A 54,924-nucleotide genomic window follows, 5' to 3' on the forward strand; every position below is an offset into this window, starting at 1 on the left:
CGACCATGCCGGTGGGGTTGTACTGGGTGTTCTGCACAAAGTTGCCGGCGCCGAAGACGAACACGTTGTGCTTGTCCCAGGCCTGGCAGTAGCGATTCACCACGCCTTCCGTGGGCTTGTCGGACATGATGTGACCGCCAGTGGTGTGCGTGGTCTGGTAGGGACGCACGTCGAACTGCGCACCGATGTCCTTGAAACCCAGCTGGATCTGATCAGGCTTCATGTTGTTGCCAACTTCTGCCGCCTTGAGCTTCTGGTACTGGTTCATCTTCAGGTCGTTGTCCTGCCAGTTGAAGGTCATGCGCATCAGCGGACGGCCGTGTGGATCCTTGTAAGTGGGGTCCAGATCCAGGTGATTGGCGCGGTAGGACATATGCGAGCCGTGCGTGCCGATGGACATGGAGTGGCCATACCACTCGCCGATACCCTTCTTCCAACCGGCACCCCAGCCCGGCGTACCCTTGGGCAGCGGCATGGAGCGGATGGGCTGGCCATTGAAGGTCCCCGAACGCCAGTAAGCACCGCCGATAAAGCCCAGCTTGCCGAAATCGTTCTGGTTGACGCTGAAGTCATCGATACAGATACCGTTGGAGCCATGACCGATGAAGGGGTTGAAGTTTGCCTCCTTGTAGAACATCGTCACGCCACCGTTCATCTGATAAGCGTAGTTCTTGCCGGTCACCCCTTCGTTGGTCTTGGGGTCGTAGGGCTTGCCGATGCCGGAAACCAGCAGCAAGTGCACGTTGTTGAGCTGGAAGGAAGACAGGATCACCAGATCCGCTGGCTGGAACACTTCTTCGTTGGTGTTGGAGTCGAAGTAGGTCACGCCGGTGGCGGTCTTGCCGTCTTCCGAGCTTTCCACGCGCAGCACTTCGCAGTGCGTGCGGTAGCTGAAATTCTTTTTGCGCTTGAGCGCGTCCAGAACGGCCGTCTGGGGCGACGACTTGGAATATTGATAGCAGCCGTAGCGCTCGCAGAAACCGCAGAAATTGCAAGGCCCCATCTGCATGCCATAGGGGTTCACATAGGCGGTGGAGGCAATACCTGCGGGCGCCGGGAAGGTGTGATAGCCCATTTGCTTGGCCGTCGCCTCGAACAGGGTTGCGTCGTAGGTCGCAGGCAGCGGGGGCATGGGGTAGTCCTTGGAGCGCCAGCCTTCGAAAGGATTGCCGCCGGGCTGAATCTTGCCGTTGAGATTGCCAGCCTTGCCGGAGATACCTGCCACTTCGTCAAACTGCGTGAAGAACGGCTCCAGCTCGTCGTAAGTGACGGGGTAGTCCATCAGATTCATGCCTTCAGGAATGATGGACTCACCCCAGTGCTGCTTCACATAGCTGCGCAGCTGAATTTCTTCAGCTTGCGGGCGCCACAGCAGCCCGTTCCAGTGGGTGCCCGCGCCACCAACGCCGTTGGCAGGCAGGAACGAACCCATCGCACGGTATGGCAGCGCGATTTCGCCGTCATTGCGACGGATGGTCACTGTCTGCTGGCGCGGATGCTGCATGTTTTTCAGGCGCACGCCCCAGGTCAGCTCGTCGATCTGGTTGGGGTACTTGAACTCGGGCACCGTGTTCTGGTCGCCACCACGCTCCAGCGCCACGATTTCCAGGCCTTCGGCCGCCAGCTCCATGCCGGCGATGGAGCCGGTCCAGCCCAGGCCCACGATGACCACGTCTTTCTTTTTTTCAATGCGTGCCATGGTTTATGCCCTTTCGCCCTTGATGGAAACCGGACCCAGCGGGTACTTCTTGTTGTGTTGGTCGACCCATTCGGCATAGCTGGCACGAGCGCCAGGGAAGCCGATGTACTTCCAGGACTGCATGCCGTGGTTGCCGCCATGCATGGGGTCGGCGAAATAGCCTTCCTTGGTGTTGGCCAGCAAGGTGGTGAAGAAGATGCTCAGTTCGGGATCCAGCTTTATCTCGCCTTTTTGCAAAGCCGTCAGCGCTTCATCCTGCTGCTCATGTGACAGGTCCTTGAATTCCTTGCCGTAACGTGTCTTGCACTCGGCGTTGAATGCAGGAATCGCCTTGCGATAAAGCTGTGCAGGCGTCAAAGGCGTTTGCCAGCCGCGATCGGGCTTGGCCGTGGGATCGTGCGGCCCCTCCATGTACCAGATATCCGCAGTTCCGTAGTAGCTCTTGAGCTGACGGTCGATGAACACCGGCACATGGGCTTCTATCGCTCCGGGACCGTCGCCTTCGGACGGGATCAGGCGCGCTGTCGCTGCCAGAACGAAAGCCCACTCATCCGCATTGAAATACTCGGGCTTGTATGCATCCAGTTTGAGCGCTGGCTCCTTGGAGTTGGCGTGCATGGTCACGGCCGTTCCGGCCAGTGCGACGCCAGCACCGGAGGCGAACAGAAAGGATCTGCGGCTGGGTGGGGAAAAGTTGGACATTTTGCGATTCCTACATCGTGTGAACCCGCTCATACACAGCCAGTTGTGCGTTGGGCAAGTGTTCAAGTTTTTTGAATCAGCGGTGGTTCCGACCGAAAGCTGCGCACCCCAAAGAAAATGCCCGCAAAGCGGGCACTCGTACACAGAGCCAAAGCATTTTTCAAGCCGGCCCAAACCGCCTTAACAATTTAATAATAGTTGCGCTGGCAACTATTTGTGTCGGACGACTGCCTTGACTGCTAGTAGGCAATGGTCTTTTATTGGAGCGAACAACTGGGGTTTTCACTTAGATATAAGACATAAGACTGCTATCAATCTGCAGGCGAATACCACTTAGAAAACGCTACCTGCCGCAGGGCCGGACTCATGGCGATAACGACGACCGGTAGTGGCCCCGAACCCTCCTGTGAGCCGGGCTCCATGGCCCGTGAGCTGCCTGCTTGCAGCCCTGCTGTACATCAGGCCTCCGGAGCCCGTGGCAGGGAAAACCGGAACGCAGCGCCCCCGCCGTCACCCTCGACCAGATGGATGCCGACCCCGTGCAGCTCCAGCATCTGATGCACGATTCTCAAGCCAAGTCCCCCGTCGCGGCGGGCGCCACCGACCGTGAATGGACGCCTGAACAGGCCTTCGCGCAGCTCTGGCGGAATGCCAGGGCCGGTGTCGCTGACCGTCAGCTCCAGCTCCGGGCCCACGCTTCTGATGCCTATGCTGATCGAGCCGCCTTCGGGGGTATAGCGCAAAGCGTTGTCGAGCAGGTTGCTCAGAACCCGCTCCATCATTCCCAGATCTGCACGAACCGCCGGCAACTGCGGGGCCAGATCCGCCCGCAGGGCGATATGGCGTGACTCTGCAGCAAGCTCGAACTTCTGAAACACGTCCTGCACCAGGTCTCGCAGCGAGAACGACTCGGGCTCGGGCTGCACAAAGCCATACTCCAGCCTCGCCAGCTCGAACAGACTTTGGGACAGCGCACCCACCCTCTGGCTTTGGTCGAGTGCAATGCCCAGATAGCGCCTGCGCTCTGCGGGCTCCAGGCTTGCATCCTTGAGCAGCAGGGTCTCCAGATACCCATGCAAGGACGACAGCGGCGTGCGCAGATCGTGGGAGACATTCGCGATCAACTCCCGGCGCTCCTGATCCTGTCGCCTCAGCGCCTGCCATTGCTCGCTGATGCGCAGCACCATCTGCCTGTAGGCCGAGTCCAGCACGGCGATCTCGTCACGGCTGTGATCTGCCGCCTCCGAAGCACGCGCCGGCATCTCAGGCGGAACGCCATGCATATCGAACTGCCGCACCGACTCGGTCAGGCGCCGCAAGGGGCGTGTGATCAAGGTGAAGGCGACAAGCCCGGCGGCCAGGCACAGCAGCCCCACCATGCCGATCGACAGCAATGCAGTCTTCAGCACCGCATCTGCGGAACCTCTGGCGGCAAGCAGATCATGGGCCTCGCCCAGCAGCACCACATAGATGAAGCCGACCTCCCTCCCGTTCACGCTCAGGGGAGCCGCACTGAAGACCTTGCGGCCATCGCGGCTGCGCGGATCGTCACCCAGGATGGGCAGCATATGACCATCGATAAATCGATGGACCGGCTCCAGATCGACCCGGTCGCGGCGCAAACGCCCTTCGGGAGCCGCATGACCGGCAATGCGCCCATCTGGCTCCAGCAGATAGACCTCGACACTCGGGTTCACCATCATCAGCTGGTTGAACAGATTGCGCACCGCGTTCGGCATCAAGCCGTTCGCATCCGTCAGTTGGGCGTCGCGGGCAATGCTCTCGGCAACGTCGCGGGACAAAGCCTGCACCACCTCAAGTTCATGCATGCGGTTGGAGCGAAGCTGCAGCCAGGCGGAAGTGCCGCTGCAGACCAGCAGCAGCAGGGCGAACACGATCGCCAACCGCTGAGTCAGGGTCAGATTCATTCGCGCTCCCCGGCTTCGGCAAACTTGTAGCCGCGTCCCCAGACCGTGAGGATTCGCGTGGGCTGTGCAGGGTTGAGCTCCACCTTGGCGCGCAGCCGGTTGATATGGGTGTTGACGGTGTGCTCGTAGCCCTCGTGCTGATAGCCCCAGACCGCGTTGAGCAGGTCCATGCGCGAAAACACCTTGCCTGACTGGCGGGCAAAAAAATACAGAAGATCGAATTCCCGGGGTGTGAGGTCGAGATGGCGTCCGTTCAGGCTGGCATCCCTGGCGACCGGGTCCATGAGCAGCCCGTTGACCGACAGGCTGCCCGACTCCAGGCGCGCGCTCTGAGCCAGCGCGTCGACCCGGCGCAGCAGGGCCTTCACCCTGGCCACCAGTTCCAGCACCGAAAACGGCTTGGCCAGATAGTCGTCAGCGCCGATCTCCAGGCCCAGAATGCGATGCACCTCGCTGGAGCGGGCACTGATGATGATGATCGGCGTGTAGCGCGTCATGGCGCGCGCACGTCTGCAGATCTCCAGGCCGTCCACCCCAGGCAGCATCAGATCCAGTACCAGCGCATCCCAGCCGCCACGCTCCAGATGCGCCAGCCCGTCGTCACCACGGGCGCAATGCACGACCTCCAACCCCTCGTCTCGAAGGTGAAGCGAAAGCAGATCGGCGATATGGGCGTCGTCCTCGACCAGCAGAATGCGGCGGGCAATGGTCATGGGTATTCAGGTCTCCGGGGCAGTTGGTGCAGCACGGCGGCGCAGTGCCGCCTGATTTCACATTGTGCTCAAACTGCTCGCGGGGAGTTATCACGTTTTTTTTAACTTTGCGTGAGGACTTCGGGACCCGCACTTCCTAAGCTCGATGCCATCGAACCCTGAAAGCCGATGCCATGACCACCCGACGCCACATGCTGCTGGGCACCGCAGCCTCCGCCGCTGCGCTCTGCGCCGCAACGTTCCACCGCCGAGCCACTGCGGCGACCGAGTCCTTCGAAATCAGCTACACCGACGCCCAATGGCGCGCCCGGCTCAGCCCCCAGCAATATGCCGTGCTTCGTCAGGAGGCCACAGAGTCTCCAGGCAGCAGTCCGCTCAACAAGGAGCATCGTCCAGGCACCTTTTCCTGCGCTGGCTGCTCATTGCCCTTGTTTGCCTCCACTACCAAGTTCGAAAGCGGCACCGGCTGGCCGAGCTTCTGGAAGCCACTGGACAATGCCGTCGCCACCCGCAAGGACCGAAGCTACGGCATGGTGCGCATCGAGGCCCACTGCCGGCGCTGCGGCGGTCACCTTGGCCACGTCTTCGAGGACGGGCCGCCTCCGACAGGTCTGCGCTACTGCATGAACGGTCTTGCACTGACTTTCGCGCCCAAGCCCGCTTGAGGAGAAACAGGCCATGTTGCTGATCGTCCTTGCCTATCTGGGCGGCGTGCTGACCATCGTCAGCCCCTGCATCCTGCCCGTGCTGCCCTTCGTGTTCTCTCGCGCGAATCAGCCCTTTGTGCGCAACGGCCTGCCATTGCTGGCTGGCATGGCGCTGACCTTTGCGGTCGTTGCCTCTCTCGCAGCCGCAGGCGGCGGCTGGGTGGTGGCTGCCAATCAATATGGCCGCTGGCTGGCTCTGGCGCTGGTGGCCGTTTTCGGGTTGACCCTGTTGCTGCCGCATCTGTCGGAGCGACTGACCCGTCCATTGGTGACTGCCGGCTCGCGCCTGTCCGAGTCGGTACAGCAAGACGGTACGCCGAAGATGGCCTCCTCCGTGTTGCTGGGAGTCGCGACGGGGCTGCTGTGGGCCCCATGCGCTGGACCCATTCTGGGACTGATACTGACCGGCGCCGCCCTGCAGGGTGCCAACACGACCTCAAGCTTGCTGCTGCTGGCCTATGCCGCCGGGGCAGCGACCTCCATGGCTGCGGCTTTGCTGCTGGGTGGCCGGGTATTTGCCACGCTCAAGCGTTCGCTGGGTGCCGGTGAATGGGTGCGACGCGGCCTCGGGGCAGCTATGCTCGCCGGCGTTGCAGCCATTGCACTGGGAATCGACACCGGCGTGCTGGCCCGACTGTCAACGGCGTCCACCGGCAACCTGGAGCAGAAACTGGTCGAGCACCTGAACCAGCCGCAGAGCGACGACCAGCTGGCCATGCATGGCAACCCGGGCATGATGATGCAGGCACCATCCCTTGCACCTGCTGACGGGGCTGCCATGATGGCCGCGGGAGCTGCAATGCGCATGAGCGGGCCGTCCAGCACAGCCCAGGCTCTGCCCGATGAGGGCATCGCGCCGCCCCTGGACGGTGCAACCCAATGGCTCAACTCCAAGCCACTGGGTGAGCAGGACCTGAGAGGCAAGGTGGTGTTGGTGGATTTCTGGACCTACTCCTGCATCAACTGCCTGCGCACTCTCCCCTATGTGAAGGCCTGGGCCGAAAAATACCGCGACCAGGGTCTGGTCGTGATCGGCGTGCACGCACCTGAGTTCGCCTTTGAACGCGACATCGGCAACGTGAGCAAGGCCATGAAAGATCTGGGCATCAGCTATCCGGTGGCCGTGGACAACCAGTATGCGATCTGGCGCGCCTTCCGCAACCAGTACTGGCCTGCTCATTACTTCATCGATGCCACGGGACGCATACGCCATCATCACTTCGGCGAGGGCGGCTATGCAGAGTCTGAACGGGTGATACAGCAGCTTCTCAAAGAAGCGGGCAGCACCCGTTCGGCCATGGGCCTGACGCAGGTGGATGCAGGAGGCGTGCAATTGGCCGCCAGCATGAATGAGGTCGCCTCGCCCGAAACCTATCTGGGCTATGAGCGCGCCGAGAACTTCGCCTCCAACCCCAAAGCCGTGCACGACAAGACGACCACGTATCTGGAGCCGCATGAGACCCGGCTGAACGCCTGGGGCCTGGGCGGTCAATGGATGGTGGGGCCGGAAAGCGCATCGCTGGCCGGTCCTTCGGGGCGCATCGTCTACCGGTTCAAGGCCCGTGATCTGCACCTGGTGCTGAGCCCCGGACCCGATGGCAAACCGGTGCGCTTCAAGGTCAGCGTCGACGGCAAGCCACCCGGCGATGCCCACGGCGTGGACGTGGCAGCCGACGGCAGCGGCACCGTCACCGGGCAACGTCTCTATCAGCTGGTGCGCCAGTCCGGTGCCGTTGCCGAGCGGACCTTCAGCATCGAGTTTCTCGACAGCGGCGTTTCTGCCTACGCCTTCACTTTCGGATGAGCCCCATGAAAACCAACCTCACCCCCTCGGTCACCTTGAATCGGCGCGGCATGCATAGGCGCGGCCTGCTCCAGACCTTGACTGGCGGCATCGTTTTGCTGGGCAGCGGGCTGCTGTGGCAATCAACGGCCTTCTCGGCCGAGGAGGCAGTCCGCATCCCGCCCCCTGCCATGGACATGCCGGCCACCGGGCCCGCGCCGCAGCGCGCCATCTTTGCCGGCGGCTGCTTCTGGGGAGTACAAGGCGTATTCCAGCATGTCAAAGGCGTGCAGCGGGCCGTCTCGGGCTATAGCGGAGGCACTGCAGCCTCCGCCTCCTATGAGCTGGTCAGCCGCGGCAATACCGGACATGCCGAATCGGTAGAAGTTACCTTCGATCCGTCCCTGGTGAGCTATGGACAGCTGCTGCAGATATTTTTCTCTGTGGTTCATGATCCCACCCAGCTCAACCGGCAGGGACCGGACACCGGCACGCAATACCGCTCAGCCATTTTCGCGACCAGCCCCGCCCAGCTCAAGACAGCACAGGCCTATGTCGCGCAGCTTGACGCGGCACACCTGTATCCGAAGCCCATCGTCACCCGCCTCGAGGAAAGGGCAAGCTTCTATCCGGCCGAGCTCTACCACCAGGATTTCATGACCGAAAACCCGCGTCACCCCTATATCGTCTTCAATGATCTGCCCAAGGTGAACAACCTCAAGCGCCTCTTCCCAGACCGCTACCGCAGCGATCCGGTGCTGACCAAGAAAACGCACCCGTAACCGTCCGACACGGGATGCCTGACAAGCCTGGTCTGAAGGACAGCCGTGGCGCAGCCGCCACGGGAATGCGGAGCAGTTTGCCTACAATTTGATGCATGCAGCAAAGCCCCTCTACCTCAACCGATACGGGTGCCGCAGTGGAGCGGCTTGTCCAGCTGTACGAACAACTGACCCCTGGCCATCTGCAGCGACTCGACAGCTATTACGCGAGCGATGCGCACTTCAAGGATCCGTTCAATGAAGTGCGCGGCGTGAATGCAATCGCCGGCATCTTCGCCCATATGTTCGACACGCTGCAAGAGCCGCGCTTTGTCGTCACCGAGCGGCTGGTACAGGACAGTCAGGCCTTTCTGGCCTGGGAATTTCGCTTTCGCTTGCGACGCTGGCGGCCCGGTTCCGAGCAATGCATTCGGGGTGCCAGCCTGCTGCGCTTTGATGCACAAGGTCTTGTCTGCCAGCATCGCGATTACTGGGATGCAGCTGAAGAACTTTACGAGAAACTGCCATTGCTTGGAATCCTGATGCGCTGGCTGCGCAACGCAGGTTCCGCTTCCAGGAAAATGCCCTATGCTCACCGTTCATCACCTTGAAACTTCGCGCTCGCAGCGCATACTCTGGCTGCTTGAGGAGCTCGGTGTTCCTTACGAACTGCGTCGCTACCAGCGCGATCCCGGCACCCGCCTGGCGCCGCCGGAGCTCAAGCGCGTGCATCCTCTGGGCAAATCGCCGGTGATCAACGATTCGGACGTTGTTGTCGCCGAATCAGGCGCGATCATCGAGTATCTGGTTGAGCGCTACGCTCATCAGGCGCCTGAGGAGCTTTCGCACCTTGAGCCCCTGCGCGGCACCCAAGAACACCGTGAGTGCCGCTTCTGGATGCACTATGCCGAGGGTTCGCTGATGAACTGGCTCGTGATGAAACTGGTTTTCGACACCATCCCGCGCCAGCCCATGCCATTTTTCGTGCGTCCCATCGCGCGCGCCCTGTGCAAGCGGGTGCAGCAAAGACTCGTTGCGCCCAATGTGCAGACTGCATTGGCCTTTATGGAAGCGCATTTGGCAAAACATCACTGGTTTGCGGGCGAGCATCTGAGCATGGCCGACTTCCAGATGAGCTTTGCCGTTGAAGCGGCTCTGGTGCGAAGCGAAAACGAGAGCGCCTGGCCTCATCTGATCGCCTATCGCCAGCGCATGCACGAGCGTGCTGCATACCAGCGAGCCTTGAGCAAGGGCGGGCCGGTCATCATGCAATCCTGAGACTGCGGCAGACTTCCACAAACCGGATCGAACCCTTGTCAGGGCAGCGCCAGGTGCTGGCGCCTCTGCGGGTGCCGACTTCTCAGCGCGCCACCGCCAGCCCGTCAAACGTGGTGCTCGTCACCCAGTCGATGATCTGCCCATGCGTGTACTGTTCCGATTCCTTGAGCAGGGCCACGACGGGATCGCAGGCGCGTGCAAACAGGGTGTACAGCACCAGCTCGGGGGGCAGCGCGGCATGCAACTGGCCGCTGGTCTGGGCTTCGGTGATCCAGATGCTGAGCCGGTTGCTCAGGGCGATCAGCCGGTCCATATAAGCATCGTTGGATTGCAAAGAGGCGCTGAGATTCGAGTTCTGCGCCGGCAGCGAAGGCATTTCCCCCTCCAGCTGCGTCTGCATGGCCCAGCGCGTCACGGCCTTGAGCTGATCCAGCGGGCGCATGGGAGCACCTGCCTCGGCCGCTTGGCTTGCTTCGTCGCGCAGGCCGTCCACGAACGCCAGTGCACGGTCCAGCACGCCGACCATGGCGGCTCCCGCCAGTTCCTCCTTGGAGGTGAACAGCTTGTAGAGGCTGGCCTTGGCCATGCCGGCTTCGGCAGCGACCTCGTCCACCGTCATGGCGTCATAGCCCTTGGTCGCCAGCAGCCGGTTGACGGCCACCACGATGGCCTGCTCACGCACGCGCTGTATCTGCTGTTTGATGGAAGAGCGGCTTGTCATGGGCATATTTTAGACCTGATAGGCCATACCTCATACTAGATAGTGCAAAGTGGAAATGTTTGGTTTATAGTTTGAACTCATCAGTTCACGATTTAACCTTTCTGGTGCAAACGGACTGATAAACCAGGAAAGGCATTCCCATGCATCGCATTGCAGTCATAGGGTCTGGGGTTGCGGGTCTGGCCGCTGCCCGGCTTCTGGCAGGTGCGCCTGGCCAGCATCGCGTGACATTGCTGGAAGCGGGCCACCATTTCGGCGGGCATGCCAACACTGTCGATATGACGCTGAATGGCGTGAGCCAGGGTGTGGATACGGGCTTTCTGGTCTTCAACCACCGCACCTATCCGCTTTTAACGCAGCTGTTCGAAGAGCTGCAAGTGCCTACGGCGGCCGCCGAGATGTCGTTTTCGGTACAGGTTCCCCTGGCCGACGGACGTGCCGGCCTCGAGTGGAGCGGCAGCTCACTGGGAGCAGTCTTCGCGCAGCGCAGCAATCTGCTGCGCCCCCGTTTTCTGAAGATGCTGACCGAGATCCTGCGCTTCAATCGTCTGGCCACACGCATCGCCCGGGAAGGCGACGAGGCCGGCCTGCGCAGCTCCATCGAAGCTTTTCTCGATGAACACGGCTTCGGCACCTCCTTCCGGCAGGACTACCTGCTGCCCATGATGGGTTGCATCTGGTCCTGCCCGACGGATCAGATGCTGCGCTTTCCTGTGGCCACGCTGATCCGCTTTTGTCACAACCATGGCCTGATCCAGGTCTCCGACCGGCCCCAGTGGTACACCGTGCGGGGCGGCTCACGCCAGTATGTGCGGCGCATGCTGGCCGCGCTGCAGCACGATGGCCGCCACGAGGCCCGTCTGAACGCGCCCGTGCTGGGCCTTCGCCGCGTGGAACATGGCGTGTTGCTGCAGATGGCGCATGGCACGGAGCACTTCGATGCCGTGGTACTGGCTTGCCACAGCGATCAGGCCCTGCGCCTGCTGGGTCTCGACGCCACGCCGCAGGAGCGCAGCGTGCTGGGTGCCATACGCTACCAGCCCAATCAGGCCGTGCTGCACACCGATGCCAGCGTGCTGCCCGGCCGCGAGGCAGCCTGGGCGGCCTGGAACTACGAACGCGCGGCCGATGCAGGGCGCAACCGGACAGGCGTCTGCCTGCACTATCTGATCAACCGTCTGCAGCCTCTGCCGTGGCAGCAGCCCGTGATGGTCTCCTTGAATCCGGTGCGCCCCATCGACGAGAGCAAGGTTCACGCGCGCATTGCATACAGCCATCCGGTCTTCGACCTGGCGGCCATAGAGGCCCAGGGCCAGGTCGCGGCTCTGCAAGGCCAGCGCCGGACCTGGTTCTGCGGAGCATGGTGTGGCTACGGCTTTCACGAGGATGGCCTGCGCTCAGGGCTCGATGCGGCCGATGGCCTGCTGGCCATCTTGCCCAGGCTGCCCGTCAGTTCTGCCATCAGGGGGGCAGCATGAACGCCCGGCCCCTCATCGGCTTCGGCCATGTCTGGCATCGCCGTCTGCGGCCCGTCGAGCATGCCTTCCGATATTCGGGCTATTTCCTCATGCTGCCAATGCGCAGCTTGCGCATGCAGCCCGATGCCTCGCTGCGGCGCAACCGCCGCGGCTGGATCAGCTTTCACGACAGCGACCACGGCGAGGGCGGAGCCGATGCCCTGGACTGGTTCGAGCAACTGCTGCACAGCGAAGGCATTGACGATGCCGACGGCGAAGTCTGGCTGCACACCTTCCCGCGCGTACTGGGTTATGTCTTCAAGCCCGTGAGCTTCTGGTATGCCCACCGCAGCGATGGCTCGCTAGCCGCCGTGCTGGCGGAAGTCAACAATACCTTTGGCGAGCGCCATGCCTATCTGCTGGCCGGTCCTGAGCTGGCCTGGGGCCGCGAGCAGATGGCACGCAAGCAGTTCCATGTCTCGCCGTTCTGCGAAGTGCGGGGCGAGTACCGCTTCCGCTTCGAGCGCAGCGAGCGACGAACCCTGGCGCGCGTGGACCTGTATGACGAAGACGGCCCTCTGCTGCAGACCAGCGTGGGCGGCACGCTGCATCCGCTGGATGTGACCGCCGTGCGCCGCGCCTTCTTCGGCACTCCTTTGATGACGCTAGGCGTCATAGCCCGCATCCACTGGCAAGCGCTGCGCCTCTGGGCCAAGCGCCTGCCTTTCCATGGCAAACCCACCGAGCCCGAGCGCTTCGTCACACGATGAACACCACCGCCGCCCCCTTGCTGAGCCCCGCCGCCGCCACACCGCGCCGCACGCCTGCGCGGGCACGCCGCGTGCTGAACTTGCTCGAATGTCTGCCCTGCGGGCAGTTGGATCTGGAGCAGCCTGACGGTCGCCTGCTGCACCTGCCTCAGATGCGCTCTGCATCCAGCATCGCCGACGCACATTGCGTGCTACGCGACTGGCAGGCGCTGGAACGCACCCTGAAATCGGGCGACATCGGTCTGGCCGAAGGCTATATCGCCGGTGAATGGGACAGTCCCGACCTGGCTGCACTGCTGCGGCTGTGCATGGCCAACCGCGACCATGTACAAAGCCTGATCTACGGCAGCTGGTGGGGCCGGTTGGGCTACCGCCTGCGTCACCTGCTGCAACGTAATACGCGGGCCGGCAGCGCCAGAAACATCCATGCCCATTACGACCTGGGCAATGACTTCTACCAGCTGTGGTTGGACCCCGGCATGAGCTATAGCGCAGCCTGGTTCGAGGGGCGCACGGGCGAATCGCTGCAACAAGCCGACCTGCAGGCGGCCCAGCAGGCCAAGCTCAGACGCACGCTGGACGAGGTGCGGCTGCAGCCCGGCCAACGCCTGCTGGAGATCGGCTGCGGCTGGGGTGGCCTGGCAGAGACTGCGGCCCGCGAATTCGGTACCCGGGTCACGGGCGTGACGCTGTCGCGCGAGCAGTTGACCTGGGGACAGCGCCGCATGCAGCAGTCCGGCCTGGGCGACGCCGTGGAGCTGCGCTACCAGGACTACCGCGACCTGCCTGCCCTGCATGCCCGCCAGCCCTTCGATGCCATCGTATCCATCGAGATGTTCGAGGCCGTGGGCCGCGAATACTGGCGCGGCTACTTCCAGACACTGCGCGACTGTCTCAAGCCCGGAGGCCTGGCCTGCATACAGACCATCACGCTGCGCGAAGACCTGTTCGCGCGCTATCTTCGCTCCACCGACTTCATACAGCAGTACATCTTCCCGGGCGGGCTGCTGCCCAGCATTTCAGCATTCGAGCAGGAAGCACGGCGTGCAGGCCTGGTGGTCGAACATCACCTGGCCTTCGGCCGCGACTATGCAGAAACGCTGCGCCGCTGGCGCCAGTCCTTCGAGCACCAGCTCGACGCCGTGCGCTCCCAGGGCTTTGACGAGCGCTTTGTGCGCATCTGGCGCTTCTACCTTGCCTATTGCGAAGCGGCCTTCGACACCGGCAACACCGATGTCGTCCAGTTCACCCTGCGCAGGCCACTGCCATGACTGCCCCTCAGCCCCGCGCGCACCGCCGCCAGGCCTTGGCCTGGGGCGCAGCCTGCGCTCTTGCCCCCTCACTGACCGCCATGTCCAACCTGACCCACGCCATGACCCCGACAGCAGATCTCCCTATCGAACTGCGCAGCACCCTGCCTGCCGGTCGCCTGATCGGCAAAGGCGTGCTGCGCTTTTTCGGTCTGCGTGTCTACGAGGCAAGGCTGTGGGCCGGCCCCGGTTTCCCAGCCGAAGACTACGCCCGACATCCGTTTGCACTGGAGCTGGTTTATGACCGCAAGCTCGAAGGCATGGCCATTGCCGAGCGCTCCATCGCCGAAATGCGTAGGGTGGGCAGCTTCACCGAGGAGCAGGCCCGGCAATGGCTGGAGCTGATGAAACAGGCCTTCCCAGACGTGCAGGCCCAGGACAGGCTGCTGGGCCTGAACGACGGCCAGGGCGAGGTGCGCTTCTTCCACAACGGCCGCCAGACCGCGCAGCTGCGCGATGCAGAGTATGCACGCCTGTTCTTCGGCATCTGGCTGTCGCCGCAGACGTCGGCCCCTGCCATGCGCAGTTCGCTGCTCGGCCTGGGCTGAGCGCCAGCGGAGCATCTCATGGCTTCACATACGGCTACCGCCCCCCTTCTGCCTTGGCGCACAGGCCTGGCCTATGGCACTCTGGCCGCGCCGCTGGCCTTCGTCTCCCTGCCGCTGTATGTGAACCTGCCCTACCACTACGCCAGCGTGGCGGGCGCTCCGCTGGCGGGACTGGGCGCCGTGCTGCTGGCCACACGGGCCTTCGACGCCCTCGTCGACCCGGCCATCGGCCGCTGGGTCGACCGCCTTCTGCGCCAAGGTGCGGTTTGCACCGCCAGTGCGGCGATCCTGGCCAGTCTGCTGATGGTGCTGGGCTTCGGTGCCCTCTGGCATCCGCCTTTCGATGCGCAGGACACGACGGGCCTGCTGGGCTGGCTTGCTGGCAGCTTGCTGGTGTGCACGCTGGCCTATAGCGTGCTCGCCATCCTCCACCAAGCCTGGGGCACGCGTTGGGGCGGTGAGCCCGCCTGGCGTGCGCGCGTCACGGCCTGGCGCGAAGGAGCCAGCCTGACGGGCGTGCTGCTGGCCAGCATGCTGCCGGCCTGGCTGGGACTGGATGCGACCACAGGCTTTCTCGCCCTGGGTCTGGCACTGGGCCTGACCGGCCTGTTGCGGCTCACGACCCCCGTTTCACCACAACAACAGCCGCAGTCCGTGACCAGGCCTGCCAACTCGCCATGGGCCAATGCAGGCTTCAGGCGGCTGCTGGCTATCTTCATGGTCAACGGGGTGGCTGCCGCCATTCCCGCCACCCTGCTGCCTTTCTTCGTGGCAGACCGGCTGCAGGCCTCGGAACTGCTGCCGGTGCTCCTGCTTTGCTTCTTCGGCACTGCAGCCCTGGGCCTGCCACTGTGGGTGAAAGCCGTTGCACGCTGGGGGCTGGCACCCAGCTGGCGGGCCGGAATGCTGGCCAGCGTGCTGGCCTTCGGCTTCACGCCCTTGCTAGGCGAAGGCGACGGCATCGCTTTTGCCGTGATCTGCCTGGCCAGCGGTCTGGCCCTGGGCGCGGATCTGGCCCTGCCAGGTGCGTTGCTCACAGGGGTGATTCACAAATCCGGCGAAGGCGGCCGCAGCGAGGGCCGCTACCTGGGCTGGTGGACCTGCGCCACCAAGCTCAACCTGGCCCTGGCGGCGGGCCTGGCCCTGCCCCTGCTGTCGGCAGCTGGCTATCGCAGCGGTGCCAGCGAGCCCGCAGGCCTGCAGGCGCTGGCCTGGGCCTATGGCGGCCTGCCCTGCCTGCTCAAGCTCGCAGCAGCGACCTTGCTCTGGCGCGCTGAGCGTCTGCATTCTTCCTGGAGGCACATATGAGCCACATCATCCGCTCCACCTCGTTTTCGCCGCTGCGGCGTGCCTGCCTGGGCGCAGCATTGGCGCTGAGCCTTGCGGGCTGCGCCGGGCCTTCGGTGCAGGACTATGCCAAGGAGCAGCCGCAACTGGACCTGCGCCAGTACTTCAACGGGCCGCTGACGGCGCACGGCATGTTCACGGACCGCTCGGGCAAGGTGGTCAAGCGCTTCACCGTGCGCATGACAGGGAGTTGGAAAGGTGAAGAGGGCACGCTGGACGAGCACTTTGTCTATAGCGACGGCAGCACGCAGCAACGCGTCTGGCATATCCGCCATCTGGGCAATGGGCGCTACAGCGGTCGCGCCGACGACGTGGTGGGCGAAGCCCAGGGCGAGAGCGCAGGCAATGCCATCCGCTGGACCTATGTGCTGGCCCTGCCCGTAAATGGAAGAGTCTGGAATGTCAGCATGGATGACTGGATGTACCTGATCGACGGACGCACCCTGCTCAACCGCACCGCCATGAGCAAGCTGGGCCTGCATCTGGGCGATGTGACACTTGCCATCGTCAAGGAGTGAAGATCATGGCGCTGCTCTGTGCACGGCTGAACCCGCCACTGCGCGACTGGCAGGGTCGCTCGGCCTGGATTATTGGAGCCTCCTCGGGCATAGGCCGCGCCACGGCCGAGGCGCTGCACAGGCAGGGAGCCAGGGTGATCGTTTCTGCGCGCCAGGGCGAAGCGCTGCAGGATTTCGTGCGCAGCCACGACGGCTGTCTGGCCCTGCCGCTGGACGTGACCGATGCCGATGCCCTGTCTGCAGCAGCCCGGACGGTGCAGGCTCATTGCGGCAAGGCTCCCGACCTGATTCTCTATTGCGCAGGCCGCTACAAGCCCCAGCGCGCCACGGAGTTCGACCTGTCCGAGATGCAGCGCCACCTGGCCGTGAACTATGGTGGCGCCCTGCATTTGCTCGATGCCGTACTTCCGATGCTGCTTGCGGCGGGGCAAGGCCATCTGGCACTGGTCGGCTCGGTGGCCGGCTATCGCGGGCTGCCGATGTCCCTGGCCTACGGCCCGACCAAGGCGGCACTCAACAACCTGGCCGAAAACCTCTATCTGGACCTGCACGACCGGGGCCTGGGTGTGTCCATCATCAACCCCGGCTTTGTCGATACGCCGCTGACGGCGCAGAACCACTTCAGCATGCCGGCCCTGATCGATGCCGACGAAGCCGCCCGGCATATGCTGCAAGGCTGGGCCCAGGGACGTTTCGAGATGAATTTTCCACGCCGCTTCACGCGCTGGATGCGTCTGTTGCGCTGCCTGCCCGATGCCTGGTATTTCTCGGCCGTGCGCCGCATCACAGGCAACTGAATGCCCGGCCCTGCGACGGTGCCATGCTCTTGAGCACATCGGGCCAGCGGCCTAAATACCAGGCCCAGCATGACCTCAAGCGCACGCCGAACACCACAGGCTTGCAGCAGCTCGGAATGCAACGACAGATGGGACTGCTGACCGGAGCACAAAACAAAAACCCTCTTGAATCAATGATTCAAGAGGGTTTGATATCTGGTGGGTGATACATGGATCGAACATGTGACCCCTGCCGTGTGAAGGCAGTGCTCTACCGCTGAGCTAATCACCCGATGAACGTTATTGTATCAGGGATTGGCGCTCACATTTTCAAAGTTGCGCCAAGCGGTCTTGCCACCACTGGATTTATCCATCTGCTTAAGCACATCGTCGTGAGCCGACTGCTCCTGCTCGTTGGCACGCAACACCGGCAACCTGAAGCTGCTCAGGTCCACCGAGGCCACGATCATGGTTCCGGCCGCCGGAGCATCTGCCGGCTCCTCGGTCATGAGCAAGGCATCCTGCCCGCGCGTCAGATTGATGTAGACATCCGCCAGCAGCTCCGCATCCAGCAAGGCGCCGTGCAGTGTGCGGTTGGAATTGTCGACCCCCAGGCGATCGCACAGCGAGTCCAGCGAGTTGCGCTTGCCCGGGTACATCTCCTTGGCCATGACCAGGGTGTCGAGGACTCCGCCCACGCACTGCTTGAGCGGCGGGCGCTTGGCCAGCTTGAGCTCGTTGTTCAGAAAGCCCAGGTCGAACGGCGCATTGTGGATGATGAGTTCTGCACCTTGCAGATACTCCCATATCTCGTCGATCTTCTCCTCGAAGCGCGGCTTGTCCTTGAGGAACTCCGTGGTGATTCCGTGCACGCGCAAGGCATCGGGGTGGCTGTCGCGACCCGCATTGAAGTACAGGTGCAGATTGTTGCCGGTGAGCTTGCGGTTGACCAGCTCCACGCAGCCCAGCTCGATCAGGCGGTCGCCGTCAATGGGAGACAGACCCGTGGTTTCCGTATCCAGAACAATTTGACGCGACATTCAATTTCTCCCAATTACCTGCGGCGCTCACATCGCCCAACAATTTCTAAAACAAGCGTGCACCAGAGCCAGGACACCGAGGAAGCGCCGCCGCGCACCGAGGGTGTCGTCCCCCTCCCCTGGCGCGAAGCGCGTAGAGAGAAGGGGAAGGCGCAAAGCGCCTCAAGGGGTGCTCAGTGATTTTCCTTAGCGTGATTGATGGAGTACTTGGGGATCTCCACCGTCACATTCTCGCGCGCCAGAATGGCCTGGCAGGACAGGCGCGATTGAGGCTGCAGGCCCCAGGCCTTGTCGAGCAGGTCTTCTTCCTCTTCCTCCGCCTCATTCAGGGAGTTGAAACCCTCCTTGACGATGACATGGCAGGTCGTGCAGGCGCAGCTCATGTCGCAGGCATGCTCAATATTGATGCCGTTGTCCAGCATGGCTTCGCAGATCGAGGTGCCGACAGGCGCTTCGATTTCCGTTCCGTTGGGGCAGTACTCGGCGTGAGGAAGAATTTTGATGATGGGCATTGTTCTGTTTATGAATTAAATGGTGTTGACACTCTTGCCAGCCAGCGCCTGCTGGATGCTGCGATTCATGCGTTCGGCTGCGAACGACTCCGTTCCCTTGGCCAGGGCCTGCGTCGCGCCTTCCACGACGGCAGGATCATCACTGGCGACCGCCAGGCGCAGCGCGGCCATCAGGGCGTCGATGCTGTCGCGCTGTTCGTTGCCGAGTACATCGCCATCCACATCCAGCGCGCTTTGCGTGGCCAGCAGCATGCGATCGGCATCCACGCGGGCCTCGACCAGCGCGCGGGCCTTCATGTCCTCCTGGGCCGTGGCAAAGCCGTCCTGCAGCATCTGCGCAATCTGGTCATCGGAGAGACCATATGAAGGCTTGACGTTGATATGGGCTTCGACGCCGCTGAGTTGCTCCTTGGCACTGACGGACAGCAGGCCGTCCGCATCGACCGTGAAGGTCACGCGGATGCGCGCCGCACCGGCAGCCATGGGCGGAATGCCGCGCAGCTCGAAACGCGCAAGGCTGCGGCAGTCTGCCACCAGGTCACGCTCGCCCTGCACCACGTGAATGGCCAACGCGGTCTGACCATCCTTGTAGGTCGTGAAGTCCTGTGCGCGGGCCGTGGGAATGGTCTCGTTGCGCGTGATAATGCGCTCGGACAGACCGCCCATGGTTTCCACGCCCAGCGACAGCGGGATCACGTCCAGCAACAGCAGATCGCCGGCGGTATTGTTGCCGGCCAGTTGATTGGCCTGAGTGGCAGCGCCCAGCGCCACCACTTCGTCGGGGTTGAGATTGGTCAGCGGCTCGCTGCCGAAGAAGTCAGCCACGGCCTGGCGAATCTGGGGCATGCGGGTGGAGCCGCCGACCATGACCACGCCCTGCACCTCGTCACGACCCAGGTCTGCATCCTTGAGCGCGCGGCGCACGGCCGCAAGGCTCTTACTGGTTAAGTGAGCAGTCAGCGCAATGAATTCCTCACGTTTGACATCAAATGATACTGAACCCGAGGAAATATCAGCGGTAAACGCTACAGTTTCAGAATCAGTCAAGGCCTGCTTGCAATGGCGCGCGGCAATACGCCAGGCGGTCTTGTCTGCTGCCGACTCCAGTTGCGTGCCGGTCTTTTCCGCCACCCAGGCTGCCAGCGCGTCATCGTAGTCGTCGCCACCCAATGCCGAGTCGCCGCCGGTGGCGATCACTTCGAACACGCCATGTGCAAGGCGCAGCACCGAGATATCGAAAGTGCCGCCACCCAGATCGTAGACGGCGTAGACCCCCTCTGCTGCGTTATCCAGACCGTAGGCAATGGCTGCCGCCGTGGGCTCGTTGATCAGGCGCAGCAGATTGATGCCGGCCAGCTTGGCCGCATCCTTGGTGGCCTGACGCTGGGCATCGTCAAAGTACGCGGGCACGGTGATGACGGCACCATAGAGCTCGTCATCAAACGTGTCTTCGGCGCGGAAGCGCAAGGTCGCCAGGATTTCGGCGCTGATTTCCACGGGCGTCTTGGCGCCGTCCGCAGTCTCGATGGAGATAACGCCGCCGTCCTCGGCCTTGAAGCGATAAGGCAGCTTCTCGGGCGACTCGATATCGGCCAGGCTGCGACCCATGAAGCGCTTGGCCGAGCTGATGGTGTTGGTGGCATCCTGCGCCTGAGCAGCCTTGGCATCGAAGCCGATCTGGCGGCGGCCCATTTCCATGTAGCGCACCACCGACGGCAGCAGCACACGCCCCTGATCGTCAGGCAGGCATTCGGCCACGCCGTTGCGCACGGCAGCGACCAGAGAATGCGTGGTGCCCAGGTCTATGCCCACGGCAATGCGTCGCTGATGGGGATCGGGGGATTGGCCGGGCTCGGAAATCTGCAAAAGCGCCATGAAATTCTTCTTTTGAAACGTCAGAGGCCAGCGTGGCTGGCCCGCTCAAGATGGATACGCCATGCGCCAGGGGCGCAAAGCGTTGCTCTGGGTCTTATTGTCCCAGTTGATCGCGACGGCGATCCACATCTTGCGCAAATCGCGCAACAAACATGAGGGCTCTCACCTGCTGCACGGCAGCGGCGGCATCGCCAGCCTCGTCCAGCAAACGGCCGCATTCGGCAAGCATCTGTTTCTTGGCGGCGAGCATCTCGGCCTCCAGAGCATCGAGCTCCTGCTCGCTGGCAGCCTCCTCGAGCGCCTCGCGCCACTCCATCTGCTGCATCAGGAATGCCGCAGGCATGGCCGTGTTGTCTTCTGCCCGCACCGGAGCGCCGGCCAGCTCACACAGATAGGCCGCACGCTTGAGCGGGTCCTTGAGGCGCTGATAGGCCTCGTTGATGCGCACCGACCATTGCATGGCCACACGCTGCGCGGCCGCGCCCTGCGCCGCAAAACGGTCGGGATGCGCCTCGCGCTGCAGCTCTTTCCAGCGTGCGTCGATCTGGCTGCGCTCTTGCGCAAACTTGCGCAGCAGGCCAAACAATTCAAAGTCGTCAGATTGCAGATTCATGGCATTAAAAAACCGCCTGCAGCAAAGCTGAGGCGGTTCCGTTCTTACGCTTGGGCGCTACATACGCCAGGGACACCGAGCAAGAGCCGCCTCGCAGCGAAGGTGTCGTCCCCTTGGGGGGAAGGCGCGAAGCGACTCAGGGGGGAAATCAAATCCTGAAGCTCTCACCACAACCGCAGCGATCACGCTCGTTGGGGTTGTGGAACTTGAAGCCTTCGTTCAGGCCCTCGCGCACGAAATCCAGTTCCGTGCCGTCGATATAGGCCAAGCTCTTGGGGTCGATCAGCACCTTGATGCCGTGGTCTTCGAACACCACGTCATCGGGCTGAACCTCGTCCACATACTCCAGCTTGTAAGCCAGACCGGAGCAGCCGGTGGTTTTCACGCCGAGGCGCACGCCAATCCCCTTGCCGCGACGTGAAAGATAGCGGTTCACATGACGGGCAGCCGCCTCGGTCATTGAGATGGCCATGGCCTCAGGCTTCCGTTGCAGTGCGCTTTGCGCGGTAATCGTTCACGGCAGCCTTGATGGCGTCTTCGGCCAGGATGGAGCAGTGAACCTTGACCGGGGGCAGCGCCAGCTCTTCGGCGATCTGGCTGTTCTTCAGGGCCGCAGCCTCGTCCAGCGTCTTGCCCTTGACCCATTCGGTCACCAGCGAAGACGAGGCGATGGCAGAGCCGCAGCCATAGGTCTTGAAGCGTGCGTCCTCGATCACGCCGGTGGCAGGATTGACCTTGATCTGCAGCTTCATCACGTCGCCACAGGCGGGCGCGCCCACCATACCCGTGCCCACGGAGTCATCGCTCTTGTCGAACGAGCCAACGTTGCGGGGGTTTTCGTAGTGGTCAACAACTTTTTCGGAGTAAGCCATGGTGTCTACCTCTTGAACTCTTTGTAATCTGTGCTTAGTGTGCAGCCCATTGAATAGTGCTGAGGTCGATGCCGTCTTTGTACATCTCCCACAGCGGGCTCAGCTCGCGCAGCTTCAGCACGTTTTCGCGGATCGACTTGATCGCGTAGTCGATCTCCTCTTCCGTCGTGAAGCGACCAAAGGTCATGCGCAAAGAGCTGTGTGCCAACTCGTCGCTGCGGCCCAGGGCACGCAGCACATAGCTGGGCTCCAGGCTGGCGGATGTGCAGGCCGAACCCGAGGACACGGCCAGGCCCTTGATACCCATGATCAGCGACTCGCCTTCGACGAAGTTGAAGCTCATGTTCAGGTAATGGGGAACACCGTTGTCCATATCGCCGTTCACGAACACCTGCTCCAGATCCTTCAGACCGTCGAGCAGACGCTGGCGCAGTGCACGGGCGTGCGCCATATCCTTGGCCATCTCTTCCTTGGCGATGCGGAAGGCCTCGCCCATGCCCACAATCTGGTGGGTTGCCAGCGTGCCCGAGCGCATGCCACGCTCATGACCGCCGCCGTGCATCTGCGCTTCCAGGCGCACGCGCGGCTTGCGGCGCACATACAGTGCACCGATGCCCTTGGGGCCGTAGGTCTTGTGCGAAGCCAGGCTCATCAGGTCGATGGGCATGGTCTGCATGTCCAGATCCATCTTGCCCGAAGCCTGAGCGGCGTCGACGTGGAAGATGATGCCCTTTTCACGGCACAGAGCGCCGATGGTGTTCAGGTCCTGAACCACACCGATCTCGTTGTTCACGGCCATCACGCTGGCGAGGATGGTGTCGGGGCGGATCGCCGCCTTGAACACCTCGATGTCCAGCAGACCGTTTTCCTGCACGCCCAGATAGCTGACTTCAAAGCCCTGGCGCTCCAGTTCACGCATGGTGTCCAGCACAGCCTTGTGCTCGGTCTTCACGGTGATCAGGTGCTTGCCCTTGCCTTGGTAGAAATGCGCTGCGCCCTTGATGGCCAGGTTGTCGGACTCGGTCGCGCCGCTGGTCCAGACGATTTCGCGTGGGTCGGCGCCAATCAGATCGGCGACCTGCTTGCGGGCCTTCTCGACGGCTTCTTCGGCTTCCCAGCCCCAGGCATGGCTGCGCGATGCGGCATTGCCAAAATGTTCACGCAGCCAGGGAATCATGGCGTCCGCCACGCGGGGGTCCACCGGAGTGGTTGCACCGTAGTCGAGATAAATGGGAAAGTGCGGGGTCATGTCCATGACTGGCTCGTCTTGTTTTTGGCTGACAAATCGTGAGGAATCGATGCACCTCGTGGTGCCATCAGGGCGAGAAAACATGCCGCACAGCCATGCATGCATCCAGGCCCTGACTATCGGAGTCGGGCTTCAGAGTGATCTGGTCGCCGCGCGAGCACTGCTCGAGCGGCTGCGGATCAGGATTTCGCGAAGGCGTTACCCAGGGCGAACACCGAGTTCGGTGCGTTCACACGGATGGGCTTGACCACGGGCGCAGTGGAGATGGCGCGGCGCACCACGGGCTTGTCCTCGATCTGGATGCCCTTGGCCAGTTGTTCGTCGACCAGCTTTTGCAGGGTGACGGAGTCCAGGAATTCCACCATGCGCTGATTCAGTGCGGCCCACAGTTCGTGGGTCATGCAGCGGCCGGCTTCGCCCAGACAGTTTTCCTTGCCACCGCACTGGGTCGCATCAATGGGTTCGTCCACCGAGACGATGATGTCGGCCACGGTGATGTCTGTTGCCTTGCGGGCCAGCGTGTAGCCGCCGCCGGGGCCACGGGTGGATTCCACCAGTTCGTGGCGACGCAGCTTGCCAAACAGCTGTTCCAGATAGGACAGCGAAATCTGCTGACGCTGGCTGATGGCAGCCAGGGTCACAGGGCCATTGTTCTGGCGCAGTGCCAGGTCGATCATCGCGGTGACCGCAAAGCGGCCTTTGGTCGTAAGACGCATACGAGCTCCTTCAGTCAGGATTGTTCGTTACAGAAACGCACGCCTGGTCACAGTACCTAGACGAGCACAGTCTCCGCCCTTACTCCGTCCTGTGATTAGGTTCAGAGCCCTTCTGTGAGGGAAGTTTGTTGTTGAGTGTTTGACGCGAGTATATCACATTCCCCATCAATTTTGTCGGGTAACAGCGTGCACTCACGTAATAACCCTGAGGGTTGCGAAGGAATATTCCTACGGCGCCGCGCCGAACAATTGCTGTTTGAGAAGCGAGAGTTGGTCTCGCACACGCGCTGCCTGCTCGAATTCCAGGTTCCTGGCGTGCTCGAGCATCTGCTTCTCCAGACGCTTGATCTCCTTGGCAATGTCTTTCTCTGACATATCCTCGACACGTGCCTGCTGTAGGGCCTGCTCCTGCAGGCGTTCGGCCTCTTTGCCGCTCTTTTCGCTGTAGACACCATCAATCAGGTCTTTCACCCTCTTGACAATCTGCTTGGGCACGATTCCGTTAGCTTCGTTGAAAGCCATCTGTTTTTCGCGGCGTCTTTCGGTTTCGCCGATGGCTTTCTTCATGGACTCGGTGATGCGGTCCGCATAGAGAATCGCCTTGCCGTTGACGTTGCGCGCCGCGCGACCGATGGTCTGGATCAGGCTGCGCTCGGCACGCAGAAAACCTTCCTTGTCGGCATCCAGGATCGCCACCAGCGAGACCTCGGGAATATCCAGGCCTTCGCGCAGCAGGTTGATGCCGACCAGTACATCGAAGGCCCCCAGGCGCAGGTCGCGGATGATTTCCACGCGCTCCACCGTGTCCACGTCGGAGTGCAGATAGCGCACCTTCACGCCGTTGTCGGTGAGGTATTCGGTCAGCTGCTCGGCCATGCGCTTGGTCAGCGTGGTGATGAGCACGCGCTCCTCCAGCTCCACGCGCTGGCGGATCTCCTGCAGCACGTCGTCGACCTGGTGAATGGCCGGCCGCACTTCGATCTCGGGATCGACCAGGCCCGTGGGACGCACCACCTGCTCCACCACCTGCCCCGCATGGGTCTTTTCGTATTCGGCGGGCGTGGCCGAGACGAAGACCACCTGGCGCATGCGCTGCTCGAACTCCTCGAACTTGAGCGGGCGATTGTCCAGCGCCGACGGCAGGCGAAAGCCATATTCAACCAGCGTGGTCTTGCGCGCCCGGTCGCCGTTGTACATGGCGTTGAGCTGGCCGATCATCTGATGGCTCTCGTCGAGGAACATGATGGAGTCGCGCGGCAGATAGTCGGTCAGCGTGCTGGGCGGATCGCCGGGCTGGGAGGCCGAGAGATGGCGCGTGTAGTTCTCGATGCCCTTGCAGTGCCCCACTTCGCTGAGCATTTCCAGATCGAAGCGCGTGCGCTGCTCCAGGCGCTGCGCCTCCACCAGCTTGCCCATGCCCACGAGTTGCTTGAGGCGCTCGGCCAGCTCTTCCTTGATGGTCTCCACGGCCGCCAGCACCTTGTCGCGCGGCGTCACATAGTGGCTGCTGGGATAGATGGTGAAGCGCGGAATGTTCTGACGCACCCGGCCCGTGAGCGGATCGAACAGCTGCAGGCTTTCGACCTCGTCGTCGAACAGCTCGATGCGCACGGCCAACTCCGAATGCTCGGCCGGAAAAACGTCGATGGTGTCGCCGCGCACGCGGAAGGTGCCGCGCGAGAAATCCTGGTCGTTGCGCTGGTACTGCATGCGGATCAGCTGCGCGATCGCGTCGCGCTGGTTGAGCGTGTCGCCCGCGCGCAGCGTCATGATCATGCGGTGGTAGCTCTCGGGCTCGCCGATGCCGTAGATAGCCGAGACGGTGGCCACGATCACCACGTCGCGTCGCTCCATGATGCTCTTGGTACAGGACAGGCGCATCTGCTCGATGTGCTCGTTGATGGCGCTGTCCTTTTCGATGAACAGATCGCGCTGGGGCACATAGGCTTCGGGCTGGTAGTAGTCGTAGTAGCTGACGAAGTACTCGACCGCGTTTTTCGGGAAAAACTCCCTGAACTCCGAGTACAGCTGTGCGGCCAGCGTCTTGTTGGGCGCAAACACGATGGCCGGCTTGCCCAGACGCGCGATCACGTTGGCCATGGTGAAGGTCTTGCCCGAGCCCGTCACGCCCAGCAGCGTCTGGAAGGACTCGCCGTCATTGACGCCTTCGACCAGTTTTTCGATGGCCGCGGGCTGATCGCCAGCGGGCGGATAGGGCTGGAACAGCTCGAACGGCGAGTCCGGATATTGCACGAAACGGCCTTGCGGCTCGGCAGTCATATTTTGTTCTTGCATGATCTCATGTCCATGACGCATAGGGTAAGCGCGAGTAGAATGGCAGCCCAACCCTCAAGCCTAACCTAGGCTGATGCGTTTTTTCGAGCACCGGGCAATGCCCTGTCCGTCAAACGCTCTCGGAGCAATAGCTGGGGGTGACCTGACTTATTTCCATCCCTCAAGGATTTTTTCATGTCTCTGTTTACCGCCGTCGAAATGGCCCCCCGCGACCCCATCCTGGGTCTGAACGAGCAATTTGCTGCTGACGCAAACCCCAACAAAGTGAATCTGGGCGTGGGCGTGTACTTCGACGACAACGGCAAGCTGCCCCTGCTGGAGTGCGTGCAGGCCGCCGAGAAGGCCATGATGGAAAAGCCCACCGCCCGTGGCTACCTGCCCATCGACGGTATCGCCGCCTATGACAACGGCGTCAAGGCCCTGGTGTTCGGTGCCGAGTCCGACGTGGTCAAGTCCGGCCGCGTGGCCACCGTGCAAGCCATCGGCGGCACTGGCGGCCTGAAGATCGGCGCCGACTTCCTCAAGAAGCTCAACCCCAACGCCAAGGTCCTGATCTCCAACCCCAGCTGGGAAAACCACAAGGCCATCTTCACCAACGCAGGTTTTGAAGTCGGCACCTACGCTTACTACGATGCAGCGACCCGCTCCATCGACTTCGCCGGCATGCTGGCCGACCTGAACGCTGCCCCTGCCGGCACCGTGGTCGTGCTGCACGCCTGCTGCCACAACCCCACCGGCTACGACATCACTGCCGCCCAGTGGGATGAAGTCATTGCCGTCGTCAAGGCCAAGGGCCTGGTCGCCTTCCTGGACATGGCCTACCAGGGCTTTGGCCACGGCATCGCCGAAGACGGCGCCGTGATCGGCAAGTTCGTGGCTGCCGGCCTGAACATCTTTGTCTCGACTTCCTTCTCCAAGAGCTTCAGCCTGTACGGCGAGCGCGTGGGCGCCCTGTCCGTGGTGGCCTCCGACAAGGAAGAAGCCGCTCGCGTACTGTCGCAGCTGAAGATCGTCATCCGCACCAACTACTCCAACCCTCCCACTCATGGCGGTGCCGTGGTGGCAGCCGTGCTGAACAACCCCGAGCTGCACGCCCTGTGGGAAAAGGAACTGGGCGAGATGCGCGTGCGCATCAAGGCCATGCGCCAGAAGCTGGTTGACGGCCTGAAGGCTGCCGGCGTGCAGCAAGACATGTCCTTCATCACCACCCAGATCGGCATGTTCTCGTACTCCGGCCTGTCCAAGGACCAGATGGTGCGTCTGCGCTCCGAGTTCGGCGTGTACGGTACCGACACCGGCCGCATGTGCGTGGCTGCGCTGAACAGCAAGAACATCGACTATGTCTGCAAGGCCATCGCCGCCGTGATCTAAGCTCACGATTCAGGGCCTGATCCCTGAAAGCAAAAAGAGCAACGGACTTTTAATCCGTTGCTCTTTTTTTATGGCTGTTTCATTGCCTGTTCAATATTTGATAGCTGCTAGCGCATCACCCATATCGTTTTCAGGCAGAAAAGCATCTGAAAACTTTGTACAACAAGCGCAGCAAGCTATCAAAATATTGATCAGGCGCTCAATCCCCAGATGGCCGAGCGCATGGATAGCGCCGCATACTGGTAGGCCGTGTTGAACACGCGTGGCGCTTCGCCCTCCTGCACGGCCCCTGCCGCATACAGCAGGGGCAGATAGTGGTCGTGCGTGGGATGGGCCAGACGGGCCTGCGGGCCCCAGTCCAGGAAGGTGCTCAGATCGGCCAGATTGCCGCTGTCCAGGCGCTGCTGCACTTCGGTGTCGAACTGGATCGTCCAGTCATAGGCCTGGTTGTCGCTGGCACCGCGCTGCATGGCGCGCAGGTTGTGCACGACATTGCCGCTGCCCACGATGAGCACGCCGCGGTCGCGCAGCGCGCGCAGCTGGCGACCCATCTCGAAATGCTTTTCCGGCGCCAGCCCGTAAGGCATGCTCAGCTGCATGACGGGAATGCTGGCCTCGGGAAACATGGGCAGCAGCACCGACCAGGTGCCGTGGTCGAAGCCCCATTTCTGGTCCACCAGCAAGGCCGATCCGTCCAGCGGCGAATGCAGCTCGGCCGCCAGCTGCCTGGCCACCTCGGGCGCGCCGGGGGCCGGATATTGCTGATCGAACAGCTCTTGCGGAAAACCGCCGAAATCATGAATCGTGCGCGGCTGGGCCATGCCGGTCAGCGCCCAGTCGGACTCGGTCAGCCAGTGGGCCGAGACGCAGAGAATCAGCTGCGGCGCAATGCCCTTGGCCGTCAGCTCCTGACCCAGTGCCTTCCAGCTCTGGCGCCAGTGCGTGTCCTCGATCACATTCATGGGGCTGCCATGGCCCAGGAACATCACCGGCATGCGCGGCGAAGGCTTGAGCTGCTGCAGCAGCTGCTCGGGCAACAGGGAAGAAGAAGTGGAGTTCATGGAAAAAGCCTTCCAGCCCCCGCCGACGGCCAACACGGAGGCTGCGCCCAGGGACAAAAGCGTACGTCTACGCATCTCGGTCAATCGAACACGCCCCTAGGGGCATTTTTTACAGACGGGCAAGCTTGCCACAGCACAACAATGCATGAAAGCATCGCCAGCGCAACAGACTGTCCTGAAAGTGCCAGGGTCAGGGCCCCGCTTGCACTACAACAGCAGTTGAACAAGCAGTTGCACAAGCACGACTCACGCCAATCAGGATCAGGCAAGGGCTTCGCTTCAAGCAAGCCATCCTGATACCACCCTGGCTTGCACAAGTCCAGACAAGGAATACTCCCACTCATGCCCAGCACCGCCACTCAACCCCTGCAAGGAATTCGCATACTCAGCCTGGCTCTGAACCTGCCCGGGCCCGCCGCCCTGTGGCGCTGCGCCGGCATGGGAGCCGATTGCCGCAAGCTCGAGCCCCTGGCCGCCGGCGCAGACCGCAGCGCCGACCCCATGGGCCTTTACTGCCCCGATGCCTACGCACAGATGCATGACCAGGTGCAAATCCTGCAGGCCGATCTCAAGACCGCCGAAGGCCAGGCCAGCCTGCATGCGCAACTGGCGCAAACCGATGTGCTGCTGACCTCGTTTCGTCCCTCGGCCCTGAGCAAGCTGGGTCTGGGCTGGGAAGCCCTGCAGCAGCGCTACCCCGGGCTGTCGCTGGTGCGCGTAGTCGGCAGCGCGGGCGAGCTGGCCGATGTCCCCGGTCACGACCTCACCTATCAAGCCGAAGCCGGACTGGTGCACAGCACCGCCCTCCCCCCCAGCCTGTTTGCCGATATGGCGGGAGCGCTGATGGCCAGCGAGGCCGTTCTCCAGGCCGTGCTCGTCAGCAGCCGCAGCGGGCGCGGCATCCTTCGCGAAGTCGGCCTGGCCCAGGCCGCGCAATGGCTGGCCCTGCCCTGGCACTGGGGCCTGACCCAGCCCGTGGGCGATGTCGGCGGCGCCCATGCGGGCTACCGCATCTATCCCTGCGCCGACGGCATCGTGGCCGTTGCCGCGCTGGAGCCTCACTTTGCCCAGCGCCTGTGCGAAGCGGCGGACCTGCTGTTCAGCCACCCAACCGATATGCGCAAGCCCGAGATTCATCAGGGCGTAGCCCGGTTTCTGGCCTCGCGCAGCTGCGCGCAGTTGATGCAGCTGGCCCAGGACAGGGATATTCCCCTGCACGCCCTGCCCCAAACCTGAAGCAAACCAGAACCTGTTTACGCTCCCCTCCGCTCTAGGGCCTTCGCGGGATGGGGTGCTAGGGGGCGCCCCCCCGCGCGCGATACCGCAGCAATAGTGGTGCTATTGCGAGGATTTGCGCGGCCGGCGCGGCAACGCCGCAGACCACCCCTGACCGGGCGTCCGCAAAGGCACTAGCCTGGGCGCTTTTCAAACGCGTATTTCTCGGTATCGACCTCGCCCTGGCCTTGCAGCGCATAGCGGTCGCCGGCAATGGCTTCGGGCTTGAAGATGTCATCGAGCTCGGCCAGCAGCTCGGCGTCGAGATGGACGCGGCCGCCGCGAATGTCTTCGTGCAGATGCTCCACGCTGGTGGTGCCGGGCAAGGCAATCACATGCTCACCCTGGTGCAGCACCCAGGCGATGGCCAGCTCGGCCAGCGTGCAGCCGGCCTTTTCCGCCACGGCCTGCATGGGCGCCAGCAGGCGTAGATTCTGCGCATAGGCCTCACCGGCAAAGCGCGGCATGGAGGCGCGGATATCGCCCTTGACCAGGTTGTCCACCTGCTGCAGCTTGCCGCTGAAAAAGGCACGGCCCATGGGGCTGAAGGCCACATAGGCAATGCCCAGTTCCTTGCAGGCGGCAAGCGTGCCCAGCTCTGCATTGCGCGACCACAGCGAATATTCGCTTTGCAGCGCGGCAATCGGGTGCTCCTTGTGTGCACGGCGCAGCGCGTCGACCCCCACTTCCGACAGACCCAGGGCGCGAACCTTGCCCTCTTCCTTCAGGCGTGCCATCTCGCCCACCGATTCCTCGATGGGCACGTTCCTGTCCCAGCGATGCAGATAGTAGAGATCAATCACGTCGGTGCCCAGGCGCTTGAGACTGTCTTCGCAGTTCTGGCGCAGCGTCCTGGGGCGACCGTCGATGACGCGGCGCATCACGCCGTCTTCGCCGCGCACACCGGCCATGCCGCATTTGCTGGCCAGGGTGATGTGGTTGCGATGCGGCTTGAGCACGGGGCCGATCAGCGATTCGCTGGCGCCAAAGCCATAGAGTGCAGCGGTGTCGAACAGGGTTACGCCCGCATCCAGGGCCGCATGCAGCACGGCGTGCGATTGCTCGGTGGAGACGGGGTTGCCGTAGGCATGGCAGAAATTCATGCAGCCCAGCGCCACATTGGCCACGCTGAATGGGCCGATTTTGCGGTTTTCCATTAACTTTCCTTATGCATCCAAAGGCCTTCAACCGAACCAAGCGCGGGCGCAGGCCGCTATACAAGCTGGAGCAATATTATTCCAGCAGCAGCCTTCCGGTTCGTGTATGGCCGATGCCAAGCCCAAATAATGTCCGCGTCAAAATCTGTGCTCGTCAGGCGCCTGCCCAGCACTGCCTCATTGCCTCACCAGGCGCCTGGCACAGAGGCAGGACCGCATGCGCCATAAATACATCAAAGGCTCAGGCTCTTGAAGTACAGCGATCGACGATGTCAGATAGCTGCGACAGCGCAGGCACATCCAGAAAGTCCGCCGCCGCATAGGCCGGATTCGGGTAGTCGTAATAGCCCTTGCCCGCCAGCATGCCGGTTCGGCCCTTGTCCATCAACTGGGTCTTGACGTATTCGGCATTGGCCAGTTGCTGCGCATCGCCCTGCAGCCGGCCCCAGTAGGAGGACACGTCGTAGCAAGTCTTCATGCCCACGATGTCCATCATGCCGAACGGCCCCATGCGGGCACCGCGGTTGGCGATCAGGAAGGTTCGGTCCACATCCTGGGGCGTGGCGATGCCATTGGTCACCAGCGTCTGGGCCGCCTTGAGCAGTGCGGGGAACCAGGTGTTGATGACATAGCCGTTGTGCTCCACGGCAATGGGAATCGGCACCATGCCGGTCTCTATGCCGAACCGGGTGACGGTCTCCAGCGTGGCCCGGGCCGTCGCCCCGTGCGGCATGATCTCCACGACATTGGCGGACCAGATGTAGTTGGCGTAGTGCAGCGCACAGAACTTTTCGGGCCGGCCCGTAGCAGCCGCGAAATCGCTGGGCAAAAAGGTGGACGAATTGGTGGCGACCACGGTGTGTGCCTGCAGCAGTGGCGCCATCTGCCGGTAGACACTGGCCTTGACATCCGGGATCTCCGGCACGGCTTCGATGACCAGATCGGCCTTGGCCACGGCCTGTGCCATGTCCGTGGTGAAGCTCAGGCGCTGGCGCGTGGCCTTGATATCGGCTTCGCTGGCACCGAGTTCTGCCAGATAGATGGCTGCGTACTGCGCCTGTGCGGCAAGGCAGCGCGCCAGCGCATCTTCCGAGATGTCGTAGACAGCAACGGTTTTGCCCTTGAACGCGCTGTGCCAGGCAATCTGGCCACCCAGCACGCCCGAACCGAGGACGCTCAGGTGATTCACATGGGTCATTGCGGGCCTCCTCAATGGGTTCTTGTGTTGAGCAGCGCGGCAAAGCGCTCGATGCTGCGCGTGATGACGGCCTGCGCGCCGGGCGACCAGCGGCCCATGTCGAAGAAGCCGTGGATCATGCCCGCACCTTCAATCAGCTCGGCCTGCCCGCCCGCAGCACGCAGTGCCTCGGCATAGGCAGCGCCCTGATCACGCAGCGGATCGAACTCGGCATTCACGATCACGGCGGGTGGCAGGTTTGCCAGGCTCCTGGCCTGCAGTGGTGCCAGGCGCGGGTCCAGCGCATCGGGGCAGGCGCCGGCGTAATGGTTGTAGAACCAGGCCATGGTCTCGGCTTCCAGGAAATAGCCCTTGGCGTTCTGCTCGGCGCTGGCGTACTCGGCGGCGGCGTGGTCTACCGCGGGGTAGATGAGAAATTGCGCAGCCAGAGGAATGCCCGCATCGCGCAGCTGCTGCGTCACCACGGCGCAGAAGTTGCCGCCAGCGCTATCGCCGGCCACGGCCACGGTGGCGCTGCCCCCCAGCTCTGGCGCATTGGCGACCACCCATCGAGCGGCAGCCACGGCGTCCTCTATGCCTGCAGGGAAAGGATGCTCGGGGGCCAGCCGGTAGTCCACCGACACCACCACGGCCTGCGCGCCACGGCAGATCTCGCGGCACATATTGTCATGCGTGTCCAGGTTGCCGATGACATAGCCTCCGCCGTGGAAATAGGCCACGGTGGGAAAAGGCCCAGCGCCTTCGGGCCGATAGATGCGCGCGGCCACAGGGCCTGCGCCGCCGGGCACGATCGTGTCCTGCACGCTGGCCACGGGCACGATCTGCTCGGGCGTGAGCGAGCCACGGGTCAGCGCCAGATAGCCGGCGCGGCCCTCTTCGGGTGTGCCTTCGGCGGTGGATTTCCTGTTGGCAGCGGCCAGTTGCTGCAGGACGCCGGCCAGATGGGGATCGAGAGCCATGCTTGAAGTCTCCTGTCGTTATAAAGATCGAGGCAAGGGATACGGGGGACGGATCTAGCGATAGGCCAAGGCATCGTCCTGCAGCGATGCGGCAGGCAGAACCACGCGCTCTTCGGCGTACTCCAGGTCATGCCTCCAGGGCTGGCGGGCGCCCTGGCCGAACATGGCATCCTGCGCACGCAGCACATAGCCGGCGTTGAAGTTGTCGGCCTCTATCCATGACAGGCGCTGCATGCCGGCATCGGCCGCAGCCACCGTGGGCCGCACCTCGGCATGGCCTTGCTCGCGCATATGGGCAAGCAGGCGGCACACCCAGTCGCACACCAGGTCGCAGCGCAGCGTCCAGCTGGAGCGGAAGTAACCCTGGGTGTAGGCCATATTGGGCAAGCCCTCGATCATCACGCCGCGGTAGGAGATGCGCTCGCGAAAATCCACCGGCGCGCCATCCACGCTGAACGCAATGCCACCGAACAGCTTGAGATTGAAGCCCGTGGCAGTAACGATGATGTCGGCGTCCAGATGCCCGCCGCCGGTCAGCTGGATGCCGCTGGCGTCGAAGTTCTCTATGGTGTCCGTCACCACCGAGGCCTTGCCCTCGCGCATGGCCTGGAAGAAGTCTCCGTTGGGCACCACGGCAATGCGCTGCTGCCAGGGGCGGTAGCCGGGGTTGAAGTGCTTGTCGATGTCGAAGCCCTCGGGCAGGTGCGAACGGATCTCGCCAAGCAGGAAGGCGCGCATCGCTTCGGGGTGCTGCCTGGAGGTTTGCACGATCTCGTCGGTGCGCGCGATAAAGGCGCGGCGCATGATCTCGTGGTACCACTCCTCGGGCAGGTTCAAAGGCTTGAGCAGCGGCACAAGCGGATGCTCGGACGCGGGCAGGAAGAAGGTGGGCGAGCGCTGCAGCATGGTCACATGGCCGGCATCCGGAGCCAGGCTGGGGATCAGCGTGGCCGCCGTGGCACCCGAGCCTATGACCACGATGCGCTTGCCCGCGTAATCCAAGTCCTGCGGCCAGTGCTGCGGGTGAATGACCTGGCCCTTGAAGTCCTTGAGCGTCGGCCACTCGGGCGTATAGCCCTGGCCGTGGTCGTAATAGCCGGCGCAGACCCAGAGGAAACCGGTGGTGAAGGTCTGCACCTCGTCCGAGCCGCTGTGGGTGACTTCCAATGTCCAGAGCCTGTCTTCAGAGGACCATCGGGCCGATTGCACCTTGTGGCCGTAGCGGATCAGCGGGGCCAGACCGTTCTCCTCAATGGTCTCGGCCAGGTAGTGACGAATCTCGTCCGCCGTGGCAATGGCATTGCCCGTCCAGGGCTTGAAGCCATAGCCATAGGTGAACAGGTCGCTGTCCGAGCGCGCCCCCGGGTAGCGGTGCGTCCACCAGGTGCCGCCGAAGCCGTCCATGGCCTCGAGGATGGCGAGGCTGCGGTCCGCGAACTGCTCACGCAGATGACGCGCCGCACCAATGCCGGAAATACCGGCGCCGATGATGAGAAAGTCGAAATGCTGTGCCATACCGGGTGTCTCCTGCTTGTCTGCTGGGGCGTGAGCCGACAGGAATGAGCCGGGATCGTGGCCTGGAGGTGAAGCTCCCGCCTAGATCTGATTTGCGTCACTCGTGTCTGTCACGCAGCCATGCTAGGTCTAGCCCTCTGGCAAAACTTGTGTTTGCGCGACAGGATTTTGATGTTGAACGACATGCAGTACATACCCCGATGCCTACCAAGCCTGCTGATTCCGCCGTCATGACCAGTGTCCGCGCCGCCTCGCTCGCGGGCTTTGAAGACCTGGTGCGCGCACAGGGCGGCGACCCCGCCGCCATCCTGCGCGCCTGCGGCCTGGTGCCTGACGATCTGGCCGACCCCGAGCGCTACCTGCCCAGTCACGCCGTGGCCCTGGCCATAGAAGAAGCCGCCTGCGTGCTGGGCGTGCAGGATTTCGGGCTGCGCCTGTGCGCCCGGCAAGGTGTCGAAACCCTGGGCCTGCTGGGACTGGTCATACAGTCAGCGCCCACCGTGCGCGAGGGCATGATGCAGGGCGGCAAATATGTCCACTTCCACAACCCCACCCTGAGCTACAGAACCTTCATGGCGCCTGACGAGGGGCTGGAATGCGTGGAGGTGCTCTCGCGCCTGCCCTCCCACGCCCACATGCCCCAGGGCACGGAAATCTGCGTGGCCTATATGTGCCGCCTGATCCATGTGCTGTCCGAAGGCGCACTGCGCCCCTCCGCCATCCATCTGCGCCATGCCCCCGTGGGCAGCAGCGCGCAATACCGGCGGCACCTGGGCCAGTTGCCGCGCTTTGGCTCTACCTTTGACGGCATTGCCGTCGACCCGCTGGCCTGGCGTCAGCCCATGCCTCGGCACAACCGGCTGCTACAGCAGTTTGTCGAACGTTTCCTGCTGGGAGCCGCACCAGGCAGGGATACCAGTGTGACGGACCAGGTGCGCAACGCGCTGGCCAATCTGGTTCGCATGGGCATGGCCGACCTGCCCTCGGCGGCACGCGCCCTGAGCCAGCACCCGCGCACCCTGCAGCGACGCCTGCAAGCGGAAGGCACAGCCTTCGAGGAACTGCGCGACAGCGCACGCAAGACCTGGGTGGCCCAATTGCTCGCACAGCCCGAACTGAGCCTGGGCCATATCGCGCAATTGCTGGGGTATTCAGACCAGGCCGTGCTCACCCGAGCGTGCCAGCGCTGGTTTGGCCAATCCCCCCGTCAGCTGCGCCATGGCTCCTGGGAGAGATAGCCTCGGTATAGGGCCTGGATTCGGCCACACAAGAATGCGACTGCGATCTCCTCGCGCAGCGACAGAGACTTTGCGCAATGAAACCAGCCCCCGCGGCCATAGGCTGCGGGGGCTTTCGTGCGGAGATGCGCCAGGCAATCAGTCCGTGCTGATCAATCCGCGTTCAGTTGCTGCTCCAGGTCGTGCAGGACCTTGTAGCAGTTGAAGACCTGCTGCACGCTGGAGTTGGGTTCGCGGCCTTCGCGGATGGCGGCGAAGAATTCGCGGTCCTGCAGTTCAATGCCGTTCATGGACACGTCGACCTGGGACACGTCGATCTTCTCGTCCTTGCCGGTGTACAGATCGTCGTAGCGGGCCAGATAGGTGCCGGTGTCGCCGATGTAGCGGAAGAAGGTGCCCAGAGGGCCGTCATTGTTGAACGACAGGCTCAGCGTGCAGATCGCGCCGTTGGCGGCCTTGAGCTGGATGCTCATGTCCATGGCGATGCCCAGATCCTTGTGGATCGGGCCTTGCACGGCGTTGGCCTTGACGATGGGGCTACCGGCCTGGTAAGCGAACAGGTCCACGGTGTGGGCAGCATGGTGCCACAGCAGATGGTCGGTCCAGCTGCGGGCCTGGCCCAGCGCATTCATATTGGTGCGGCGGAAGAAGTAGGTTTGCACATCCATCTGCTGGATGTTGAACTCGCCGGCCTCGATCTTCTTGTGCACCCACTGGTGGCTGGGATTGAAGCGGCGGGTATGGCCCACCATGGCCACCAGACCGGTCTGCTTTTGCAGCTCGGCCACTTCCTGGGCGTCCTTCAGGGCATCGGCCAGAGGAATCTCGACCTGCACGTGCTTGCCGGCCTTCATGCAGGCGATGGCCTGCTCGGCGTGCATCTGCGTGGGCGTGCACAGGATCACGGCATCGACTTCGGGCAGCGCCAGGCTTTCGGCCAGATCGGTTGCCACATGTGCGATACCGTACTTGTCGGCCACTTCCTTGGTCTGGTCAAAGCGGCGACCGACCAGGGAGACGACTTCCACGCCGTCGATGTTCTTGATGCCGTCCAGGTGCTTGATGCCGAAGGCACCCGCGCCAGCCAGCGCTACTTTGATGGTCTTGCTCATGATTGGGATCTCCGTAGAGCCGCCTCAGGGAGGCGAAGCCCCCCACAGGGGGGCAGTGAATACGCGAAGCAGCGAACGTGGTGAGACGTTTACTGATTCTCGAGGATCAGATGGCCCACTGCGGTGTTCGATGCAGGCACATGGTAGAAGCGGTGCGCCACCTTGGGCAGCGGTGCGGGGCCGTCCACATCGGACATGGCGCCGCGCGCAATCAGCCACATCACCAGCTCGATGCCTTCCGAGCCGGCTTCGCGCACATAGTCGATATGCGGCATCTGCGCCAGTCCATGCGGGTTCTCGACCAGCAGGTCCAGGAACTGGTTGTCCCATTCCTTGTTGATCAGGCCGGCGCGCGCACCCTGCAACTGATGGCTCATGCCGCCCGTGCCCCAGATATGCACGTTGATGTCCTGGTCGTAGCTCTCCACGGCCTTGCGGATGGCGCGACCCAGGTTGAAGCAGCGCTGGCCGGTGGGCACGGGATACTGCACCACGTTCACGGCGAAGGGGATCACCGGGCAGGGCCAGGAGCCGGTCTTGGGGTCCTGCTCGCCGCACATCAGCGACAGCGGCACCGTCAGGCCGTGGTCCACGTCCATCTTGTTGACGATGGTCAGATCGAAGTCCTGCTGAATCACGGACTGGGCAATGTGGCTGGCCAGATCGGGATGGCCGACCACCTTGGGCACGGGACGTGGGCCCCAGCCTTCGTCGGCGGGCTGGAATTCCGCAGCCGTGCCGATGGCGAAGGTGGGAATGCAGTCCAGGCTGAAGGCCGTGGCGTGGTCGTTGTAGACCAGGAAGATCACGTCGGGCTTGTTGTCCTTCATCCACTGGCGGGAGAAGTCATAACCCTTGAACAGAGGCGCCCAGTAAGCTTCCTGGGTCTTGCCCATGTCCATGGCAGCGCCGATGGCAGGCACGTGCGAGGTGAAAACGGATGCGGTGATGCGTGCCATGTCTTAGTTGCCTTCCTTGTTCTGGTTGCCTGCGCTGCCCTGGGGCTGATGGTGTGCCTGCGCATCGCCGTCTTCGCCCACATAGCGATTGCCTTCGGCAGAGCGGCCGCCGCCCATCATCATGGCGCGGTATTCCTCTTCGGTCATGCCGGTCATGGAGCCGGCCATCTGCTGGAAGCTCTTGCCGTCGGTGGCGCCGATCTTGGCCAGGAAGTAGATATTGCCGCCGGTGCGCATGCACCAGTTCAGATCGCGCGCCAGCACGGCCTGCTTCTGCTCCTCGGTCATCGCCCACTCGTCGAGATAGGCACGCTCGTTGGCACGGAAGCGATCGCGGTTCTCGGCCTTCATCAGGCTCATGCAGAACTGGTTGAGCCAGTAGCCCCTGCGGGACTGCTCGGCATCGAAAATGATGGTGCCGGGCACGTCCAGATACGGTTTTTCCAAAGCCATAAATTCTCCTCGTTTACGGATGGCGCAGCCCATGCGACAAGGCTGCGGCCTGTTTCCGGGTGTATGTGTCGCCGGAACTCCGTCAGACCTCTTCGGGCCAGTACAGACGCATGGGGTTGTCCACCAGCAGCTTTTGCTGCAGCTGCGCGGTAGGAGCGATATGGGGAATGAAGTCCACCAGCAGGCCGTCGTCGGGCATGTGGTCCTTCAGGTTGGGGTGCGGCCAGTCCGTGCCCCAGAGCACGCGATCGGGGAATTCCTCGACCACGCGGCGCGCGAAAGGCACCACGTCCTGGTAGGCGTTCTGCTCACCATGAAGGGCCTTGGGGCCGGTGAGGGACAGACGCTCGGGGCAGGACACCTTGCTCCACACGTTCTGGTGCTCGCGCATAAACTTCAGGAACAGGGCGAACTCGTCGCTGTCCACGCCCTTGGTGACGTCGGGGCGGCCCATGTGGTCGACCACCACGGTGGTGGGCAGCGCGGTGAAGAAGTCCCACAGCTCGGGCAGATCCACGGCTTCGAAATAGATCACCACATGCCAGCCCAGCTTGGCGATGCGGCCCGCGATCTCCATCAGCTCGTCCTTGGGCGTGAAGTCCACCAGACGCTTGACGAAGTTGAAGCGCACGCCGCGCACGCCGGCGTCGTGCAGCTCCTGCAGCTCGGCATCGCTGATGGAGCGCTTGACCGTGGCCACGCCGCGGGCCTTGCCGCCCGAGGACTTGCAGGCATCGACCATGGCGCGGTTGTCCGCACCGTGGCAGGTGGCCTGCACCACCACATTGCGCGCAAAACCCAGATGGTCGCGCAGCGCATACAGCTGGGCCTTGCTCGCATCGCAGGGGGTGTACTTGCGCTCGGGGGCAAAGGGGAACTCGTTGCCGGGGCCGAACACGTGGCAGTGCGCATCCACAGCGCCGGCAGGCAGCTTGAACTGGGGCTTGCTGGGGTTGGCGTACCAGTCCAGCCAGCCGGGGGTCTTTTCAAATTGGCTCATTTGTCTTTTCCTCGATAGTCTGTGAGTGGGCCATAGCCGCCAATACTGGCGCCGCACAACTCAGAGATGCCAAGCAAGAGCCGCCTCGCAGCGAGGGCATCGTCCCCCTCCGCAAAGCGAGAGAGGGAGAAGGCGCGGGGCCGCCTAGGCGAAGCGACTCAGGGGGTGTTAGTCAATATATTTCAGGCCAGCCTTTTCCAGGGGCTCGCGCATCTTGTACATATCCAGGCCCAGGACGCCCGAGGCCAGCTTGGCGCGCTTTTCGCCTTCGAAGCTTTCGCGCTTCTGGGCAGCAGCCAGCACTTCCACGGCACGCGCGGCGGGCACGCAGACCACGCCGTCGTCGTCGGCGACGATCACGTCACCGGGCGTGACCAGCATGCCGGCGCAGACGATGGGGATGTTGACCGAGCCCAGGGTGGCCTTGATCGTGCCCTTGGAAGAGATAGCCTTGCTCCAGACCGGGAAGTCCATCTCCTGCAGCGTCTTCACGTCACGCACGCCGGCATCGATGATCAGCGCGCGTGCGCCGCGCGCCTGGAAGCTGGTGGCCAGCAGGTCGCCGAAGTAGCCGTCGGTGCACTCGGCGGTGACGGCAGCGACCACAATGTCGCCGGGCTGAATCTGCTCGGCCGCCACATGCATCATCCAGTTGTCGCCGGGCTGCAGCAGCACGGTGACGGCGGTGCCGGAGACCTGCTTGCCGGCATAGATGGGGCGCATATAGGGCTTGAGCAGACCGACGCGGCCCATGGCCTCGTGCACGGTAGCGGAGCCCAGGGCGGCCAGGCCGTCAGCAGCAGCGCGGTCGGCGCGCTGGATATTGCGGTAGACAACTCCCAGTTCGTACATGGAAATACCTCTTTGCTTTGACGTTATTGAATCAAAAAAGTGAGCTTCTATCGCTTGTAAAGCATCAGATTTGAATAGTTTTCGTATTGAAAACGTTTCATCCCTTGCGATAGCAGCTCTCTTTTTGAGAAGTTACAGACCCTTGGCCTTCAGCGCCTTGTCCAGGCGCGTGAACACGCGGCGGGCATTGCCTTCGTAGACGGCGTGCTTTTCATCAGCCGTCAGGTTCTGCGTGGCTTCGATGTAGCGCTTGGTGTCGTCGTAGTAGTGACCGGTCTGCGGATCGATGCCGCGCACGGCGCCGATCATTTCGCTGGCGAACAGAATGTTCTTGGTCGGAATCACTTCCGTCAGCAAGTTGATGCCGGGCTGGTGATAGACGCAGGTGTCGAAGTAGATGTTGTTGAGCAGATGCTCTTCCAGCAGCGGCTTCTTCATCTCCTGCGCCAGACCGCGGAAGCGGCCCCAGTGGTAAGGCACGGCGCCGCCGCCATGGGGGATCAGGAACTTCAGGGTCGGGAAGTCCTTGAACAGATCCGAAGTCAGGCACTGCATGAAGGCCGTGGTGTCGGCATTCAGATAGTGGCTACCCGTGGTGTGAAAGCATGAATTGCAGCTGGTGGAGACGTGGATCATCGCGGGGATGTCGTACTCCACCATCTTTTCGTAGATGGGGTACCAGCTCTTGTCGGACAGCGGAGGCGAAGTCCAGTGGCCGCCCGAGGGATCGGGGTTCAGGTTCAGGCCCACGTTGCCGTATTGCTCAACGCACTTGACCAGCTCGGGAATGCAGGTTGCAGGGTCCACGCCGGGCGACTGGGGCAGCATGGCGGCGGGAATGAAGTGGTCGGGGAACAGCTCGCTGACGCGGAAGCACAGCTCGTTGCAGATGGCGGCCCAGGTGCTGGAGGTCTGGAAGTCACCGATGTGGTGCGCCATGAACGAGGCACGGGGGCTGAAGATGGTCAGATCGGAACCACGCTCCTTCATCAGGCGCAGCTGGTTGGTTTCGATGGTCTCGCGGATTTCATCGTCGCTGATCTTCAGATCGGCCACCGACGGGGTCTTGCTCGGGTCCTTGAGGCCGGCGATCTGCAGATCGCGCCATGCGCCCAGAGCCGCAGGCGCCGTGGTGTAGTGACCGTGTACGTCAATGATCATCTTCAAGCTCCGTTAAAAAATAATTCGTCTATCAAAAAGTTCAGTGCGCGCCGCCCAGGCCCAGCATGGAGGTGCGCGGTGCGCCGCCGGCATAGCGGTTCTTGACCAGCAGCGCCAGCGCAGCAATGACGCCGGGAATGGCAACCACCATGAAGACCTGCGGCAGCTCCAGGTGACGGCGCGACAGCTCGGCCACCAGGAAAGAGCCTGCAATGCCACCAAAGCGGCCAATGCCCAACATCCAGGACACACCGCTGGCGCGGCATTCCGTGGGGTAGTACTCGGCAGCCAGCGCCTGCATGGACGACTGTGCCGCATTCATCAGCAAACCGGCAATGAAGACCGAAGCCACCAGCATGCCCACGCCGCCGCCGAGCACCTGGCCGATGAAGGCCACGCCCAGGCTGGTCAGGAAGTAGCCGGCCGCAATGATCAGATTGGCATTCCAGCGGTCCATCAGCAGGCCGACAAAGATCGCGCCCACGCCGCCAAGCTGGAACAGCGCGGCAATCACGGCAGCCTGGCTGGCGGGCACGCCCGCTTCCTTGAACAGCACAGGCATCCAGTTGACCAGGCCGTAGACGATCACCAGGCCCATGAAATATGTCACCCACAGGGCCAGCGTGCCGACCAGATATTTCTGCGAGAACACCAGACGCAGGCCCTGGGGGCCTTGCTGTGCCTGGGCGGCAGCCTCGCCGCCGTCGTTCAGAACGAAGCGCGCGGCATTGCGCGTGCCTGCGGCGATACGCACCATCACCTTGCGTACACGGTCGGCCGAGTAGTTCTTGAGCACCATGAAACGCACCGACTCGGGCAGCATCACGATCATCAGCACGGCCAGGATCAGGGGCACCACGCCGCCCACGATCAGCAGGCTGCGCCAGCCGAAATGCGGAATCATCCAGGCTGCGATAAAGCCACCGAAGGCCGAGCCGATGGGGAAGCCGCAGAACATGCAGTTGGTGATGAAGGAACGCTTGCTGTCGGGGCAGTATTCGTTCATCAGCGTGATGGCGTTGGGCATGGCGGCGCCAAGACCCAGGCCGGTGATGAAGCGCCAGATGGTCAGGCCTTGCAGGTCATGCACCAGGCCGGAAGCAATCGATGCGCCGCCCATCACCACCGCAGCGATGATCAGCACGGTCTTGCGGCCCACGCGGTCCGCCAGCGGACCCGCGCCCAGCGCGCCGAACGCCAGGCCGAACAGGGCCGCGCTCAGCACCGGACCCAGATGGGATTTGTCGATGCCCCATTCGCCAAGCAGCGAAGGCGCGATGAAGCCGATGGCGGCGGTATCAAAACCGTCGAGCAGAACAATCAAAAAGCAGAGGAAGAAAATCCCCCACTGAAAGCCCGAGAACGGGCTCTCGTTGAGCACGGTCTGCACGTTGACGACCGTCGAGTCGGTGTTCTGTTTGCTAGTTTGCGAAGTCATAGTTGGAATCTCAGTTGCCTCTCTTTGTCGCCTCTATCTCCTGTCTCGCGGCTGGCGCCAAAGCCTCGAAGGCATCTGGTACGTCCGTCACGAAAGGGCTATGACTGCCCTTTTGCTGGATGGGGTGCAGTGCCCAGGCCCCCGCCTGGACACGAATCAATTCAAGCGGGTTCCATGCCCTGGCGGCGCTTGGCCGCTGCGGCCTCAGGCGAAGCCATGAAGGCCAGCAGACGCTGCACAGCATCGGCATGGGCCGAGCCCGCCACCAGGCCGGCCGAGAACACGGTGTCGATGGCAATCGCGGCAGGCAGGCTGCCCACGATGCGGATGCCTTCGACATGGATCAGCTCGCTCAGCTGCTGAAAGCCCAGCGCCACTTCTCCCGAAGCAATCATGGAGCCCACGGGAACGCCGGGCCTGGCCTGCACGATGCGGGACTGGATCTCGTCGGCAATGCCCCAGCGCTCGAACAGCTTTTGCAGCGCCACGCCGCTGGGACCGGTGGAGTAACCGATGCTGGGCGCGGCCAGCACGGCAGCGCGCACGGCCTCCTCAGAGCCGATATCGGGCTGGGCCGCATCGGCAGGCACGGCGACAGCGGTGCTGGAGAGCACCAGATCCACCTTGCTGCCTGCAACCAAACGTCCGGCGGCCTGCAGCTTGTCGATGGCGTTGGAGGCCAAGAAGACCACATCAAAGGCCTCTGCACCGGACTGCACGCGCTGCGCGGCATCCACACCGCCCACGGATTCGATCTGCACCGGCTCGCCGCCCTGCTCCTGCCATGCTGCTGCCAGATCGGCGAGGACCTGCCGGGTTGCCATGGAAGAAATGCCTTTGAGTGCTGCGCTCATGCCGAAAGACTCCTGAAGTGGATGCGGTGGCTGCCCTGCCAGATTCCGCAACCCAGCCTTCAAGGCTTTGCGAGCTACTCCCTCATGCTGCGGGCACACTGCACCGGCAGGACTGGGACGCTCGACAGGGTTTGCGCAAGGGCAACCGTCTAGTCAAAACGAATGAGACTATTGTCGGCAGCCCCGAGCGCCCCTACTAGGCAAGCCCTCCGCTAGCAGCTATGCCATAAAGGCATAGCAAAGTGCTTGCTCATATCACGTATAAATACCTACAAACAGAGTGTGAAGCCAATAAAGAGAAAAGGCCGAATGCTATTTTTTCAATAGCATTCGGCCATCATTGCTGTGCATAAGCAACAGTGAATTTAGTGGTTAACCCTTAATTTAGTCGCCATGGCGTCCATGTCCACGGCCGTGACCATGGCCGCGCCCCCGGTCGTCACGGTCATGCCTGTCCCAGTCACGTCGGTCGTGGCGATCGCCTCTGTCCCAGTGACGATGATCACGGCGATCATCACGCCAGTCGCGCCTGTCGTGATGGTGATGCGGCGGAGGTCCTGCACGCCAATGGGGTGGCGGATTGCGCAGGAAATAGACCGGCTGGCCGCAGGCATGGTAGCGACCGCAGTAACGGCGCCAGTTACGCGAATGGCCGGGCGGTACCCACATGTAGATAGGCTGCACCTGCGGCACTACCGGGCCGCCCCACATCGGCTGGGCATACAGCAGCTGCGGCGGCGCATTGCCGATATTGACCTGACCGTAGACCCCGGGCGCCAGCTGCCCCGAGATGGAGCCGCTGATATAGGCCTGTGCCTGGGCGGCACCCGCTGCGCAAACCAGCGCCAAGGCCGCCAGACTGCGGATGATTGAAGTGCGATTGGACATACCTCTCCATGCTCGATATAGATCACCGTGGGGCCGGCGAGATCGCGCTTCAACCCGGAAACGCTTCAGTCCTTAACGCGCCAGGGCCGGTTCCCGCTGACCGGTATCAATATCGAAGCGTAAAGAGGCGTAATGCGCCGATTCGGCTCAATCGGCTGAACGGGCCGGCCAACCTCTCACCTGATCGCCCCGCCCCATATCTCACCGCCCACAGATGCAGCGCAAACGCGATTGCGCCATGCGCTCAGAGCGCAATCACGAGCATGCTGGACTTGGCCCGTGAGCAACAAGGCAGGAAGACGGTGCAAGACCGTTTTTCATCGTCCGTGAGGTACATGTCTCGATGCTCGGGCTCACCTTCGACCACCCTGGTCAGACAGGTACCGCACACGCCTTGCTCGCACGAGACCGGAATCTGTATACCTGCAGCGGCCAGCGCATTGACCGCCGAGACGCCCTCTGGCACCCGCACGATCCGGCCCAGACCTTGAATTTCTATGTCGAATCCGCTGGAGTCGGCCTGTGAGACCTCCGCAGCAAACAATTCGTAGTGCACGCGATCCGAAGCCCAGCCCAGGCTTTGAGCACAGCCCAGAACCGCATCGATGAGACCTTTGGGGCCGCACACATAAAGATGGTTATCGGCACCGGGACTCTCCAGCAAGGCTGCCAGCTCCAACCCGCCTTGATCATCAAAGTGAAACTGCGCGTGTTCGCCCAGCTCTGCAGCCAATAGGCCATGGAACGCCATCCTGTCGCGGCTACGTGCTGCGTAGTGCAGACGAAAGCCGCGTCCCAGTGCCTGCAGGCGACGCGCCATACCCACCATGGGGGTGATGCCGATGCCGCCAGCTATCAGCAACGAATGTGCGGCATCCTCCCGCAGCGCAAAGTGGTTGCGCGGTGCGCTGATCCAGAGCTCGTCGCCCTGCTGCACCGCTGCGTGCATGGTGATCGACCCGCCACGACCCTGCGGACTTCTGAGGACGGCGATCTCGTAATACGCACCCTGCGTATTCATCAATGAGTACTGACGGATAAGGCCATTGGGCAAATGCACATCGATATGCGATCCCGGTGAAAAATGCGGCAACGGCTGTGGCCCAGCAGCTTCCAGCCGGTAGCTGGATATTTCATCGGTTTCCGCCGTTTTCCTCGTCACCTTGACCTTGATTTTTCCCACTGTGGACTCCCCTACCTCATTGCAACACCCCCCGTCAAACTGCCAACCAGCGACAGCAATCGAGGGCCGTAATTGGACTCAAGCTCGCCTTTTGCCACCTGATATGACTGCAGCACGCAATTCATGACGGCAATTTCCGTATTCGGCTCCCGAATCAAGGGAACCGCCACCGCATAAATATCAGGCCTCAAATCACCATACGAATAACAAAAGCGCTTTACTCGATATTCCGCCAAGCTACGCTCCACCGCCTCGCCAAATTTTTCCCATAGCTCGGGGGTTTTCACCTTGGCCTCATTGAGCAAGGCATCCCGCTCCACGGGAGTGCAGGCACATAAATAGGCACGACCAATTGCACTCGAAATCATCGAATGTGCCATCCCTACTTCAGCCATATTGGCTGAGTACACAGAGCGAGCCCTTGCCGTCTCCACATAAACCATTTGCATGCGCTCCCGAAAACCGAGAGACACCGAACCTTGAACCGCATTTGCAAAATCATGCATGGCGGGCCTGGCCATTTGGCGTACCCCGAGATTCGCAAGCAAAGGGTAGGCCAGGGTCAGGATCGCCGGAGCCAGCAGATAGCGGCCCGTATCCTTGTCAGAGCGCAAATAGCCCAATTGCATCAAGGTATAGGTGAAGCGGGAAACCGTCGCTTTCGGCATACCCGTCAACTCCGAAAGCTCCTTGTTGCTCAGACTTCCGCGCTCCGGCGAGAAGCAACGCAGCACATCCATGCCTCTGGCAAGCGTGTAGGCGAACTGTCGATCTGAGGAATTTTTGTCGTCTTTAAGAAGATCGGTCATAGATTGACTCGCTGTGTAGAACGATGTTTCGACATGCGAAACAAAATATATTTTTTGTTCCGATTTCAAAAACAATATATACGTATTCCGGCTTTGCCACCACCCAGTTAGGTCAAACAGAGAACACACCAATCCGACTCCGACCCACGGAATCAAGCCTATCAATAACGCGGAGCTTTCATCTTGAACCACGAAGAAAATCAGCTATTGACATCCACTCAGCCTGAAACCGGGATGGGTGAGTATTTCCGGAGATTCTGGCAACCCGTTTTGCTTTCCTGCGAACTTCCCGAGGCCGATGGATCTCCCAGGAAAGTAAAAGTCCTCGGCGAAAACCTTTTGGCCTTTAGAGATACCGAGGGCTTGGTGGGTCTGGTGGACCATTTTTGCCCCCACCGAGGTGCCAGCCTCTATTACGGCAGAAATGAAGAAGGCGGCATTCGCTGTGTATTTCATGGCCTCAAGTTCGATCGCCATGGTAAATGCATCGATATTCCGATTGCAGCGCCAGGTACCTGCCGTGACAAGCTCGATATCAAGTCCTACCCAACCCACGAAGCGGGAGGCTATATCTGGGCCTATATGGGCCCCAAGGAAGAAACGCCCAATTTTCCAGCCATGGAATTCACCACCCTGCCGGCAACGCATATCTACGTTTCGAAGAAATGGCAGGACTGCAACTGGGCCCAATGCCTGGAAGGCGCCATCGACACCGCCCATTTTTCCTTTCTTCACATGGTCATTGCCAAGGACGAAGAAGAAGCACTGAGCAAGCTGCAGCACGCAGCCATCGGCGCGCAATCCGCCCAGAACGCACGCATCCGCTGGGTCAAGGACGACCCGATGCCCAAATTTGAGGTACTGGAAACCGATGTAGGCCTGACGATTGGTGGCGCGCGCAAGGCCGACGACGACGATCTGTACTGGCGTATTGCCCAGTTCATGCATCCCAACCATGCTCTGGTGCCGAGTGCCTTTCCTGGAGAGAACTACCACGGCCAGACCTTTGTGCCCGTCGATGACCACTCCTGCTGGATCTACACCTACACCTGGAACCCCGATCGCGCGCTGAGCGATGAGGAAATCGCCCGCTGCAAGATGGGCCATACCGTGCACGCGCAAGTCGACGAGAACTACGTTCCTCTGCGCACCAAGGGCAATGACTACCTGATTGACCGTGCCGCCCAAAAAAGCCATAGCTTCACGGGCATCGAGGGCGTCTCCGAGCAAGATGCTGCCATTCAGGACAGCCAAGGCTCGATTGCCGACCGCACCCGTGAGCACCTCTTTCCGACCGATGTGGGCGTTGCGCGCTTTCGTCGCCACATGCTGCAAGCGGTGCGTGCGCTGAAGGAAACACAGCAAGCCCCCAGGGCGACAGCCCATGCCGCGTCATACAAGATGCGTTCCGGCGGCTGGGTGGCGCACAGGGACAAGAGGCTGCACGAAGTGATGGTCGAGCGCTTCGGCCATCAGCAGGGCATCGTGGCGTGAACACGATCGCCAGCAGCCTCAAGCAAAAGCTGCAATCCGGCCGACAGGTCGTCGGCCTGTTTTGCTGCACCTACAGCCCACAGATCTCCGAAGCCCTTGGCGAAATAGGTCTCGACTTTCTGCTGTTCGACAACGAGCACACGCCTAACAATGCCGTCAACCTTCATGCACAGCTGTGCGCCCTCAAGGGTTGCGGCACCGAAGCCGTGCTGCGCCTGCCCATGATCGACGAGTTCACGATCAAGCTCGCGCTGGACCTGGGCGTGCGTTCGCTGATGCTCCCCAACGTCAAAACCCCGGAAGAAGTGCAGCGCCTGGTGCGCTACGCCTACTACCCGCCCCTGGGACAGCGCGGGATCGCCGGCTCGGTGCGAGCTGCCCGATACGGCAGAAACCAGCAGTACCTGCAAGAGGCCAACCAACAGACCTCACTGATCATTCAGATCGAATCGCTGCAGGGCGTGGAAAACCTCGAAGCAATTCTGCAAAGCAGCAGCCATGTCGATGCCGTTTTTCTCGGCCCGCATGATCTCGCCGCAGACATCGGCCTGCTGGGCCAGCCCCGGCATGAGCGCGTGGTGGCGCTTTGCGTCCAGGCCATACAGACCGCGACTCGCCTGGGCAAGGCCTCGGGCATTTTGTGCGGGCCACCAGACATGGCCGTTTTCCAGGAGGCTGGAGCCCGCATGTTTGTGCCGGGCTCCGATATGGGCGTGCTGCTGAACTCCGCAGTCCAACTGCTTCAACGATTCGAAGAGCTCGCAAATAAAAGGAGATGACGATGCAATATTCCATAGAGCCGATCAACGACAGCGAGGTCTTTCTGGCAAAGGAGTTGCTGGAGCAAATGATCCGCATACGTCTGCTGGAAGAGAGAATCGCGGACCTGCGCAAAAGCGGCGAAATTCAGGGCTCCGTTCACCTGTGCATAGGCCAGGAGGCGATCTATAGCGGCTCCTGCGCTGCCCGCCAACCCGGCGATCGTGTGTTTTCCACCTATCGCGGCCATGGCTGGGCCCATGCCTGCGGCGTTCCAGCCGAAGCCATCCTGGCGGAATTGCTGGCCCGTGAGACCGGGGTATGCGCGGGCCGTGGCGGCTCTGCCTACTTCAGTGCGCCTGAATGGGGCTTTTTTGGCGAAAACTCCATCGTCGGCGCCGGTGCCCCCATAGCTTGCGGCGCCGCCTTGGCCAGCACGATGGCCAGGGACGGAAGCCTCACCATCACCGCCTTCGGTGATGGGGCAATGAATCAAGGAGGCGTTTTCGAGGCGATGAACTTTGCCTCATACCTGAAATTGCCAGTGATTTTTCTGTGCGAGAACAACACCTATGCCGAGCTGACACCGATTGCCGACACCGTGCGCGATGCCGCGCTTTTCAAGCGTGCCCGCGCCTTCGGCATGGACGGTGTACGCATCGATGGCAACGACATCCTGGGCGTCAAGCAATGCATGGAGCATTTCGCTCAGAAGGTGCGCAATGGCCATGGGCCTGTGCTCATCGAAATGATGACGCAGCGCCTGGTGGGCCACTACATCGGCGACATGCAGAGCTACCGCACGGTCCGTGAAATTGCCGATGCCAAGCTACATGAGCCCATCTTGCGCCTGGGTCAGCGCCTGCAACTCAGCGGTGTGTCCGATGCCGAGGTGCAGAACATCCACCTCAATGCCGCCACCCATATCGACGCGGCCACTGCCAGGGCACTGAGAGCCCCCCTGGCCTCTACCGACACCGTGATGGAACACCTCTATGCAGCATGAACAAACCACATCGACCCTACAACTGAGCTACGCCAAGGCCATCAACGCTGCCTTGAACAGAGCCTTGAAGGAAATGCCTGAAACCTTGCTCTTCGGCGAGGATGTGGCCAAACCCGGTGGCGTTTTCGGGGTCACCAAGGATCTGCAAAAGGAGTTCGGCAGTGCACGGGTTTTTGACACGCCGATTAGTGAAACCGCGATGCTGGGCACCGCTGTCGGCGCTGCCATGTGTGGCCTCAGACCTATTGTCGAGATCATGTGGATCGACTTCAGCCTGGTCGCCATGGACCAGATCGTGAATCAGGCTGCCAATGTGCGCTATGTCTCGGCCGGCAAGCTGCAGGCCCCAATGACCATCCGCACGCAGCAAGGCGCCCTGCCCGGCTCCTGCGCCCAGCACTCACAGAACCTCGAGGCCATGTTTGCCCATGTGCCCGGTCTACGGGTCGGGCTGCCGGCGACCGTGCAGGATGCCTACGACATGCTGCTGACTGGCATCGCCTGCAATGACCCGAGTCTGATCATCGAGAACCGGGGGCTTTATCACACTCTGACGGAGCCGGTCACCCTGAACGGCCCGGTGCAAAGCAGCTTTGACGCTCACATCACACGCAGCGGCTGTGACCTGACCATCGTGACCTGGGGCAGCATGCTGCACCGCGCTCATGAGGCAGCGCACGCCTTGCAAGCCGAGCATGGCGTCAATGCCGAGGTCATCAATGCACGCTGGTTGGCGCCTTTCGATTGGCCAACACTGCAGCAAAGCGTGCAGAAAACCGGTCGATTGCTGATCGTCCATGAAGCCAATCTGACCGGCGGGTTCGGCGCCGAGATTGCGGCCCGCGTCCATGCCGAGTGCTTTACCGCTCTCAAAAAACCGGTGGGTCGGCTGGCAACACCGGATATTCGCATCCCCGCAGCTCCGCATCTGCAAGCGGCTGTCATTCCCTGTGCAAAGAATATCATTCAGAAAGCGCGAGAACTGGTCAGTTGATTTCCAATACTCGATAAGCAATGAAGCTCAAGAGCTATTCACTGTTCTACGTATCTCTCAAAATCTGAGATTACACAAAGATCATTTCTTCAATTGCACGCAGCATCGCCACAAAGCAATACCTCATATCAGGAGTCAGCAATAAATTAAATCCAATCTCCATATTTTTGACAGCCATTAAAAAATCTATATCGGAGACACCCCATGAGATTCAACTTCAAACTCTGGCTCATCACCCTTTTCACCTGCACAATTGCGATGACGGGTGCTCACGCCAGTGACGCATATCCAAACAGACCGATCCGACTAATCGTCCCTTACCCTCCTGGCGGGCTCGCTGACACATTTTCGCGCTCACTCGCAAAAAGTATCAGCGACAAACTAAAACAGCCGGTGATTGTAGAAAACAAACCAGGAGCCAATCAGGTGATCGGCGTGGAATCCGTTTTACGGGCACCGGCAGATGGATATACGATGTTTCTCGGCTCCATGACCAGTCTGGCCACGAATATCGGGATCTATCGGCAATTAACTTACGACCCAGCAAAGGACTTTTCTCCAGTCTCAAGTCTGTTTTCATCGCCACTCATCCTCACCGTCCGAGCCGATCTTCCTGCTCATAACGTTGAAGACCTGGTGGCGCTGGCAAGAAAGAATCCCGGCAAGACCAGCTATGCATCGCTGGGAGACGGCGGCAGTCTTCATCTCGCAAGCGAGCTCTTTTCGCAGGCGGCCGATATCAAACTATTGCGTGTGCCCTACAAAGGCAGCGTTCAGGCCCTCACTGATGTGATGGGTGGCAACATCACCATGATCTTCGACGCAGGATCCACGGTGATTCCACAGGTCGAGGGCAAACGGCTGCGCGCACTTGCCGTGACCGGGGACAAGCCCATCCCGGCTCTTGCCGGTATTCCGACGATGAAGCAGGCTGGCTACCCTTCGGTGGATATCAGCGTGTGGTGGGGGCTGGTGGTGCGCAGCGGAACGCCAAAGCCCATCGTGGATACGCTCAACAAAGCCGTCAAAGCGACTCTTGCCAACCCCGAGTTCGCCCAGCCGTTTGTGGGCCTTGGCTTGACGATCGAGTCCAGCTCTCCCGAGCAATTCGGAAATTTCATGCGCGAAGAAGCCAAACGCTGGCCGGCTTTCATGACCAAGATCGGCATTCAGGCTCAGCAGTAAAGCCCGCCATGCTCAACAAAATCCATGCGAATATTCCTTCGGCATTGGCCGACATCTTCGATGGGGCCACTGTTTTGGTCGGGGGCTTCGGGGGAGCCGGCCTGCCCTATGAACTGGTGCACGGACTGATAGACCAAGGCGCCCGCGACCTGACCATCGTGAACAACAACTCGGGAACCGGCCGTGACGGTCTGGCGGCCCTTGTGGATGCCGGACGAGTCAGAAAAATGATCTGCTCCTTTCCCAAAGCGGCAGACCCCAAGTCCGATCCCAATATTTTTCTCCGCTGGTACAAGCAAGGGCGCATCGAGCTGGAGCTCGTGCCGCAAGGCACCATCGTGGAGCGTTTGCGAGCAGCTGCAGCCGGTCTGGGCGGTGTCTACTGCCCGACCGGAGCAGGCACACTGCTGGCCGAAGGCAAGGAGGTGCGCATGATCGGCGACAAGCAATATTTGCTGGAGTTGCCCTTGCACGGGGACTTCGCGCTCATCAAGGCCCATCAAGGCGACCGCTGGGGCAATCTCAGCTACCGCAAAGCCGCGCGCAATTTCAATCCGGTCATGGCCATGGCTGCAAAAGCCACGATCGCTCAGGTTCAGCAAACGCTGGAGCTAGGCCAACTTGATCCGGAGCATGTCGTCACCCCGGGGATTTTTGTTCAACGCGTGGTGAGTATTCCGGGAGCAAATACATGAGCACCTATACCATCAAGGGGCGTAGTCGCCAATGTCTTGCACGGCGCGTCGCCGATGACATTGAGAATGGCTGGTATGTCAATCTAGGAATTGGCTTGCCTGAACTGGTTGCCAGCCATATCAGAGCCGACAAAAGCGTGATACTACACAGCGAAAACGGCCTGCTGGGCATGGGCGGCCCTGCGGCCCCTGAAGCGGTCGACTGGGACTTGATCAATGCAGGCAAGAAGCCGGTAACCCTATTGCGGGGAGGCTGCTATTTCGACCACGTCAGCTCGTTCACCATGATGCGCGGAGGCCATCTCGACCTGTGCATTCTGGGTGCTTTTCAAGTCTCGGAGCAAGGAGACCTCGCCAATTGGTGGACTGGCGACCCTGACGAGCTTCCTGCCGTGGGAGGAGCCATGGATCTGGTGGCGGGAGCGCGCAAGGTTTTCGTGATCATGGATCATTTGACGCGCGACGGCAGTCCCAAGCTGGTATCGCAATGCAGCTATCCACTCACGGGGGCCTCCGTCGTCGACCGTGTCTACACCGACCTAGCGGTCATCGATATCACCCTACAGGGCATGGTCGTGCAGGAAATGGCCGATTCTCTGGATTTCACGATGCTTCAGGAAATCACGCAGGCTCCGTTGCGCGCAGCGCCGGATATGAAGCTTGTTTCCTGCGAGGACAGGAGAAATAGCTTATGACACCCATTCAGCCGTCGGAAGATTATGGTGTACAGGCTCGATATTTTGACTACTTGGCTTCTGGCCAATGGCGAATACCTGTTTGCACCGACTGTGGCAAGAGCATTTTTTACCCGAGACAAATATGCCCTTATTGTGCGGGAAGACATTTTCTTTGGATAGAACCCAAAGGCACTGGCACCATTTATTCCAAAAGCATAATTCCTCGCTCCGAGAAAAATGGCGGAGCATACTGCATCGTGCTTGTCGATATGGACGAGGGTTTTCGAATGATGAGCCGCATGCGCCTCCATCCACCTGATCAGGTTCGTATTGGGATGCGAGTGAAGTCCTTGCTGGCCCATTTCGAGGCTATTGCACAGCCCCAGGTTTTATTCGATCCGATCCCGGGTAATTAAAATGAGAAATATCAATCAGCTGCGCGGTACGGTGGCAATTACCGGAATTGGCCTGGCGGGCATGGGAAATGCCACCGGCTTTTCAGAGATGGAAATATTGGCAAAGTCCGCGCACACTGCCGTGCGCGATGCCGGCCTCAAGATGTCCGACATCGATGGAATTTTTACGGCGAGTTTCAATCGCTTTTTGCCAACACTCTCCGTCGCCGAATACCTTGGCATCAATCCTACCTATATGGACAGCACGAATATTGGTGGAAGCGCCTACGTCAGCTGTCTAAAAAATGCAGCAATGGCTTTGAACAGCGGTGCATGCAATGCGGTGCTGGTTGCATACGGAAGCACCGCTTTTTCTGCTTCTGACTTTCGCCAGCAGATTGCTGCGCGCGCTCAGCTTGAGCCGCAAGTCTTTGAGGCACCTTACGCACCGTTCAACCCCGCGACCTCCTATGCGTTAACTGCAGCGAGGCATATGCATGAATTTGGAACCAGCCGCGAGCAGCTGGCCAATGTTGCAGTCGCCGCAAGGCAATGGGCGCAAGCCAATCCGCTGGCCTTTCGTCGTGAGCCATTGGCGGTCGAAGACGTGCTCTCGGCACGCATGGTCAGTGACCCGCTGACCACCCTCGATTGCTGCTTGATCACTGACGGCGCAGGCGCTTTCGTCATGACCCGCGCGGACCGGGTTGGCCCTGGCGCAGAACCACCCGTCTATGTCCTGGGCGTGGCTGCCTCACAGACACATAGGCAGATCTCCTGCATGCCGGACCTCACGTCCACCGCGGCCCGCGAGTCAGGCGCTCAGGCGTTTGCCATGGCCGGGCTGTCCCCTAAAGACATACATGCCGCACAACTCTACGACGCCTTCACGATCAATGTTCTGCTCTTTCTGGAAGATCTGGGCTTTTGCGCAAAAGGCGACGGAGGGGCATTCATTGCAGAAACGGGTATCGGCCCTGGCGGGGCGCTTCCCGTGAATACCAACGGAGGTGGCCTATCTTGCGTGCATCCCGGCATGTACGGGA

The 54,924-nt window shown here is 61.7% G+C and carries 54 protein-coding genes and 1 tRNA gene (2 of these 55 running past the window's edge); 24 read left to right on the forward strand and 31 right to left on the reverse strand.

Annotation, left to right across the window (positions count from 1 at the left end; genetic code table 11):
- The 4 genes from DJFAAGMI_RS07680 to DJFAAGMI_RS07695 form a co-directional block, all read right to left on the reverse strand.
- On the reverse strand, positions 1-1,699 hold the 5' portion of the coding sequence (locus DJFAAGMI_RS07680) for a GMC family oxidoreductase (protein WP_043003719.1). It extends 71 nt beyond the left edge of the window; 1,699 of the gene's 1,770 nt are visible here — the first part of the coding sequence; the start codon lies at positions 1,697-1,699; the stop codon falls past the left edge of the window.
- 3 nt (positions 1,700-1,702) lie between these two features.
- Positions 1,703-2,401, reverse strand: coding sequence for a gluconate 2-dehydrogenase subunit 3 family protein (locus DJFAAGMI_RS07685; RefSeq protein ID WP_211456574.1), 699 nt, complete (start codon positions 2,399-2,401; stop codon positions 1,703-1,705).
- Between the two features lie 458 nt (positions 2,402-2,859).
- Positions 2,860-4,329, reverse strand: coding sequence for a sensor histidine kinase (locus DJFAAGMI_RS07690; RefSeq protein WP_211456575.1), 1,470 nt, complete (start codon positions 4,327-4,329; stop codon positions 2,860-2,862).
- The gene (locus tag DJFAAGMI_RS07695; protein ID WP_211456576.1) at positions 4,326-5,042 is read right to left on the reverse strand and encodes a response regulator transcription factor; all 717 of its coding nucleotides are present in this window, start codon (positions 5,040-5,042) and stop codon (positions 4,326-4,328) included. The genes DJFAAGMI_RS07690 and DJFAAGMI_RS07695 overlap by 4 nt, the downstream gene beginning before the upstream one ends.
- Positions 5,043-5,215: 173 nt before the next feature.
- Here DJFAAGMI_RS07695 and msrB point away from each other — a divergent pair, with 173 nt between their 5' ends.
- From msrB to DJFAAGMI_RS07720, 5 genes are all read left to right on the forward strand, one after another.
- Positions 5,216-5,707: a peptide-methionine (R)-S-oxide reductase MsrB gene (msrB, locus tag DJFAAGMI_RS07700; protein WP_211456577.1), complete on the forward strand. Its 492-nt coding sequence runs from the start codon at positions 5,216-5,218 to the stop codon at positions 5,705-5,707.
- Between the two features lie 13 nt (positions 5,708-5,720).
- Positions 5,721-7,553 carry a cytochrome c biogenesis protein DipZ gene (locus DJFAAGMI_RS07705; RefSeq protein ID WP_211456578.1) on the forward strand — a complete coding sequence of 611 codons (1,833 nt, stop codon included), beginning with the start codon at positions 5,721-5,723 and terminating at the stop codon, positions 7,551-7,553.
- Positions 7,550-8,314 (forward strand): peptide-methionine (S)-S-oxide reductase MsrA, encoded by a 765-nt coding sequence (gene msrA / locus DJFAAGMI_RS07710; protein WP_211456579.1) that lies wholly within the window; start codon positions 7,550-7,552, stop codon positions 8,312-8,314. The genes DJFAAGMI_RS07705 and msrA overlap by 4 nt, the downstream gene beginning before the upstream one ends.
- A gap of 95 nt (positions 8,315-8,409) precedes the next feature.
- A complete protein-coding gene (locus DJFAAGMI_RS07715; protein ID WP_211456580.1) occupies positions 8,410-8,904 on the forward strand; it encodes a nuclear transport factor 2 family protein in 495 nt (164 codons plus the stop codon).
- On the forward strand, positions 8,882-9,571 hold the full coding sequence (locus tag DJFAAGMI_RS07720; protein WP_211456581.1) for a glutathione S-transferase family protein: 690 nt from the start codon (positions 8,882-8,884) through the stop codon (positions 9,569-9,571). The genes DJFAAGMI_RS07715 and DJFAAGMI_RS07720 overlap by 23 nt, the downstream gene beginning before the upstream one ends.
- Before the next feature lie 82 nt (positions 9,572-9,653).
- On the opposite strand, the gene DJFAAGMI_RS07725 is transcribed toward DJFAAGMI_RS07720, so the two are convergent.
- Positions 9,654-10,292 (reverse strand): TetR/AcrR family transcriptional regulator, encoded by a 639-nt coding sequence (locus DJFAAGMI_RS07725; RefSeq protein ID WP_211456582.1) that lies wholly within the window; start codon positions 10,290-10,292, stop codon positions 9,654-9,656.
- A 140-nt stretch (positions 10,293-10,432) separates the two neighbouring features.
- Here DJFAAGMI_RS07725 and DJFAAGMI_RS07730 point away from each other — a divergent pair, with 140 nt between their 5' ends.
- Genes DJFAAGMI_RS07730 through DJFAAGMI_RS07760 form a run of 7 tightly spaced genes read left to right on the forward strand, consistent with a single transcriptional unit; the run spans position 10,433 to position 17,039 of the window.
- Positions 10,433-11,770 carry an NAD(P)/FAD-dependent oxidoreductase gene (locus DJFAAGMI_RS07730; protein WP_211456583.1) on the forward strand — a complete coding sequence of 446 codons (1,338 nt, stop codon included), beginning with the start codon at positions 10,433-10,435 and terminating at the stop codon, positions 11,768-11,770.
- Positions 11,767-12,519 (forward strand): DUF1365 domain-containing protein, encoded by a 753-nt coding sequence (locus tag DJFAAGMI_RS07735; protein ID WP_211456584.1) that lies wholly within the window; start codon positions 11,767-11,769, stop codon positions 12,517-12,519. The genes DJFAAGMI_RS07730 and DJFAAGMI_RS07735 overlap by 4 nt, the downstream gene beginning before the upstream one ends.
- Positions 12,516-13,790, forward strand: a complete 1,275-nt coding sequence (locus DJFAAGMI_RS07740) for an SAM-dependent methyltransferase (protein WP_211456585.1) — start codon at positions 12,516-12,518, stop codon at positions 13,788-13,790. Before DJFAAGMI_RS07735 ends, DJFAAGMI_RS07740 begins: the two co-directional genes overlap by 4 nt.
- Entirely contained in the window at positions 13,787-14,377 is a 591-nt protein-coding gene (locus DJFAAGMI_RS07745; RefSeq protein WP_211456586.1) for a hypothetical protein, read from the forward strand. The genes DJFAAGMI_RS07740 and DJFAAGMI_RS07745 overlap by 4 nt, the downstream gene beginning before the upstream one ends.
- Positions 14,378-14,395: 18 nt before the next feature.
- Entirely contained in the window at positions 14,396-15,685 is a 1,290-nt protein-coding gene (locus DJFAAGMI_RS07750; RefSeq protein WP_211456587.1) for an MFS transporter, read from the forward strand.
- Positions 15,682-16,242: a DUF3833 domain-containing protein gene (locus tag DJFAAGMI_RS07755; RefSeq protein WP_211456588.1), complete on the forward strand. Its 561-nt coding sequence runs from the start codon at positions 15,682-15,684 to the stop codon at positions 16,240-16,242. The genes DJFAAGMI_RS07750 and DJFAAGMI_RS07755 overlap by 4 nt, the downstream gene beginning before the upstream one ends.
- 5 nt (positions 16,243-16,247) lie before the next feature.
- Positions 16,248-17,039 carry an SDR family NAD(P)-dependent oxidoreductase gene (locus DJFAAGMI_RS07760; protein WP_211456589.1) on the forward strand — a complete coding sequence of 264 codons (792 nt, stop codon included), beginning with the start codon at positions 16,248-16,250 and terminating at the stop codon, positions 17,037-17,039.
- A 196-nt stretch (positions 17,040-17,235) separates the two neighbouring features.
- Here DJFAAGMI_RS07760 and DJFAAGMI_RS07765 read toward each other — a convergent pair.
- From DJFAAGMI_RS07765 to uvrB, 10 genes are all read right to left on the reverse strand, one after another.
- Positions 17,236-17,310: transfer RNA gene (locus tag DJFAAGMI_RS07765), tRNA-Val, on the reverse strand.
- Between the two features lie 16 nt (positions 17,311-17,326).
- Positions 17,327-18,058 (reverse strand): DNA polymerase III subunit epsilon, encoded by a 732-nt coding sequence (dnaQ, locus tag DJFAAGMI_RS07770; protein WP_211456590.1) that lies wholly within the window; start codon positions 18,056-18,058, stop codon positions 17,327-17,329.
- Between the two features lie 173 nt (positions 18,059-18,231).
- The gene (gene fdx / locus DJFAAGMI_RS07775; protein WP_003054218.1) at positions 18,232-18,570 is read right to left on the reverse strand and encodes an ISC system 2Fe-2S type ferredoxin; all 339 of its coding nucleotides are present in this window, start codon (positions 18,568-18,570) and stop codon (positions 18,232-18,234) included.
- 15 nt (positions 18,571-18,585) lie between these two features.
- Complete coding sequence (gene hscA, locus DJFAAGMI_RS07780; protein WP_211456591.1) at positions 18,586-20,445, reverse strand: Fe-S protein assembly chaperone HscA; 1,860 nt, start codon at positions 20,443-20,445, stop codon at positions 18,586-18,588.
- Positions 20,446-20,539: 94 nt separating this feature from the next.
- Positions 20,540-21,058 carry a Fe-S protein assembly co-chaperone HscB gene (hscB, locus tag DJFAAGMI_RS07785; protein ID WP_211456592.1) on the reverse strand — a complete coding sequence of 173 codons (519 nt, stop codon included), beginning with the start codon at positions 21,056-21,058 and terminating at the stop codon, positions 20,540-20,542.
- A 148-nt stretch (positions 21,059-21,206) separates the two neighbouring features.
- Positions 21,207-21,530 carry an iron-sulfur cluster assembly protein IscA gene (gene iscA, locus DJFAAGMI_RS07790; RefSeq protein WP_003054214.1) on the reverse strand — a complete coding sequence of 108 codons (324 nt, stop codon included), beginning with the start codon at positions 21,528-21,530 and terminating at the stop codon, positions 21,207-21,209.
- Between the two features lie 4 nt (positions 21,531-21,534).
- Complete coding sequence (gene iscU, locus DJFAAGMI_RS07795) at positions 21,535-21,930, reverse strand: Fe-S cluster assembly scaffold IscU (RefSeq protein ID WP_003054213.1); 396 nt, start codon at positions 21,928-21,930, stop codon at positions 21,535-21,537.
- Between the two features lie 34 nt (positions 21,931-21,964).
- Positions 21,965-23,185, reverse strand: a complete 1,221-nt coding sequence (locus DJFAAGMI_RS07800; protein ID WP_211456593.1) for an IscS subfamily cysteine desulfurase — start codon at positions 23,183-23,185, stop codon at positions 21,965-21,967.
- A 173-nt stretch (positions 23,186-23,358) separates the two neighbouring features.
- Complete coding sequence (gene iscR / locus DJFAAGMI_RS07805) at positions 23,359-23,895, reverse strand: Fe-S cluster assembly transcriptional regulator IscR (protein ID WP_003054211.1); 537 nt, start codon at positions 23,893-23,895, stop codon at positions 23,359-23,361.
- A gap of 228 nt (positions 23,896-24,123) precedes the next feature.
- Complete coding sequence (gene uvrB, locus DJFAAGMI_RS07810) at positions 24,124-26,190, reverse strand: excinuclease ABC subunit UvrB (protein WP_087084545.1); 2,067 nt, start codon at positions 26,188-26,190, stop codon at positions 24,124-24,126.
- A 174-nt stretch (positions 26,191-26,364) separates the two neighbouring features.
- Here uvrB and DJFAAGMI_RS07815 point away from each other — a divergent pair, with 174 nt between their 5' ends.
- Positions 26,365-27,561: an amino acid aminotransferase gene (locus tag DJFAAGMI_RS07815; RefSeq protein ID WP_211456594.1), complete on the forward strand. Its 1,197-nt coding sequence runs from the start codon at positions 26,365-26,367 to the stop codon at positions 27,559-27,561.
- A 191-nt stretch (positions 27,562-27,752) separates the two neighbouring features.
- On the opposite strand, the gene ygiD is transcribed toward DJFAAGMI_RS07815, so the two are convergent.
- The gene (ygiD, locus tag DJFAAGMI_RS07820) at positions 27,753-28,679 is read right to left on the reverse strand and encodes a 4,5-DOPA-extradiol-dioxygenase (RefSeq protein ID WP_211456782.1); all 927 of its coding nucleotides are present in this window, start codon (positions 28,677-28,679) and stop codon (positions 27,753-27,755) included.
- A gap of 285 nt (positions 28,680-28,964) precedes the next feature.
- Between ygiD and DJFAAGMI_RS07825 the strand changes: the two genes are divergently transcribed.
- Positions 28,965-29,858 (forward strand): CoA transferase, encoded by an 894-nt coding sequence (locus DJFAAGMI_RS07825; protein ID WP_211456595.1) that lies wholly within the window; start codon positions 28,965-28,967, stop codon positions 29,856-29,858.
- A gap of 173 nt (positions 29,859-30,031) precedes the next feature.
- Here the strand turns inward: DJFAAGMI_RS07825 and DJFAAGMI_RS07830 are convergent, their stop codons facing one another.
- The 4 genes from DJFAAGMI_RS07830 to DJFAAGMI_RS07845 all read right to left on the reverse strand — a co-directional run bounded on the left by DJFAAGMI_RS07830 (position 30,032) and on the right by DJFAAGMI_RS07845 (position 34,726).
- Positions 30,032-31,054 carry an aldo/keto reductase gene (locus DJFAAGMI_RS07830; RefSeq protein WP_211456596.1) on the reverse strand — a complete coding sequence of 341 codons (1,023 nt, stop codon included), beginning with the start codon at positions 31,052-31,054 and terminating at the stop codon, positions 30,032-30,034.
- Between the two features lie 241 nt (positions 31,055-31,295).
- Positions 31,296-32,252 carry a 3-hydroxyacyl-CoA dehydrogenase gene (locus tag DJFAAGMI_RS07835; protein ID WP_211456597.1) on the reverse strand — a complete coding sequence of 319 codons (957 nt, stop codon included), beginning with the start codon at positions 32,250-32,252 and terminating at the stop codon, positions 31,296-31,298.
- Positions 32,253-32,263: 11 nt separating this feature from the next.
- Complete coding sequence (locus DJFAAGMI_RS07840) at positions 32,264-33,211, reverse strand: alpha/beta hydrolase (RefSeq protein WP_211456598.1); 948 nt, start codon at positions 33,209-33,211, stop codon at positions 32,264-32,266.
- Positions 33,212-33,265: 54 nt separating this feature from the next.
- Positions 33,266-34,726 (reverse strand): flavin-containing monooxygenase, encoded by a 1,461-nt coding sequence (locus tag DJFAAGMI_RS07845; protein ID WP_211456599.1) that lies wholly within the window; start codon positions 34,724-34,726, stop codon positions 33,266-33,268.
- Positions 34,727-34,956: 230 nt separating this feature from the next.
- On the opposite strand from DJFAAGMI_RS07845, the gene DJFAAGMI_RS07850 reads away from it, so the two are divergent.
- On the forward strand, positions 34,957-35,964 hold the full coding sequence (locus tag DJFAAGMI_RS07850) for an AraC family transcriptional regulator (RefSeq protein ID WP_249333911.1): 1,008 nt from the start codon (positions 34,957-34,959) through the stop codon (positions 35,962-35,964).
- 152 nt (positions 35,965-36,116) lie between these two features.
- On the opposite strand, the gene DJFAAGMI_RS07855 is transcribed toward DJFAAGMI_RS07850, so the two are convergent.
- The 11 genes from DJFAAGMI_RS07855 to DJFAAGMI_RS07905 form a co-directional block, all read right to left on the reverse strand.
- Positions 36,117-37,076 carry a Gfo/Idh/MocA family oxidoreductase gene (locus tag DJFAAGMI_RS07855; protein WP_003054201.1) on the reverse strand — a complete coding sequence of 320 codons (960 nt, stop codon included), beginning with the start codon at positions 37,074-37,076 and terminating at the stop codon, positions 36,117-36,119.
- An 89-nt stretch (positions 37,077-37,165) separates the two neighbouring features.
- A complete protein-coding gene (locus DJFAAGMI_RS07860) occupies positions 37,166-38,035 on the reverse strand; it encodes a class III extradiol dioxygenase subunit beta (RefSeq protein WP_003054198.1) in 870 nt (289 codons plus the stop codon).
- Between the two features lie 3 nt (positions 38,036-38,038).
- Positions 38,039-38,488 carry a protocatechuate 4,5-dioxygenase subunit alpha gene (gene ligA, locus DJFAAGMI_RS07865; protein ID WP_211456601.1) on the reverse strand — a complete coding sequence of 150 codons (450 nt, stop codon included), beginning with the start codon at positions 38,486-38,488 and terminating at the stop codon, positions 38,039-38,041.
- Positions 38,489-38,570: 82 nt separating this feature from the next.
- Positions 38,571-39,488, reverse strand: a complete 918-nt coding sequence (locus DJFAAGMI_RS07870) for an amidohydrolase family protein (RefSeq protein ID WP_211456602.1) — start codon at positions 39,486-39,488, stop codon at positions 38,571-38,573.
- Positions 39,489-39,656: 168 nt separating this feature from the next.
- Entirely contained in the window at positions 39,657-40,340 is a 684-nt protein-coding gene (gene ligK, locus DJFAAGMI_RS07875; RefSeq protein ID WP_003067555.1) for a 4-carboxy-4-hydroxy-2-oxoadipate aldolase/oxaloacetate decarboxylase, read from the reverse strand.
- Positions 40,341-40,472: 132 nt separating this feature from the next.
- On the reverse strand, positions 40,473-41,501 hold the full coding sequence (locus DJFAAGMI_RS07880) for an amidohydrolase family protein (protein ID WP_003054189.1): 1,029 nt from the start codon (positions 41,499-41,501) through the stop codon (positions 40,473-40,475).
- A gap of 40 nt (positions 41,502-41,541) precedes the next feature.
- Positions 41,542-42,939, reverse strand: a complete 1,398-nt coding sequence (locus DJFAAGMI_RS07885) for an MFS transporter (RefSeq protein ID WP_211456603.1) — start codon at positions 42,937-42,939, stop codon at positions 41,542-41,544.
- A gap of 161 nt (positions 42,940-43,100) precedes the next feature.
- Positions 43,101-43,793: a substrate-binding domain-containing protein gene (locus DJFAAGMI_RS07890; RefSeq protein ID WP_211456604.1), complete on the reverse strand. Its 693-nt coding sequence runs from the start codon at positions 43,791-43,793 to the stop codon at positions 43,101-43,103.
- Between the two features lie 384 nt (positions 43,794-44,177).
- The gene (locus DJFAAGMI_RS07895) at positions 44,178-44,681 is read right to left on the reverse strand and encodes a hypothetical protein (protein ID WP_043003747.1); all 504 of its coding nucleotides are present in this window, start codon (positions 44,679-44,681) and stop codon (positions 44,178-44,180) included.
- Positions 44,682-44,925: 244 nt separating this feature from the next.
- A complete protein-coding gene (locus DJFAAGMI_RS07900; RefSeq protein WP_211456605.1) occupies positions 44,926-45,864 on the reverse strand; it encodes a PDR/VanB family oxidoreductase in 939 nt (312 codons plus the stop codon).
- Between the two features lie 11 nt (positions 45,865-45,875).
- On the reverse strand, positions 45,876-46,673 hold the full coding sequence (locus DJFAAGMI_RS07905; RefSeq protein WP_211456606.1) for an IclR family transcriptional regulator: 798 nt from the start codon (positions 46,671-46,673) through the stop codon (positions 45,876-45,878).
- Positions 46,674-46,907: 234 nt separating this feature from the next.
- Between DJFAAGMI_RS07905 and DJFAAGMI_RS07910 the strand changes: the two genes are divergently transcribed.
- From DJFAAGMI_RS07910 to DJFAAGMI_RS07950, 9 genes are all read left to right on the forward strand, one after another.
- Complete coding sequence (locus DJFAAGMI_RS07910; RefSeq protein ID WP_249334064.1) at positions 46,908-48,167, forward strand: Rieske 2Fe-2S domain-containing protein; 1,260 nt, start codon at positions 46,908-46,910, stop codon at positions 48,165-48,167.
- Entirely contained in the window at positions 48,164-48,946 is a 783-nt protein-coding gene (locus tag DJFAAGMI_RS07915; RefSeq protein ID WP_211456607.1) for an HpcH/HpaI aldolase family protein, read from the forward strand. The genes DJFAAGMI_RS07910 and DJFAAGMI_RS07915 overlap by 4 nt, the downstream gene beginning before the upstream one ends.
- Before the next feature lie 2 nt (positions 48,947-48,948).
- Entirely contained in the window at positions 48,949-49,932 is a 984-nt protein-coding gene (locus DJFAAGMI_RS07920) for a thiamine pyrophosphate-dependent dehydrogenase E1 component subunit alpha (RefSeq protein ID WP_211456608.1), read from the forward strand.
- The gene (locus DJFAAGMI_RS07925; RefSeq protein WP_211456609.1) at positions 49,922-50,926 is read left to right on the forward strand and encodes an alpha-ketoacid dehydrogenase subunit beta; all 1,005 of its coding nucleotides are present in this window, start codon (positions 49,922-49,924) and stop codon (positions 50,924-50,926) included. The genes DJFAAGMI_RS07920 and DJFAAGMI_RS07925 overlap by 11 nt, the downstream gene beginning before the upstream one ends.
- Before the next feature lie 204 nt (positions 50,927-51,130).
- Positions 51,131-52,111, forward strand: a complete 981-nt coding sequence (locus DJFAAGMI_RS07930) for a Bug family tripartite tricarboxylate transporter substrate binding protein (RefSeq protein WP_211456610.1) — start codon at positions 51,131-51,133, stop codon at positions 52,109-52,111.
- Between the two features lie 8 nt (positions 52,112-52,119).
- Positions 52,120-52,806 (forward strand): 3-oxoacid CoA-transferase subunit A, encoded by a 687-nt coding sequence (locus tag DJFAAGMI_RS07935; RefSeq protein WP_211456611.1) that lies wholly within the window; start codon positions 52,120-52,122, stop codon positions 52,804-52,806.
- Entirely contained in the window at positions 52,803-53,501 is a 699-nt protein-coding gene (locus DJFAAGMI_RS07940; RefSeq protein ID WP_211456612.1) for a 3-oxoacid CoA-transferase subunit B, read from the forward strand. Before DJFAAGMI_RS07935 ends, DJFAAGMI_RS07940 begins: the two co-directional genes overlap by 4 nt.
- Positions 53,498-53,899 carry a Zn-ribbon domain-containing OB-fold protein gene (locus tag DJFAAGMI_RS07945; protein WP_211456613.1) on the forward strand — a complete coding sequence of 134 codons (402 nt, stop codon included), beginning with the start codon at positions 53,498-53,500 and terminating at the stop codon, positions 53,897-53,899. Before DJFAAGMI_RS07940 ends, DJFAAGMI_RS07945 begins: the two co-directional genes overlap by 4 nt.
- 1 nt (position 53,900) lies before the next feature.
- Positions 53,901-54,924, forward strand: partial view of an acetyl-CoA acetyltransferase gene (locus DJFAAGMI_RS07950; RefSeq protein ID WP_211456614.1) — the 5' portion only. The gene runs 149 nt beyond the window's last position; 1,024 of the gene's 1,173 nt are visible here — the first part of the coding sequence; it begins with the start codon at positions 53,901-53,903; the stop codon falls past the right edge of the window.

It is taken from the genome of Comamonas brasiliensis, assembly GCF_018292285.1.
In the GTDB taxonomy this organism is placed as follows: domain Bacteria; phylum Pseudomonadota; class Gammaproteobacteria; order Burkholderiales; family Burkholderiaceae_C; genus Comamonas; species Comamonas brasiliensis.

What these genes read in the sequence shown, in the direction of transcription:
- DJFAAGMI_RS07685 (WP_211456574.1), bottom strand. Translation starts at nt 2,401, where the DNA reads ATGTCCAACTTTTCCCCACCCAGCCGCAGATCCTTTCTGTTCGCCTCC.
- DJFAAGMI_RS07690 (WP_211456575.1), bottom strand. Translation starts at nt 4,329, where the DNA reads ATGAATCTGACCCTGACTCAGCGGTTGGCGATCGTGTTCGCCCTGCTG.
- DJFAAGMI_RS07695 (WP_211456576.1), bottom strand. Translation starts at nt 5,042, where the DNA reads ATGACCATTGCCCGCCGCATTCTGCTGGTCGAGGACGACGCCCATATC.
- msrB (WP_211456577.1), top strand. Translation starts at nt 5,216, where the DNA reads ATGACCACCCGACGCCACATGCTGCTGGGCACCGCAGCCTCCGCCGCT.
- DJFAAGMI_RS07705 (WP_211456578.1), top strand. Translation starts at nt 5,721, where the DNA reads ATGTTGCTGATCGTCCTTGCCTATCTGGGCGGCGTGCTGACCATCGTC.
- msrA (WP_211456579.1), top strand. Translation starts at nt 7,550, where the DNA reads ATGAGCCCCATGAAAACCAACCTCACCCCCTCGGTCACCTTGAATCGG.
- DJFAAGMI_RS07715 (WP_211456580.1), top strand. Translation starts at nt 8,410, where the DNA reads ATGCAGCAAAGCCCCTCTACCTCAACCGATACGGGTGCCGCAGTGGAG.
- DJFAAGMI_RS07720 (WP_211456581.1), top strand. Translation starts at nt 8,882, where the DNA reads ATGCTCACCGTTCATCACCTTGAAACTTCGCGCTCGCAGCGCATACTC.
- DJFAAGMI_RS07725 (WP_211456582.1), bottom strand. Translation starts at nt 10,292, where the DNA reads ATGACAAGCCGCTCTTCCATCAAACAGCAGATACAGCGCGTGCGTGAG.
- DJFAAGMI_RS07730 (WP_211456583.1), top strand. Translation starts at nt 10,433, where the DNA reads ATGCATCGCATTGCAGTCATAGGGTCTGGGGTTGCGGGTCTGGCCGCT.
- DJFAAGMI_RS07735 (WP_211456584.1), top strand. Translation starts at nt 11,767, where the DNA reads ATGAACGCCCGGCCCCTCATCGGCTTCGGCCATGTCTGGCATCGCCGT.
- DJFAAGMI_RS07740 (WP_211456585.1), top strand. Translation starts at nt 12,516, where the DNA reads ATGAACACCACCGCCGCCCCCTTGCTGAGCCCCGCCGCCGCCACACCG.
- DJFAAGMI_RS07745 (WP_211456586.1), top strand. Translation starts at nt 13,787, where the DNA reads ATGACTGCCCCTCAGCCCCGCGCGCACCGCCGCCAGGCCTTGGCCTGG.
- DJFAAGMI_RS07750 (WP_211456587.1), top strand. Translation starts at nt 14,396, where the DNA reads ATGGCTTCACATACGGCTACCGCCCCCCTTCTGCCTTGGCGCACAGGC.
- DJFAAGMI_RS07755 (WP_211456588.1), top strand. Translation starts at nt 15,682, where the DNA reads ATGAGCCACATCATCCGCTCCACCTCGTTTTCGCCGCTGCGGCGTGCC.
- DJFAAGMI_RS07760 (WP_211456589.1), top strand. Translation starts at nt 16,248, where the DNA reads ATGGCGCTGCTCTGTGCACGGCTGAACCCGCCACTGCGCGACTGGCAG.
- dnaQ (WP_211456590.1), bottom strand. Translation starts at nt 18,058, where the DNA reads ATGTCGCGTCAAATTGTTCTGGATACGGAAACCACGGGTCTGTCTCCC.
- fdx (WP_003054218.1), bottom strand. Translation starts at nt 18,570, where the DNA reads ATGCCCATCATCAAAATTCTTCCTCACGCCGAGTACTGCCCCAACGGA.
- hscA (WP_211456591.1), bottom strand. Translation starts at nt 20,445, where the DNA reads ATGGCGCTTTTGCAGATTTCCGAGCCCGGCCAATCCCCCGATCCCCAT.
- hscB (WP_211456592.1), bottom strand. Translation starts at nt 21,058, where the DNA reads ATGAATCTGCAATCTGACGACTTTGAATTGTTTGGCCTGCTGCGCAAG.
- iscA (WP_003054214.1), bottom strand. Translation starts at nt 21,530, where the DNA reads ATGGCCATCTCAATGACCGAGGCGGCTGCCCGTCATGTGAACCGCTAT.
- iscU (WP_003054213.1), bottom strand. Translation starts at nt 21,930, where the DNA reads ATGGCTTACTCCGAAAAAGTTGTTGACCACTACGAAAACCCCCGCAAC.
- DJFAAGMI_RS07800 (WP_211456593.1), bottom strand. Translation starts at nt 23,185, where the DNA reads ATGGACATGACCCCGCACTTTCCCATTTATCTCGACTACGGTGCAACC.
- iscR (WP_003054211.1), bottom strand. Translation starts at nt 23,895, where the DNA reads ATGCGTCTTACGACCAAAGGCCGCTTTGCGGTCACCGCGATGATCGAC.
- uvrB (WP_087084545.1), bottom strand. Translation starts at nt 26,190, where the DNA reads ATGCAAGAACAAAATATGACTGCCGAGCCGCAAGGCCGTTTCGTGCAA.
- DJFAAGMI_RS07815 (WP_211456594.1), top strand. Translation starts at nt 26,365, where the DNA reads ATGTCTCTGTTTACCGCCGTCGAAATGGCCCCCCGCGACCCCATCCTG.
- DJFAAGMI_RS07825 (WP_211456595.1), top strand. Translation starts at nt 28,965, where the DNA reads ATGCCCAGCACCGCCACTCAACCCCTGCAAGGAATTCGCATACTCAGC.
- DJFAAGMI_RS07830 (WP_211456596.1), bottom strand. Translation starts at nt 31,054, where the DNA reads ATGGAAAACCGCAAAATCGGCCCATTCAGCGTGGCCAATGTGGCGCTG.
- DJFAAGMI_RS07835 (WP_211456597.1), bottom strand. Translation starts at nt 32,252, where the DNA reads ATGACCCATGTGAATCACCTGAGCGTCCTCGGTTCGGGCGTGCTGGGT.
- DJFAAGMI_RS07840 (WP_211456598.1), bottom strand. Translation starts at nt 33,211, where the DNA reads ATGGCTCTCGATCCCCATCTGGCCGGCGTCCTGCAGCAACTGGCCGCT.
- DJFAAGMI_RS07845 (WP_211456599.1), bottom strand. Translation starts at nt 34,726, where the DNA reads ATGGCACAGCATTTCGACTTTCTCATCATCGGCGCCGGTATTTCCGGC.
- DJFAAGMI_RS07850 (WP_249333911.1), top strand. Translation starts at nt 34,957, where the DNA reads ATGACCAGTGTCCGCGCCGCCTCGCTCGCGGGCTTTGAAGACCTGGTG.
- DJFAAGMI_RS07855 (WP_003054201.1), bottom strand. Translation starts at nt 37,076, where the DNA reads ATGAGCAAGACCATCAAAGTAGCGCTGGCTGGCGCGGGTGCCTTCGGC.
- DJFAAGMI_RS07860 (WP_003054198.1), bottom strand. Translation starts at nt 38,035, where the DNA reads ATGGCACGCATCACCGCATCCGTTTTCACCTCGCACGTGCCTGCCATC.
- ligA (WP_211456601.1), bottom strand. Translation starts at nt 38,488, where the DNA reads ATGGCTTTGGAAAAACCGTATCTGGACGTGCCCGGCACCATCATTTTC.
- DJFAAGMI_RS07870 (WP_211456602.1), bottom strand. Translation starts at nt 39,488, where the DNA reads ATGAGCCAATTTGAAAAGACCCCCGGCTGGCTGGACTGGTACGCCAAC.
- ligK (WP_003067555.1), bottom strand. Translation starts at nt 40,340, where the DNA reads ATGTACGAACTGGGAGTTGTCTACCGCAATATCCAGCGCGCCGACCGC.
- DJFAAGMI_RS07880 (WP_003054189.1), bottom strand. Translation starts at nt 41,501, where the DNA reads ATGATCATTGACGTACACGGTCACTACACCACGGCGCCTGCGGCTCTG.
- DJFAAGMI_RS07885 (WP_211456603.1), bottom strand. Translation starts at nt 42,939, where the DNA reads ATGACTTCGCAAACTAGCAAACAGAACACCGACTCGACGGTCGTCAAC.
- DJFAAGMI_RS07890 (WP_211456604.1), bottom strand. Translation starts at nt 43,793, where the DNA reads ATGAGCGCAGCACTCAAAGGCATTTCTTCCATGGCAACCCGGCAGGTC.
- DJFAAGMI_RS07895 (WP_043003747.1), bottom strand. Translation starts at nt 44,681, where the DNA reads ATGTCCAATCGCACTTCAATCATCCGCAGTCTGGCGGCCTTGGCGCTG.
- DJFAAGMI_RS07905 (WP_211456606.1), bottom strand. Translation starts at nt 46,673, where the DNA reads ATGACCGATCTTCTTAAAGACGACAAAAATTCCTCAGATCGACAGTTC.
- DJFAAGMI_RS07910 (WP_249334064.1), top strand. Translation starts at nt 46,908, where the DNA reads ATGGGTGAGTATTTCCGGAGATTCTGGCAACCCGTTTTGCTTTCCTGC.
- DJFAAGMI_RS07920 (WP_211456608.1), top strand. Translation starts at nt 48,949, where the DNA reads ATGCAATATTCCATAGAGCCGATCAACGACAGCGAGGTCTTTCTGGCA.
- DJFAAGMI_RS07925 (WP_211456609.1), top strand. Translation starts at nt 49,922, where the DNA reads ATGCAGCATGAACAAACCACATCGACCCTACAACTGAGCTACGCCAAG.
- DJFAAGMI_RS07930 (WP_211456610.1), top strand. Translation starts at nt 51,131, where the DNA reads ATGAGATTCAACTTCAAACTCTGGCTCATCACCCTTTTCACCTGCACA.
- DJFAAGMI_RS07935 (WP_211456611.1), top strand. Translation starts at nt 52,120, where the DNA reads ATGCTCAACAAAATCCATGCGAATATTCCTTCGGCATTGGCCGACATC.
- DJFAAGMI_RS07940 (WP_211456612.1), top strand. Translation starts at nt 52,803, where the DNA reads ATGAGCACCTATACCATCAAGGGGCGTAGTCGCCAATGTCTTGCACGG.
- DJFAAGMI_RS07945 (WP_211456613.1), top strand. Translation starts at nt 53,498, where the DNA reads ATGACACCCATTCAGCCGTCGGAAGATTATGGTGTACAGGCTCGATAT.